General features: G+C 40.7%; 32 protein-coding genes and 1 riboswitch. Of the genes, 27 read left to right on the top strand and 5 right to left on the bottom strand.

Annotated features, from left to right (window positions below; genetic code table 11):
- Nucleotides 1-227: 227 nt before the first annotated feature.
- The 10 genes from HMPREF3237_RS05495 to HMPREF3237_RS05450 all read left to right on the top strand — a co-directional run bounded on the left by HMPREF3237_RS05495 (nt 228) and on the right by HMPREF3237_RS05450 (nt 10,243).
- A complete protein-coding gene (locus HMPREF3237_RS05495; protein WP_070889105.1) occupies nt 228-1,499 on the top strand; it encodes a glycosyltransferase in 1,272 nt (423 codons plus the stop codon).
- Complete coding sequence (locus HMPREF3237_RS05490) at nt 1,499-2,479, top strand: NAD-dependent epimerase/dehydratase family protein (protein WP_070889104.1); 981 nt, start codon at nt 1,499-1,501, stop codon at nt 2,477-2,479. The genes HMPREF3237_RS05495 and HMPREF3237_RS05490 overlap by 1 nt, the downstream gene beginning before the upstream one ends.
- Nucleotides 2,454-3,269 carry an MBL fold metallo-hydrolase gene (locus tag HMPREF3237_RS05485; protein WP_070889101.1) on the top strand — a complete coding sequence of 272 codons (816 nt, stop codon included), beginning with the start codon at nt 2,454-2,456 and terminating at the stop codon, nt 3,267-3,269. Before HMPREF3237_RS05490 ends, HMPREF3237_RS05485 begins: the two co-directional genes overlap by 26 nt.
- A complete protein-coding gene (locus tag HMPREF3237_RS05480; protein WP_070889100.1) occupies nt 3,247-4,509 on the top strand; it encodes a F390 synthetase-related protein in 1,263 nt (420 codons plus the stop codon). The genes HMPREF3237_RS05485 and HMPREF3237_RS05480 overlap by 23 nt, the downstream gene beginning before the upstream one ends.
- A 14-nt stretch (nt 4,510-4,523) precedes the next feature.
- On the top strand, nt 4,524-5,468 hold the full coding sequence (locus HMPREF3237_RS05475; RefSeq protein WP_070889099.1) for a 3-oxoacyl-[acyl-carrier-protein] synthase III C-terminal domain-containing protein: 945 nt from the start codon (nt 4,524-4,526) through the stop codon (nt 5,466-5,468).
- Between the two features lie 170 nt (nt 5,469-5,638).
- Nucleotides 5,639-7,171, top strand: a complete 1,533-nt coding sequence (gene cls / locus HMPREF3237_RS05470; protein ID WP_070889098.1) for a cardiolipin synthase — start codon at nt 5,639-5,641, stop codon at nt 7,169-7,171.
- 115 nt (nt 7,172-7,286) lie between these two features.
- Nucleotides 7,287-7,389, top strand: a riboswitch (TPP riboswitch).
- A gap of 69 nt (nt 7,390-7,458) precedes the next feature.
- A complete protein-coding gene (locus tag HMPREF3237_RS05465; RefSeq protein ID WP_070889097.1) occupies nt 7,459-7,749 on the top strand; it encodes a thiamine-binding protein in 291 nt (96 codons plus the stop codon).
- Entirely contained in the window at nt 7,712-8,470 is a 759-nt protein-coding gene (locus tag HMPREF3237_RS05460) for an ABC transporter permease (protein ID WP_070889096.1), read from the top strand. Before HMPREF3237_RS05465 ends, HMPREF3237_RS05460 begins: the two co-directional genes overlap by 38 nt.
- A gap of 37 nt (nt 8,471-8,507) precedes the next feature.
- A complete protein-coding gene (locus tag HMPREF3237_RS05455) occupies nt 8,508-9,515 on the top strand; it encodes an ABC transporter substrate-binding protein (RefSeq protein WP_070889095.1) in 1,008 nt (335 codons plus the stop codon).
- Nucleotides 9,515-10,243 (top strand): ABC transporter ATP-binding protein, encoded by a 729-nt coding sequence (locus tag HMPREF3237_RS05450; protein WP_006144762.1) that lies wholly within the window; start codon nt 9,515-9,517, stop codon nt 10,241-10,243. Before HMPREF3237_RS05455 ends, HMPREF3237_RS05450 begins: the two co-directional genes overlap by 1 nt.
- Before the next feature lie 82 nt (nt 10,244-10,325).
- Here the strand turns inward: HMPREF3237_RS05450 and HMPREF3237_RS05445 are convergent, their stop codons facing one another.
- Nucleotides 10,326-10,877, bottom strand: coding sequence for a DUF308 domain-containing protein (locus HMPREF3237_RS05445; RefSeq protein ID WP_070889094.1), 552 nt, complete (start codon nt 10,875-10,877; stop codon nt 10,326-10,328).
- Nucleotides 10,878-11,204: 327 nt separating this feature from the next.
- Between HMPREF3237_RS05445 and HMPREF3237_RS05440 the strand changes: the two genes are divergently transcribed.
- From HMPREF3237_RS05440 to HMPREF3237_RS05430, 3 genes are all read left to right on the top strand, one after another.
- Entirely contained in the window at nt 11,205-11,663 is a 459-nt protein-coding gene (locus HMPREF3237_RS05440) for a CtsR family transcriptional regulator (protein WP_006144766.1), read from the top strand.
- 7 nt (nt 11,664-11,670) lie between these two features.
- Nucleotides 11,671-14,103 (top strand): ATP-dependent Clp protease ATP-binding subunit, encoded by a 2,433-nt coding sequence (locus HMPREF3237_RS05435; protein WP_070889093.1) that lies wholly within the window; start codon nt 11,671-11,673, stop codon nt 14,101-14,103.
- 75 nt (nt 14,104-14,178) lie between these two features.
- Entirely contained in the window at nt 14,179-14,952 is a 774-nt protein-coding gene (locus tag HMPREF3237_RS05430) for an NUDIX domain-containing protein (RefSeq protein ID WP_070889092.1), read from the top strand.
- A 50-nt stretch (nt 14,953-15,002) separates the two neighbouring features.
- Here HMPREF3237_RS05430 and HMPREF3237_RS05425 read toward each other — a convergent pair whose 3' ends face one another.
- Entirely contained in the window at nt 15,003-15,233 is a 231-nt protein-coding gene (locus HMPREF3237_RS05425) for a hypothetical protein (protein ID WP_070889091.1), read from the bottom strand.
- A 276-nt stretch (nt 15,234-15,509) separates the two neighbouring features.
- On the opposite strand from HMPREF3237_RS05425, the gene HMPREF3237_RS05420 reads away from it, so the two are divergent.
- Complete coding sequence (locus HMPREF3237_RS05420; RefSeq protein ID WP_070889090.1) at nt 15,510-16,172, top strand: hypothetical protein; 663 nt, start codon at nt 15,510-15,512, stop codon at nt 16,170-16,172.
- A 106-nt stretch (nt 16,173-16,278) separates the two neighbouring features.
- The gene (locus HMPREF3237_RS05415; RefSeq protein ID WP_070889103.1) at nt 16,279-16,965 is read left to right on the top strand and encodes a DUF1275 family protein; all 687 of its coding nucleotides are present in this window, start codon (nt 16,279-16,281) and stop codon (nt 16,963-16,965) included.
- A gap of 53 nt (nt 16,966-17,018) precedes the next feature.
- On the opposite strand, the gene dusB is transcribed toward HMPREF3237_RS05415, so the two are convergent.
- Together dusB and hslO are read right to left on the bottom strand one after the other, a co-directional pair.
- The gene (dusB, locus tag HMPREF3237_RS05410) at nt 17,019-17,999 is read right to left on the bottom strand and encodes a tRNA dihydrouridine synthase DusB (RefSeq protein WP_070889089.1); all 981 of its coding nucleotides are present in this window, start codon (nt 17,997-17,999) and stop codon (nt 17,019-17,021) included.
- Nucleotides 17,986-18,858, bottom strand: a complete 873-nt coding sequence (gene hslO / locus HMPREF3237_RS05405) for an Hsp33 family molecular chaperone HslO (RefSeq protein WP_006144774.1) — start codon at nt 18,856-18,858, stop codon at nt 17,986-17,988. The genes dusB and hslO overlap by 14 nt, the downstream gene beginning before the upstream one ends.
- Before the next feature lie 285 nt (nt 18,859-19,143).
- Between hslO and HMPREF3237_RS05400 the strand changes: the two genes are divergently transcribed.
- From HMPREF3237_RS05400 to HMPREF3237_RS05360, 9 genes are all read left to right on the top strand, one after another.
- The gene (locus tag HMPREF3237_RS05400; protein WP_070889088.1) at nt 19,144-19,275 is read left to right on the top strand and encodes a teichoic acid D-Ala incorporation-associated protein DltX; all 132 of its coding nucleotides are present in this window, start codon (nt 19,144-19,146) and stop codon (nt 19,273-19,275) included.
- A gap of 20 nt (nt 19,276-19,295) precedes the next feature.
- On the top strand, nt 19,296-20,846 hold the full coding sequence (gene dltA / locus HMPREF3237_RS05395; RefSeq protein WP_070889087.1) for a D-alanine--poly(phosphoribitol) ligase subunit DltA: 1,551 nt from the start codon (nt 19,296-19,298) through the stop codon (nt 20,844-20,846).
- On the top strand, nt 20,843-22,087 hold the full coding sequence (gene dltB / locus HMPREF3237_RS05390; protein WP_070889086.1) for a D-alanyl-lipoteichoic acid biosynthesis protein DltB: 1,245 nt from the start codon (nt 20,843-20,845) through the stop codon (nt 22,085-22,087). Before dltA ends, dltB begins: the two co-directional genes overlap by 4 nt.
- Nucleotides 22,088-22,101: 14 nt before the next feature.
- Nucleotides 22,102-22,341, top strand: coding sequence for a D-alanine--poly(phosphoribitol) ligase subunit DltC (gene dltC / locus HMPREF3237_RS05385; RefSeq protein WP_006144777.1), 240 nt, complete (start codon nt 22,102-22,104; stop codon nt 22,339-22,341).
- Nucleotides 22,334-23,602 carry a D-alanyl-lipoteichoic acid biosynthesis protein DltD gene (gene dltD / locus HMPREF3237_RS05380; RefSeq protein WP_070889085.1) on the top strand — a complete coding sequence of 423 codons (1,269 nt, stop codon included), beginning with the start codon at nt 22,334-22,336 and terminating at the stop codon, nt 23,600-23,602. The genes dltC and dltD overlap by 8 nt, the downstream gene beginning before the upstream one ends.
- Nucleotides 23,603-23,740: 138 nt before the next feature.
- Nucleotides 23,741-24,181: a zinc-dependent transcriptional regulator AdcR gene (adcR, locus tag HMPREF3237_RS05375; protein WP_070889084.1), complete on the top strand. Its 441-nt coding sequence runs from the start codon at nt 23,741-23,743 to the stop codon at nt 24,179-24,181.
- Nucleotides 24,181-24,885, top strand: a complete 705-nt coding sequence (locus HMPREF3237_RS05370) for a metal ABC transporter ATP-binding protein (protein ID WP_006144781.1) — start codon at nt 24,181-24,183, stop codon at nt 24,883-24,885. Before adcR ends, HMPREF3237_RS05370 begins: the two co-directional genes overlap by 1 nt.
- Nucleotides 24,878-25,684, top strand: coding sequence for a metal ABC transporter permease (locus HMPREF3237_RS05365; protein ID WP_006144783.1), 807 nt, complete (start codon nt 24,878-24,880; stop codon nt 25,682-25,684). The genes HMPREF3237_RS05370 and HMPREF3237_RS05365 overlap by 8 nt, the downstream gene beginning before the upstream one ends.
- 9 nt (nt 25,685-25,693) lie before the next feature.
- Nucleotides 25,694-27,196 carry a zinc ABC transporter substrate-binding protein AdcA gene (locus tag HMPREF3237_RS05360; protein ID WP_070889083.1) on the top strand — a complete coding sequence of 501 codons (1,503 nt, stop codon included), beginning with the start codon at nt 25,694-25,696 and terminating at the stop codon, nt 27,194-27,196.
- A 143-nt stretch (nt 27,197-27,339) separates the two neighbouring features.
- Here the strand turns inward: HMPREF3237_RS05360 and HMPREF3237_RS05355 are convergent, their stop codons facing one another.
- Nucleotides 27,340-28,197, bottom strand: coding sequence for a 5'-nucleotidase, lipoprotein e(P4) family (locus tag HMPREF3237_RS05355; protein ID WP_070889082.1), 858 nt, complete (start codon nt 28,195-28,197; stop codon nt 27,340-27,342).
- A gap of 432 nt (nt 28,198-28,629) precedes the next feature.
- On the opposite strand from HMPREF3237_RS05355, the gene HMPREF3237_RS05350 reads away from it, so the two are divergent.
- From HMPREF3237_RS05350 to HMPREF3237_RS05340, 3 genes are all read left to right on the top strand, one after another.
- A complete protein-coding gene (locus HMPREF3237_RS05350) occupies nt 28,630-32,232 on the top strand; it encodes a DNA-directed RNA polymerase subunit beta (RefSeq protein ID WP_070889081.1) in 3,603 nt (1,200 codons plus the stop codon).
- Between the two features lie 32 nt (nt 32,233-32,264).
- Nucleotides 32,265-35,915, top strand: coding sequence for a DNA-directed RNA polymerase subunit beta' (gene rpoC / locus HMPREF3237_RS05345; RefSeq protein ID WP_070889080.1), 3,651 nt, complete (start codon nt 32,265-32,267; stop codon nt 35,913-35,915).
- Between the two features lie 243 nt (nt 35,916-36,158).
- Nucleotides 36,159-41,484 (top strand): CshA/CshB family fibrillar adhesin-related protein (locus tag HMPREF3237_RS05340; protein WP_070889079.1); only part of this gene is annotated, 5,326 nt, incomplete at its 3' end.

The raw sequence follows: 41,484 nt of genomic DNA, 5'->3' as shown, positions 1-41,484 counted from the left end.
GGTGTCGCAGGTTCGAATCCTGTCTTCCCGATTGGTCAATACTTAAATTGAGGCGGTTGCCTTTTTTTATTTTTTCATTTGATAGGATTTATAATTTACTATTTACTTGTAAATTCTCATTACATTTTCCTAAAGCTTCCATGTTATTTTCATTTCAAAAACGAATTTTTTGGCTAAGAATTATCTTTATGATAGTTCTTTTTTTTTATTTTTGGTATCCTAGTCATATGAAAAGAATCAAAATTGATGTTGTAGTTGTTCCTTTAAGTGGACATTTGTATCCAACAATGAATTTATTAATACCTTTACTTAATAACCCTCGATATGAGATTCGTTTATTCACTGGTCCTCAAAAAAAAGCCGTTGCTGAGGCTGCAGGTTTTAATGTAGTTACTATACTAGAAGGGCACGTTGATGAGTTCGAAAAAGCAGCAAATAACTCTGAACAATTAGGAATTTTATCAGCATATCATCAACTTTCTGCTAGTATTGATTTAATTAATCTAGTTTCTGATCAATTAATGAAAGAGTGGCAAAAGAATCGCCCAGATATTGTTATTGCTGATTTTATAACTTTGTCAGGTGGGCTCGTAGCAGATCAGCTTGGTATTCCTTGGATTACTACTATGGCTACACAATTTGTTTTAGAGACTACTGATGGCCCGCCCTGTCTAATTGGTAGGATGGGGAGTCCTAAGAATAGCTGGGAAGCTTCGATACAATTTGTTGGCAGAAAAGCAACTCGTTTAGTGAAACGAATTGTATCTTTTTCGTTTCGTGATCGCTTAAAAAGATATAATTTTAAATTGTATAATCAACTCGGTCATGAGACAATTTATTCTCCATATTCAATCCTTGGTATAGGGATGAAAGAAGTAGAGTTAAAAAAGGGCTTTCCAGAACACTATAAGTGGGTAGGACCCTTTGGAGCTTCAGTAGAGGCTGGGAAAGATTATCCATTAGATTTGTCAGCTTTTCCTAATCGAAAGAAAGTTTTGGTGACTTGTGGGACTCAACTGGCATGGGCCAAAGATAATCTAATCTTTCAAGCGAAGCAACTAGCCAAAGCGCATCCTGATTTTCACTTTTTTGTGACTCGTGGAGTTGGTGGAGAACCTTTTCAGAGTGAGAATCTGATGGAGAATCTGTCCGTTGTTTCTTATCTTCCTTACAAAGAATACATTCCTCAGATGGATTATGTGATTCATCATGGTGGAGCTGGAATTTTTTATCAATGTATCATTTATGGTAAACCAGCTTTGATTTTGCCTCATGATTACGACCAATTTGATTATGCCGTTCGTGGTGTGGAAGCGGGTGTTGCACTGACTGCTAATAAAGAGGATACGAGAGCGATTGGCTTAGCCTTTGAGAAATTAATTACTAAAGAAGATTGGTCAGAATTAAAAATTTTACGCCAGGCTGCACAATCCTATCATCCAACAGAAATTTTGGAGAGCGAAATTCACCGACTGTTATCAACTAAGGAGAAAGAATGATGAAAAAAGTATTAGTTACGGGAGCCACTGGTTTTCTTGGAAAGTATGTTGTAGAAGAACTAGTTGAGCATGGTTACCAAGTGCGAGCTTTTGGTAGAAACAGTAAGGTAGGTCGCTCTTTGGAGAATTCTTCGGTCAGTTTTTTTCAGGGTGATTTGACAAAGGCAGAAGATTTATTAGAGGCTTGTCAAGAGATGGACATGGTTGTTCATGCTGGAGCTCTGTCAACAGTTTGGGGGCCTTGGGAAGATTTTTATCAGGCTAATGTTTTAGGAACTAAATATATTCTCGAAGCTTGTCGACAAGCTAGTATCCAACGATTAGTCTATGTATCATCACCTAGTATCTATGCAGCGCCTAGAGATCAACTAGGGATTAAAGAAAGTGATGCACCAGAGGAAAATAAGCTTAATAACTATATCCGTAGTAAATTAGCTTCGGAGAAACTCTTTAAAGATTATCCAGATGTTCCGAGTATCATCTTGAGGCCTCGGGGCCTGTTTGGGATTGGGGACACTAGCATCTTGCCACGGGTTATCAATCTGAGTCAAAAAATAGGAATTCCTTTGATTGGAGATGGGCGTCAGCTCATGGATATGACTTGTGTGGAAAATGTTGCTCTGGCAATCCGTTTAGCCTTAGAAGTCCCAGAAGCAAAAGGTGAGGTTTATAACATTACTAATGGCGAACCGAGGGCTTTTAGAGATTTGCTAGAGGAAAGTTTGACAGGTCTGGGTTATCCAATCAAATATAGAAAAATTCCAGCATCTCTCTTATCAGGAATTGCAAGTAGTTTAGAATTTCTATACAAGACCTTGAACCTTAAAGGGGAGCCGCCTCTAACTCGATATACCTATTTTCTACTTCGTTATAGTCAAACTCTAGATATTAGCAAGGCTGAGAGGGAATTGGGGTATCATCCGAAAATTAGTATTTCAGAAGGGATTGAACAATATGTCCAAGATTATCGAAAGCATTGAGTATTTCCCAGCGGGATATTGTACGAGTTATGCCGGTTTGCTTTTTAAGGGTGTCAAGAATAGAAAGATGACTTTCCCCGCAGGAGTGTTCCTTATCAAGCACAGGGATAAGGGCTATCTGCTCTATGATACTGGCTATCACTACGATATTAAGACAAAACTAAGATATGCTTTATATCGCTTGGGGACGCCCGTTCAAATGACAGAGAAAGATCAGATTGTGCACTTGCTGAAAGCTAAAGGGATCAAGCCAGAAGAAATTAACTATGTCTTGTTGTCTCATCTACATCCAGATCATTTGGGAGGGGCTAGCTTCTTTCCGAATGCAAACTTTATCCTGACCCAGGAAGTCTATGATGTATACAAGAAACCAAAACTAAAAGATTTAATTTTTAAAGAATTTTTGCCGAGTGACTTCGAGGAAAGATTGACAGTCATCAAGGCAAATCAGCAAAGCGCTAACTTTTCTTATCGTCCTACCTATGATTTGTTTGGAGATGGAAGTATCCTGGTAGCTTCTATTGATGGGCATGCTAAGGGTCAAGCTTGCCTCTTTATGCCAGACTATGATCTCTTTATCGCGGCAGACCTCTGTTGGGGCATTGACCTTTTGCCTTACACCAAACAGATGCATCTGATTCCTTCCTTGGTTCAAGATAGTAAGGCTGACTATATCAAAGGAACGGAGCTCTTGGAAGAGGTTTTAAAGGATGGAATAGAAGTGCTAGTTAGCCATGATCCTGTAGAAAGGATTGAGCGGATTTTGTATGAAAAAAATAACCTTTCTTAAAACTTTTATCCAAACTCGCTGGCTTCATAACTTTAAATCTCGAGAAGCATTAGAAAACTATCAGAAAAAGCAACTGGCTGCCTATATGGACTTTCTCAAACGCGAGTCACCTTATTTTAAAAATGGTGTGCCTCACGACTTTGACCACATGGATAAAGCTTTTATGATGACGCATTTCAATGAGCTTAATACTCAGGGTGTGGATCGAGATGAGGCCTTGGCTTTGGCTATCGAAAGTGAAAAGACCAGGAATTTTACAGAGCTCAAGGGAGAAATAGCTGTTGGGTTGTCTTCTGGAACATCTGGACACCGGGGACTCTTTATCACAACTGAAAAAGAGAGAAGTATGTGGGCAGCAGCTATCTTGGCAAAGATGTTGCCCAAGGGCCAACTTTTTGGGCATCGCATAGCCTTTTTCTTGAGAGCGGATAATGAATTGTATCAGACCATCAATACGGCGCTCATTCGTTTAGAATACTTTGATATTTTCAAGAATACAGATGAGCATATCGAGCGCCTCAACAATTATCAACCGACCATTGTGGTGGCGCCTGCTTCTATGTTGATTGAATTGAGCAAGCGCCTAAAAGATGGGGAGTTAGTCATTCACCCACAAAAAATCGTTTCGGTGGCTGAAATCTTGGAAGATAGTGATAAAGAGCGAATTTTGAGCGCTTTTGAGTTACCGATTATTGACCAAGTCTACCAGGCAACCGAAGGTTTCCTAGCTTGCACTTGCTCGGCTGGGAATCTTCATCTCAATGAAGATATCATTTTTGTGGAAAAATACTACTTGGATGACCGACGTTTTTATCCAGTCATTACTGATTTTAAGCGGAGCAGTCAGCCTGTTTATCGCTACCAGCTCAACGATATCTTGGTTGAGAATCCCGAAGCTTGTCCATGTGGATCTCATTACACAAGGATTGACAAGGTCGAAGGGCGTTCTGACGATATCTTCTATTTTGATGGACAAGATGGAGGTCAGGTAACGATTTATCCTGACTTTATCAGACGTTGTATTCTCTTTGTGGAGAATGTTGGAGATTATCAGGTCAAGCAACACTCTGAGAAGTTAGTGGAAGTTTGTTTGAGCCGAAGAGATGAGCAAGTAGAAACAGCAATCACAGAGCAGTTCCGACTCTTAGCGCAACAAAAAGAGTTTAAAGAACCTGAAATACAATTTTCAGATTATCACTGGGATACAAGTCGTAAGCTCAAACGTATCCAACGTTTATGAAAGGACAAAAAATTATGACAGAAGTAAAAAGACATGTAGAAATTGCAGGCTATGGAGTCTGCCTTCCAAAAAATACGGTGCAATTTAAAGACCAGACCCGTCATCGTGTGGTTGAAAATGAAGAAACGCAACTAGATTTGGCAGAAGCAGCTATCCAAGCTGCACTTGAAAATGCAAATTTGAATATGAAAGACATTGATTGCCTGGTATCAGCTAGTGCGGTTGGTGTTCAACCGATTCCTTGTACGGCAGCTTTGATTCATGAACGCGTGGCAAAAGGGCTCTCTATCCCAGCTATGGATATTAATACGACCTGTACAAGTTTTATCTCTGCTTTATCAACCATGTCACATTTGATTGAAGCTGGGGAATACCGTCGTGTTTTGATTGTATCCAGTGAAGTTGGTAGCTTGGGTCTCAATCCAAAGCAAAAAGAAAGTTATGAACTCTTTAGTGATGGAGCGGCTGCCTTTATTTTCCAATCAAGTGATAAGGATAAGGGAGTGATAGCAAGCCTTCAACGTACTTGGTCAGAGGGGGCTCACGATACAGAGATTCGTGGAGGCTTAACTTCTTATCAGCCAAAAGAGTACTCTGAAGAGACCAAGACAAATTTTATGTTTGATATGAAAGGCAAGAAAATTCTCTTGCTTTCTGCTCGTGTCATCCCAGAAATGTTCCAAGAATTCCAAGAGAAATCTGGGATTTCTAAAGATGCTGTAGACTATATTATTCCCCACCAAGCCAGTCGCGCTCTTCCTTTGGTCATGGGAAAACTGGGTGTAGATGGAGACAAGTACCTTAATCTCGTTACAGATTATGGAAATATGGTCTCCGTTGCTGTACCTTTTGGTTTGGCCTATGCACTCGATCATGGCTATGTAAAAGAAGGAGATACCATCTTCTTAATGGGAACTGCAGCTGGTATGACGGTTAATATGTTGGCTTTGAAATTGTAAAATAATAGCAGGCACATATAAGTGGCCTGCTTTTTAAATTAATTTTAAACGTAGAACTATCGGCCTATACAGAAAAAGCTTGATAAGTTTTATGAAACTAAGTATACTAGAAGGTAATAGCATTTTTAGATAGTATATTAAAGAGTATATTTAGAAATTGAGGGGGAGATATGGGGACAAGAAAATTTCGATTATTGATGTCCAAGTATGGTTTTAGTATTGCGATTATCCTTATAGAATTAGTTCTTATTTTCGGAATTATTCTTTACATGAGCCAGATTGCTCCGATTATTTGGGTGACTCTTGTATTTTTGATTAGCGTAGCAACTGTTATAGCGATTGTCAATCGTTCGATGTCACCTGAAAGCAAAGTAACTTGGTTGATTGTGACTTTTGTACCGGTGTTTGGTCCACTGCTTTATCTCATGTTCGGTGAGAGAAGACTATCAAAAAAAGAACTGAAACAACTGAGAGAATTGCGACTAATTAGTTTACAAGAGAAGCATGAAGATAGTCTTCATCAGGGTCTACAAGAAACAGATAAATCTGCCTACGGGATTATCAATGCCTTGTTACATATGGATAGTAATGCCGAAGTTTATGATCAGACGGATTCACAATTCTTTGCTAACGGAGAAGAAATGTGGCAACAGATGCTGGAGGATTTAAAGAGGGCAGAGAAATTTATTTTTCTAGAATATTACATTGTAGAAGAAGGTTTGATGTGGGATAGCATGCTAGAAGTTCTTGAAGAAAAAGCTGCTCAGGGTGTTGAAGTCAAGATGCTCTATGACGATATTGGTTGTATGGTGACCTTGCCTGGTGATTACACTGTTCATCTACGCTCGAAAGGGATTGATGCTCATAAGTTTAATAAGGTGATTCCTCGTATGACAGTGGCTTATAACAACCGTGACCACCGAAAAATCTTGGTGATTGATGGACAGATTTCCTACACTGGTGGGATCAACCTAGCAGACGAATACATCAATCAGATTGAACGTTTTGGACATTGGAAAGATAGTGGTGTTCGCATAGATGGCCCAGCGACTCAAGCATTTACAAGACTATTTCTCATGAACTGGTACATCAACCGTGGAGAAATTAGTGACTTTGATCAGTATCACTTGGAAAATCAGACACGATCAGGTGGTGGGCTTTGTATCCCATATGGTAGTGGGCCGAAACCAATTTACCAAATGAAGGTAGGAAAAATTGTCTATCAAAACCTGATCAATCAAGCGGAGGATTTTGTCTATATCACAACGCCTTATCTTATTATTGATTACGATTTGACAGAGGATATAAAAAACGCGGCTATGCGAGGAGTAGATGTACGGATTGTAACTCCATATATACCGGATAAAAAGCTCATTCAGTTGGTAACTCGTGGATCTTATCCTGACCTTTTGTCCGCTGGTGTACGTATCTATGAGTATACTCCTGGTTTTGTCCATAGTAAGCAAATGATTGTGGATGATCGCTTTGCAGTTGTTGGAACCATCAATCTTGATTATCGTAGCTTGGTTCATCACTATGAAAATGCAGTTTTATTGTATGAAACACCGTCCATTGCAACTATTCGCAAAGACTTTGAAGAGATTTTTAAACAGTCACAAGAAATCTTTCCTGGAACAATTAAGGCTACCTGGTACCAAAAGTTAATCAAGGAAGTGACCCAGTTATTTGCCCCTATGCTCTAAATGAAAGAGCTAGTTAATTTGGATCATTAGTGAAAGAGATGGTTTACTGTCTCTTTTTTCTGTAAGCAGTTTCCTTGACAACTTAAGTTATTTTCGCTAAGATATAGTTAATATAGATACAATATACGGGAGTCTGTGTACAGTCTGAGAGGAAGTGTTAAACTTCGACCGCACCTGATCTGGGTAATGCCAGCGTAGGGAACGATTGCTTAGTCCAAAACTGTGCCTTTTCCATATATGGTAAAGGTTTTTCTTTTTTAAAAGGAGAACCTAGAAAGGAGGTTTTTGTGAAAGCGAGTATTGCTTTACAAGTTCTACCCTTATCTCAGGGGATTGATCGAATAGCAGTGATTGATCAGGTAATAACTTATCTGCAGGCCCAATCAGTAACTATGGCGGTGACACCTTTTGAGACGGTCATAGAGGGAGAATTTGATGAGCTCATGCGCATTCTCAAAGAGGCGCTTGAAGTAGCAGGACAGGAAGCGGACAATGTTTTTGCCAATGTGAAAATAAATATAGGAGAGATTTTAAGTATTGATGAGAAACTTGAAAAATATAATGAGAAGGCATATTAGTCTGCTAGGATTTTTAGGAGTGCTGTCCATCTGGCAGTTGGCAGGGTTATTTCAGCTTTTGCCTAAGTTTATCTTACCAACCCCACTTGAAATCCTTCAGTCTTTTGTTCGAGATAGAGAGTTTCTTTGGTACCATAGTTGGGCAACCTTGAGAGTAGCTTTGCTAGGTTTGATTTTAGGAGTGGTGATTGCCTGCATTATGGCGATTTTAATGGACAGCTTATCCTGGTTGAATGATTTGATTTATCCCATGATGGTGGTAGTTCAAACCATTCCGACTATTGCGTTGGCTCCAATTTTAGTTTTGTGGCTAGGTTATGGGATTTTGCCAAAAATTGTCTTGATTATCTTGACAACGACCTTTCCTATCATCGTCAGTATTTTAGATGGTTTTAGGCATTGCGACAAGGACATGCTGACCTTGTTTAGTTTGATGCGAGCAAATCCTTGGCAAATTCTTTGGCATTTTAAAATTCCAGCAAGTCTACCTTACTTTTATGCTGGCTTGAGGGTTAGTGTTTCCTATGCCTTCATCACAACAGTAGTATCTGAATGGCTAGGAGGCTTTGAAGGGCTTGGTGTTTATATGATTCAGTCCAAGAAACTGTTTCAGTATGATACCATGTTTGCCATTATTATTCTGGTGTCGCTTATTAGCCTTCTGGGAATGAAGCTGGTCGATATCAGTGAAAAATATGTGATTAAATGGAAACGTACATAAAATAGAGCGTTTCAGAAAAAGAAAAGAGGAAATAAAAATGAAGAAAATGTGGAAAGTTTTTTTAACGATTGTAACAGCATTTGTAGCTGTCTTGCTTGTAGCTTGTGGCCAGGGAACTACTTCTAAGGACAAGAAAGAAGCAGAACTCAAAAAAATTGACTTTATCCTAGACTGGACACCAAATACCAACCACACAGGGCTTTATGTAGCCAAAGAAAAAGGATACTTCAAGGAAGCTGGAGTGGATGTTGATTTGAAATTGCCACCAGAAGAAAGCTCATCAGACTTGGTCATCAATGGTAAGGCACCTTTTGCGGTTTACTTCCAAGACTACATGGCTAAGAAATTGGAAAAAGGAGCAGGTATTACTGCTGTTGCAGCGATTGTTGAGCACAATACATCAGGAATTATTTCTCGTAAGTCTGACAATATCAATAGTCCTAAAGACTTGGTTGGTAAGAAATACGGTACTTGGAACGACCCAACAGAACTAGCGATGTTGAAAACCTTGGTAGAATCTCAAGGTGGGGATTTTGACAAAGTTGAAAAAGTGCCAAATAATGATTCAAACTCAGTAACACCAATTGCCAATGGAGTTTTTGACACTGCTTGGATTTACTACGGTTGGGACGGTATTCTTGCCAAATCTCAAGGCGTGGACGCTAACTTCATGTACTTGAAAGACTATGTCAAAGAGTTTGACTACTACTCACCAGTCATCATCGCAAATAATGATTATCTGAAAAATAATAAAGAAGAAGCTAAGAAAGTTGTTCAAGCCATCAAAAAAGGTTATCAATACGCTATGGAACACCCAGAAGAAGCCGCAGATATCCTCATCAAAAATGCACCTGAACTCAAGGAAAAACGTGATTTTGTCATTGAATCTCAAAAGTACTTATCAAAAGAATATGCAAGTGATAAAGAAAAATGGGGTCAATTTGACCCTGCCCGCTGGAATGCTTTTTACAAGTGGGATAAGGATAATGGGATCCTTAAAGAAGATTTGACAGACAAAGGATTTACCAACGAATTTGTAAAATAATGACAGAAATTAGACTAGAACATGTAAGCTATGCTTACGATAATGAAAAGATTTTAGAGGATATTAACCTACAGGTAACTTCAGGTGAAGTGGTTTCTATCCTAGGTCCCAGTGGTGTTGGAAAGACAACCCTCTTTAACCTGATTGCAGGAATTTTAGAAGTTCAGTCAGGGAGAATTGTGCTTGACGGAGAGGAAAATCCTAAGGGGCGCGTGAGTTATATGTTGCAAAAGGATTTGCTCCTGGAACATAAGACAGTGCTTGGCAATATTATCCTGCCACTTTTGATACAAAAGGTGAATAAAGCAGAAGCTATTGCTCGCGCAGATGAAATCCTGGCTACCTTTCAGTTGACGTCGGTACGGGATAAGTATCCTCATGAGCTCAGCGGCGGGATGCGCCAGCGCGTTGCCTTGCTTCGTACCTATCTTTTTGGGCATAAGCTCTTTCTTCTGGACGAGGCCTTTAGTGCTTTGGATGAGATGACTAAGATGGAACTCCATGCTTGGTATCTGGAGATTCACAAGCAACTAGGTTTGACGACACTCATCATTACGCATAGTATCGAGGAAGCTCTCAATCTTAGTGACCGAATCTATATCTTGAAAAATAGGCCTGGGCAGATTGTTTCTGAAATCAAACTCGACTGGTCTGAAGATCAAGACAAGGAAGTTCAGAAAATTGCTTATAAACGCCAGATTTTGGCGGAATTGGGCATTGAACCATAACTCAAAAAACTTCGGAATGATTTATTCATACCGAAGTTTTTTTTATATAGTTTATGATGTGATAGTGTGGACGAATCCTTTATTATAATCCCATTGCAACTTTAGAGATGAGTAGGAAAGAACCATCTTCTTGTTTATCAAAGGTAAGAGTGACAGACTGGATATTATTACCTGTTGATACATAAGAAATCACTTTGTTTTCGCGATCCTTTTTCTTGGTTGTACTTTCTTTTGATGGTTTTCCGTGTTCTTTTATGACATCCTCATAGTTGGTACCACCAGCACCTTGCTTGAGAATATCACCTTGCTTCAGAGCATCGAATTGCGCTTTTGTCCATGTAAATTCGCCACCTTCGGCTTGTTTTGTAGCTTGAGCAGCATTCTTTCGGATTTGATTATAGATAACTTGACTACCCACAGCAAAAACAATAGATGTTACAGCAAGAACGGTACCGATAATAGCTAGTAACTTTTTATTTTTAAGGTTTATAAATAAGCCAACGATACCGAGGATAAGTGCAAGGATAGCGATTAAGAATGAAATTTGGTTGATACCGGGAATCCAAGAACCAAGAAGTGCAATAGCACCTAAAACAATGGCTAGGATACCAAAAATTTTGTTTTCCTGTTTCATGATGAAACCTTTCTCAGCTTTTATTGTGAATCAGAATTTGCACATACTTTCTAGGCTTCATAGATTCTATAAGGGTTTGAAAACCTTATAAGAAATATGAACTGTTTTTATTATACCATAATGAAGAAATATGTTCATTTGGGAGGGGGAGAGTGGCTTGCTGGAGTGAAGAGGTTCAAAGAAAAATAGATGGTCAAGCTAGACTTAAGTGATAATCATTTTAAAGTCAGTTGTATCAAGGCTTTAGGCCTTCTAAGTTGACTTATCACTTGTGAAATGTTACTATAGTCAAAGATAGTCAAGGTTAATAGAAGGAGGTGGCATACGATGAGATTTAAAAATACATCTGATCATATTGAAGCATATATCAAGGCTATTTTAGAGCAGTCTGGCATCGTGGAATTGCAACGTAGCCAGTTAGCGGACACCTTTCAGGTCGTGCCTAGCCAAATTAATTATGTCATCAAAACACGTTTTACAGAGAGTAGAGGATATCTAGTTGAGAGCAAGCGAGGTGGCGGAGGTTATATTCGTATTGGGCGGATAGAATTTTCTAACCATCATGAAATGCTTCGGGATTTATTGTACTCAGTCGATGAAGAAGTGAGCCAAGATATTTATGAAGATGTTTTGAAGCTTTTATTTGAGCAAGAATTACTGACACGTCAAGAGATGAATTTGCTATTATCTGTGGCAACTGATCGAGTTTTGGGTGAGGGAGCTTCCTTTACCCGTGCAAATATGCTACGTCAGCTATTACAAGAGGTTGATAGAAAAGGAAAATAACGAAATTATGAATGAATCGAAAGCATTGAGAGAGTGTATTGAAAGTGCCCGCTTAGTTGCTAGCCATTTTGGTGGGAGGTATTTAGAATCTTGGCACCTACTGATTGCCATGGCCAATCATAGCTACAGTGTAGCGGGAGCCACTTTGAACGAATTTCCTTATGAGATTGATCGTTTAGAGGAGGTCGCTGTCGAGCTGACAGAAACGAACTACAGTGATTCAGAAGATTATCAAGAACTTCCTTTTTCACATCGTTTGAAGGTTTTGTTTGTAGAGGCAGAGTATATTGCTTCCACTGTACATGCTAAGACTTTAGGGACCGAGCATGTCCTTTATGCAATCTTGCATGATGGCAATGCCCTAGCTACCCGGATTTTAGAAAAAGCAGGATTTTCATATGAAGACCAGAAGGACCAAGTTAGGATTGCATCCCTTCGCCGTAACCTTGAAGCGCGTGCTGGTTGGACAAAAGAAGATTTAAAGGCTCTGCGTCAGCGCCACCGTTCAGTAGCAGATAAGCAAAATTCGATGGCTAATATGATGGGCATGCCTCAAACTACAAGCGGTGGTTTGGAAGATTACACTCATGACCTTACAGAGCAAGCTCGTTCAGGCAAATTGGAACCAGTTATTGGGCGTGACCAAGAAATTTCTCGTATGATTCAAATCTTGAGTCGTAAGACCAAAAATAATCCAGTTCTTGTTGGAGATGCAGGTGTCGGTAAAACAGCTTTGGCACTTGGCCTTGCGCAGCGTATTGCTAGTGGGAATGTGCCGGATGAAATGGCTAAGATGCGAGTTTTAGAGCTCGATTTGATGAATGTGGTTGCTGGGACCCGTTTCCGTGGAGACTTTGAAGAACGTATGAACAATATCATCAAAGATATTGAGGAAGACGGTAAGGTTATCCTCTTTATCGATGAGCTTCATACCATTATGGGATCAGGAAGCGGGATTGACTCGACCTTGGATGCGGCGAATATCCTGAAACCTGCTCTAGCGCGTGGAACTCTGAGAACTGTTGGGGCAACCACTCAGGAAGAATACCAAAAACACATCGAAAAAGACGCAGCCCTTTCTCGTCGTTTTGCCAAAGTTATGATTGAGGAACCGAGCGTGGCTGATAGTATGGCTATCTTACAAGGATTAAAAGCAACTTATGAGAAGCACCACCATGTCCAAATTACAGACGATGCAGTCGAAACAGCTGTTAAAATGGCACATCGCTATTTGACTAGTCGTCACTTGCCAGACTCAGCGATTGATCTTTTGGATGAAGCGGCAGCAACTGTTCAAAATAAATCAAAGCACGCTAAAAAAGATGAGTCAGGCTTAACACCTGCAGATAAGGCTTTGATGGATGGCAAATGGAAACAAGTAGCTCAGCTCATTTCAAAAGAACAGGAAGTTCCAGTCTATAAAGATCTAGTAAAAGAGTCTGATATTTTGACAACCTTGAGTCGCTTGTCAGGTATTCCAGTTCAAAAATTGACACAAACGGATGCCAAGAAGTATCTCAACCTTGAAGCTGAACTCCACAAACGTGTTATTGGACAAGAACAAGCTGTATCTAGTATCAGTCGTGCCATCCGCCGAAATCAATCTGGTATTCGCAATAACAAACGTCCAATTGGATCCTTTATGTTCCTTGGGCCGACAGGTGTTGGTAAAACTGAACTGGCTAAAGCCTTGGCAGAAGTTCTCTTTGATGATGAGTCTGCTCTTATCCGCTTTGATATGAGTGAATACATGGAGAAATTTGCAGCCAGTCGTCTCAATGGAGCTCCTCCAGGTTATGTAGGTTACGAAGAAGGTGGAGAGTTGACCGAGAAGGTTCGTAACAAACCGTACTCAGTCTTGCTTTTTGATGAGGTAGAAAAGGCACACCCAGATATCTTTAATGTGCTCCTGCAGGTCTTGGATGATGGTGTCTTAACAGACAGTAAGGGTCGCAAGGTTGATTTCTCAAATACCATTATTATCATGACGTCAAACCTTGGTGCGACAGCTCTTCGTGATGACAAGACAGTCGGTTTTGGAGCTAAGGATATTCGTTTTGATCAGGAAAATATGGAAAAACGGATGTTCGAAGAGTTGAAAAAAACTTACCGCCCAGAGTTTATCAACCGTATTGATGAAAAAGTTGTCTTCCATAGCCTATCTAGTCAAGATATGCAAGAAGTGGTTAAGATTATGGTCAAACCATTGATTGCAAGTCTGGCAGAAAAAGGCATTGACTTGAAACTCCAAGTATCTGCCCTTAAGCTTCTAGCTCAGAAGGGATATGATCCAGAGATGGGAGCTCGCCCACTGCGCAGAACTCTGCAAACAGAAGTAGAAGACAGACTAGCAGAGCTCCTTCTTACAGGTGAATTGAAAGAAGGTAAGACGCTTAAAATTGGTGTCAAAGCAGGTCAATTGAAATTCGAGATTGCATAAAACAAAAACTAGGATACTCTAGTACTGGTAGATAGAAACCCTTCATTGCCATCAATAGCAGAAAGGAAGTAGAAGATGATGAATCAAACTATTCCAACCGGGATGACAGAAAAAGAGTACTTTGAAGTTCACGCTAGTCAAGCTGAATTCTTAGACTGGTACCACAAGCAAGCACTCCCTCAGTACGAAAAACCAAGCGTGACTGTGGATATGGTAGCCTATTGCTTTGTAGAAGGAAAAATGAAACTCTTTCTGATTCGTCGGAAGGCACACCCTTTTCAAAATTGCTTAGCGCTAGTTGGCGGATTTATGGATAAAGGGGAGGATGCTGCCCATGCTTGTCAACGTGAGGTAAAAGAAGAAATCAATCTTGATCTTCCACTGGAAAAGATTGAGCAGCTAGTGACAGTATCTACTCCTGGTCGTGATCCCAGGGGTTGGACAGTTACCATTGCCCACTTGGTTTACCTACCGAACCGAGCGATTGACTTGGTCCAGGCAGGAGATGATGCAAAAGAAGTCATTCTTGTAGATGTTGATTTTCATACAGGTAAGTGCTATTTGGATGGCAAAGAACTGGAAGAGAAGGACTTTGCATTTGACCACTTATCCATTATTCAAGAATCTATCAAGAAGATTCAAGAAACTATCGACTATGACCCTCGTTTCTTTTATCTACTAGAGGATGAGTTCACAGTGGATGATGGGTTAGCCCTCATTGAGACTCTATGCCTAAACAAATCATGTACGAGTGATAGTTTCTTATCAAAATATGGAGACAGCTTAGAGGAAGTTGGTTTTAAACGGATTCCCCAGAAAGAAGTTATTACTATTTATCGATTAAAATAAAAAACGAGGCCGGGATTTTGTCCCGGCCTCTTTGTGAGGTTTTCTTATGATTAAGAATGTTTATCTTTTTTAGGATTACTCATAAAACGAATGAATAAATCTTTGTATTTATATTTTAAATAATGTTCGTGTAAATACAATAAAGCCACGTAGACAATCATGAAAATGGCAGTTAGGTAGAACAAATCAAATGTTGTTTGAGCGTAATGAGTAGCACCCCCATAAGAAACGAAAGCAGCTAAAATCAACCAAGGAAGATATTTGTAATATTTCTTTGACATAAACCTATACCTCCAATATCCTATTTCAATTTTATTATAGCCCTTTAAGAAAAAAATGCAAGCGATTACACTATAAAAATATAGCATTTTTGCAGGAAGAATCTATTTTTAAAAATTCTTTACGAATAAAAGATATGGAAGGAGTAGGAAAAAATGTACTAAAAAATAATTCTAAAAAATTTTAGATAAATAGTTGACAGATTAAAAAACAAATATTACAATATTATTACAAAAACATTTCTAAATATTTCAAAAACATTACATAAGGAGTGTAAAATGAAAAATAAAACTTCTATCAAATTAATGGCCGCAACTGTACTCGCTTCAACCTTGTTATTAGGAGCATGTGGAAATAAGAAAGAGAACACTGCGAGTGATAGTTCTAGTAAGACAACACAGGTATCTTCTAGTTCTAAGGCAAACTCTTCCAACAAAGAAAGTAAAACTCAAGCTTCAACAAGTACTACGACTTCGGAAAAAGCAAAAGCTTCCTCTGAACAAGCATCAAGTCCAACAACTCAAGGACAAGAGGACAATCGAGCAGCGCAAACTCCACAAGCTCCACATCAACAGACTTCACAAAGTCAATCCAATCCAGCAAGTCAGTCAGCTTATGATCCGGCAACTGATCGTAAACTTCAAGACAAGCAGGCAGAACACAACAAACGTTATAAGGGAGTTCTAACCATGGTGGACAAAGACTTTTCGGCTGCAGCTGGGAATTGGAAGGGTGCTAATGGTGAAACTATCACTGTCTCATCAGGTGGTCAATTTACAGTAGAATCCGCTGATGGTAAGAAAGAAAACTATTCTATCCAAAGCTATTCTTATACTCTTGATGACGGGAAATACAATGCTGAAGTAGGTGGTGGAAAAGTTATCCAAATTACAACAGGGGCAGATGGTGCGGTATCTAGTGTTGTCTTGATTCAACCATAGAAAGGTACTTCGAGTTTAGACTAGAGTTAGTCCGACTGTTTTTCACTTAATTTCTCCAAGAGAAGTGGTATAATAAATGCATCAAAAGGGAATGAGTGATAAAGCAATGGCGGATAAATTAATTTTACCTCAAAATACACGATTGATGGGAGTGTTTCTTGGCTTTATAGGTGGTTCTTTGGATGTATTCTGTCACATCCAGTACCATAGTTTGGTGGCTACACAGACAGGGAACATTCTTCTACTGATATCAGATTGGCATGACTCGAATGTCATCAATACCATGCTACGATTCTGCTCGATTATTTTCTTTTCCCTAGGATTTCTTTTTGCCTTACACATGAAGGAATATCGTAAAACAGCTTATTGGCGAGTTAAGATGCTACTTCCCTTATTTATCGGGACCCTTCTTCTGCCCTTCTTTTCGAGATTTCCTTTACTAGAAGTTCCTTTTATTGCTTTTGGAACAGGAATGATGATGCTAACATTTACGGGTAGTTTGATTGAAGATCATCCCTATGTCATTTTTATGACCTCTGGAAATTATCGAAAAATGTTGACTGCTTTGTATCGTATAGCTAGGAGAGAAGGAAATCTTCAAGAATACCGTCGCCAAGCACTAAACTATGGGATTGTTGTAGGAAGTTTCGTCGTGGGTGCCATTAGTTTAGCTGTATCGATGCATTTTTTCCGTGAATGGTCTATTTGGATTGTTAGCTTCAATTTATTTTTGATTATATCCTACTATATAGCTAGAGTGAAGCAACTAGATTTGCAAGATGAAAATATATAAAAATGGCAAGGCTCCTTTGTGAGCTTTGCCATTTTTGTGATGTAGACAAAAGATTACGCCTTCTCTAACTGTAAGAGAGTTTCAATCTCAGCCAGCGTATTTGCTTGTGAGATAGCTCCGCGAAGTTTAGCAGCTCCAGATGTCCCACGCAGGTAGTGAGGAGCTAGTCCACGGAATTCACGAACAGCAACTTTTTCTCCTTTGAGGTCAATCAAGCGTTTCAAGTGCTCGTAGGCGATTTTCATCTTGTCTTCAAAGGTCAAATCAGGCAGGATTTCTCCTGTTTCGAAGTAGTGATTGATTTGGTTGAAGAGATAAGGATTCCCCATAGCAGCGCGACCAATCATAACAGCATCAGCCCCGACTTCTTCGATGCGTTGTTTGGCGTCTTGAACCGTACGGATATCTCCATTTGCGATAAATGGAATTTTTGTAAGAGCTTGGGCAACCTTGTGAAGGGTTTCGAGGTCTGCATGGCCAGTATACATTTGTTCACGGGTACGACCGTGCATGGCAAGGGCAGAAACACCTGCAGATTCAGCAGCGAGGGCGTTTTCTACTGCTAGGGATGGGTCAGACCAGCCTGTACGCATTTTGACAGTGAGAGGGATATCAAGGACAGATTGGACTTTATTGATGATTGAGTAGATCTTGTCTGGATCCTTGAGCCACATCGCACCAGCCTCGTTTTTGACGATTTTATTGACTGGGCAGCCCATGTTGATATCGACGATATCGGTCTTGGTATTTTCTTGGATGAATTCTGCTGCGCGTGCTAGGCTATCTTCGTCGCTTCCGAAAAGTTGGATCGAAACTGGGTTTTCTCCCTCATCGATGTGAAGCATATGAAGAGTCTTTTCGTTGTTATATTGGATTCCTTTGTCAGAGACCATTTCCATGACAACAAGTCCAGCTCCGAGTTCTTTAGCAATGGTACGGAAGGCTGAGTTGGTTACGCCAGCCATGGGTGCTAAAACTGTTCGATTGGGAATCTCAACGTTACCAATCATAAAAGGTGTATTAAGATTTGTCACGAATGAGTTCCTCCAAGTCCTTTTCGTCAAAGTGATAGTGTGATTGGCAGAATTGACAGGTGATTTCTGCCCCGTGGTCTTCATCCTTCATTTCCTGCAAATCTGAACTTGGGAGGCTTGCTAGAGCGTTCAAGAAGCGTTCACGGCTGCAGTCACACTGGAAGCGCAGTTCTTCTTCTGACAGACGTTTGTAGGGATCATCACCATAGATTGCCTTGAGAAGGGATTCAATATGATCTTCACTTTCAAGGAGTGTTGAGATAGCAGGCATCTCTTGGATACGTTTTTCAAAACGAGCAATCTCTTCTTCTTTAGCATCTGGTAAAACTTGAACGAGGAAACCACCTGCGACCTTGACCTCGTCGTTTTCGTCTAAAAGTACATTGAGCCCAACTGCTGAAGGCGTTTGTTGGCTTTCAGTCAGATAAAAGGCCAAGTCTTCACCTATTTCACCGGTAACAAGAGGGGTCATGGAGTTATATGGGTTTCCAGTACCGTAGTCAGTAATGACCAAGAACTCTCCGTTTCCGACAAATGGCCCCACTAAGACTTCACCGGTTGCGGTCTTTTTAATATCGACACCGGGATTTTGCACGTAACCTTTGACGTTTCCTTTTGTATCAGCTACAGTAATGATGGCGCCTAATGAACTAGAACCAAGAACCTTAACAGTTAGCTTTGTATCTCCTTTTTCATTGGCTGCAAGAATTTGGCTAGCGATAAGAGTTCGACCAAGAGCTACTGTTGAACTAGCTTGCGTTTGATGTTTTTCTTGAGCAGTGCGGACGGTCTCTGTGCTGTCAAGGACAAAAGCACGAAAAGCACCACTTTCTGATATTGTTTTAATAATTTTATCCATAGTTACTATTTTAGCACAAAAACTATTAAAGGGGGAGTAGTGTGTTTGATTGTTTGTTAGAAAGGAGAAATGTATTCGCCATTACGAATCATCGTACAAATAGTCATTAAACTTGTGTGAAGTCAGGAAATTTGAGAGACTATCTTAAAATTATCTGAAAAGTCACTAAAATATACAAAAAACAGTTGAAAAATAAAATGATAAAGTGGTAAAATGGTAAAATAGATAATGTTGTAAATGTATAGATGTGAATTGTTTCTATTCACTGTGAAAAGATAGGAAAAGATGAAAAAATATAAAAATGTGTACGTGTTTTTAGGTCGGACCTTGCTATATTTTTGTATTGTATTAGGTTTACTTTATTTCTTTAGTTATTTGGGACAAAGCCAGGGCGAATTTATTTATAATGGATTTTAGATTGGAGGAGAAGAGTTATCATGTCACATAGAACAATTACAGATATGATTGAAACGATTGAGAATTTTGCTCAAAGTCAGCCGTCTTTTCCTGTTTATAATGTATTAGGTGAGGAGCATTCTTATGGTGATTTGAAAGCCAATTCTGACAGTTTGGCTGCTGCTATTGATCAATTAGGGTTACCTGAAAAATCACCTGTAGTCGTCTTTGGTGGTCAGGAATATGAAATGTTAGCTACGTTTGTAGCTCTAACCAAGTCGGGCCATGCCTATATTCCAATTGATAGTCATTCGTCTTTAGAACGCATATCTGCGATTATAGAAGTGGCTGAACCAAGCTTGATTGTTGCCATCTCTGAATTCCCGTTAAATCAAGTATCAACACCAATGATGAGTTTAGGGCACGTTCAGGAAGCATTTGCGCAAGCTGCTAGCTACGAAATCACTCATCCAGTCAAGGGAAATGATAACTACTACATCATCTTTACCTCAGGAACAACTGGGAAACCAAAAGGAGTACAAATTTCGCACGATAACTTGCTCAGCTTTACCAACTGGATGATTACGGATGAAGAGTTTGCAACGCCAAATCGTCCACAAATGTTGGCCCAACCACCCTATTCCTTTGATTTGTCTGTCATGTACTGGGCACCGACCTTAGCTCTTGGAGGAACGCTGTTTGCCCTTCCGTCAGCCATTACTCAAGACTTTAAACAACTCTTTACGACCATCTTTTCTCTTCCAATTGCTATCTGGACTTCAACGCCATCTTTTGCAGATATGGCTATGTTGTCTGAAGATTTCAATGCAGAAAAGTTGCCAGGTATTACCCATTTCTACTTTGATGGGGAAGAGTTGACCGTTAAAACGGCTCAGAAATTACGTGAACGTTTCCCAAATGCACGCATTATCAATGCCTATGGTCCAACGGAAGCAACAGTAGCTCTATCAGCAGTCGCTGTAACCGATGAGATGATAGCAACTTTCAAACGTTTACCAATCGGCTATACCAAAGAAGATTCTCCAACCTTCGTTATAGATGAAGACGGAAATAAATTGCCAAATGGCGAGCAAGGGGAAATTATTGTTTCTGGTCCAGCTGTTTCAAAAGGTTATATGAATAATCCTGAAAAAACAGCTGCCGCCTTCTTTGAATTTGAAGGGTTACCAGCCTACCATACTGGAGATGTCGGAACCATGACAGATGAAGGACTTCTTCTATATGGTGGTCGTATGGACTTCCAAATCAAATTTAATGGTTACAGGATTGAGTTGGAAGATGTTTCTCAAAATCTCAATAAATCTGGATTTATTGAATCTGCAGTAGCAGTTCCTCGCTATAATAGAGACCATAAGGTACAAAATCTATTGGCTTATATCATCCTCAAAGATGGGGTACGTGAGCAATTTGAACGAGATATCGATATTACCAAAGCTATTAAAGCAGATTTGGCTGATATCATGATGCCCTACATGATGCCGTCAAAATTTATCTATCGAGATAGTCTCCCTCTAACTCCAAATGGAAAGATTGATATTAAAGGCCTGATTAATGAGGTGAATAGCCGATGAAAGACTTTTTTAATCAGCTCCCTCATCTGGAGCCTTATGGGGATCCCCAGTATTTTGTATATGTGATTTTAGCCACTCTGCCTATTTTCATTGGTTTATTCTTCAAAAAGCGTTTTGCTTGGTACGAGATATTAGTGAGTCTTTTCTTTATTGTGACCATGTTGATTGGGGGAAAGACTAATCAGCTCTATCCTTTGATAGCTTATGTTCTATGGCAGATAGTATTAGTCTTTCTTTATAAAGGCTATAGGAAAAAACATGATAGCAAATGGATTTTTTACATAGTTAGTTTTCTGTCACTTTTTCCGATTATGTTTGTCAAGGTAGATTATACTATCCATGGTGGTCAGCCCTTGCTTGGCTTTTTAGGGATTTCTTACCTAACTTTCCGTTCGGTGGGCATGATTATCGAATTGAGAGATGGCGTTATTAAGGAATTTACTCTGTGGGAATTTCTTCGATTTCTACTTTTTATGCCAACATTTTCAAGTGGCCCTATTGACCGTTTTAAACGCTTTAACGAAAACTATCTAACCATCCCTTCTAAGGATGAGCTGGTGGAAATGTTAGATGAATCGGTTAAGTTTATCATGTGGGGCTTCCTATACAAATTTATTCTGGCACATATTTTAGGTGAGATTATGTTACCGCCTTTAAAAAATTTAGCCTTACAGGCAGGTGGAATTTTTAATGTCTATGTTATCGGAGTCATGTATACCTTTGGTCTTGACCTCTTCTTTGATTTTGCGGGCTATTCGATGTTTGCACTTGCTATTTCAAATTTGATGGGAATTCGTAGCCCAATCAACTTCAATAAACCATTTTTATCAAGAGATTTAAAGGAATTTTGGAATCGTTGGCACATGAGTTTATCTTTTTGGTTTCGAGACTTTGTCTTTATGCGCATGGTTTTGGTTATGACACGAAAGAAGCTATTTAAAAATCGAAATGTCACCTCTAGTGTAGCTTATATCGTCAATATGCTGATTATGGGATTTTGGCATGGTGTAACGTGGTATTACATCGCCTATGGTCTTTTCCATGGTGTTGGCTTAGTGATTAATGATGCATGGGTTCGAAAGAAAAATAAGATTAATAAGAAACGTAAAAAGGCTGGTTTACCGACCTTGCCTGAGAATCGTTGGGTAAAATTATTCGGAATGGTTATTACCTTCCATGTTGTTATGCTCTCATTCTTAATCTTTTCGGGATTTTTGAATGATTTGTGGTTTAAGAAATAAAAGGAACTAGAAAAATGGATATCAAATCAGAAGTTATCGAAATTATTGATGAATTGTTTATGGAAGATGTATCTGACATGATGGATGAAGATCTTTTTGATGCAGGTGTGTTGGATAGCATGGGAACTGTTGAATTGATAGTAGAAATCGAAAATCGTTTTGATATTAAGGTGCCTGTAACTGAGTTCGGTAGAGATGATTGGAATACTGCTAATAAAATCGTAGCAGGAATTGTGGAGTTGCAGAATGCTTAAGCGTTTGTGGATGATTTTTGGCCCAATTATAGTGGCTGTGACATTGGCTTTTTTGCTAATTTTCCTGTATCCAACTGAGCTAAATCATAATATTGTGGACGAAAAAAATTCAGCAGCAGAGATTAGTGTTGAAAGTTTTAAGGAACGAAGTAAGAAAACACAAGCATTTTCCGACCCCGATATGCGTTTTGTTCCTTACTTAGGATCAAGTGAATGGATTCGCTATGATAATATGCATCCGGCAGTATTGCCAGAAAAATATAACCGTTCTTATAGACCGTATTTCTTAGGTCAAGCTGGTACTGCTTCTCTGAACCAATATTTCGGATTACAGCAAATCTCATCTGAGTTAGAAAATAAGCAGGTAGTTTTTGTTATATCACCACAATGGTTTACAGAAACAGAGTATTCTCCAGCAAATTTCCGTAGATTTTTTAATAGCGACCAGTTAACGTCGTTTTTGGAAAATCAATCTGACGATATTGCGACGCAATATGCAGCTACGAGGTTATTAAAGAAAAATCCTAATATGGCCTTAAAAGGTATAGTTCAAAAGTTGTCAAAAGGTGAGAAATTATCAGAATCAGATTATTTTCTGATTCGTGTATTTTCACGTTTTAATAGAGGACAAGCAGCCTTATTTGGTCAACTTCCGATGAGAAGTCAATTAAAATATCGTGAACATGTTGGGCGCTTTTTGAAGACTCTTCCAAGCCAATTTTCTTATGAAGAATTAGAAGACATTGCTAGGAAAGAGGCAGAAGCCAATACAACAAATAATGATATGGGTATGGAAAATCATTTTTATACAACAGAGATCAAAAAAGATTTGAAAAAATGGGATGGTTATCAAAAAAATTATAGCTATCTTAAATCATCTGAGTATAATGATTTGCAGTTATTACTGAGTCAATTTGCAAAGTCCAATATTAATGTACTATTTGTTATTCAGCCAGTGAATCAAAAATGGGCAAAATATACGGGTCTTAACGATGACATGTATCAACATGCTGTATCAAAAATTCGTTACCAGTTAGAAAGTCAAGGCTTTACTAATATTGCTGATTTCTCAAAAGATGGGGACAAGCCTTATTTTGTAAAAGATACTATTCACCTTGGATGGCTAGGATGGATAGCCTTTGATAAAGCGGTCGATCCGTTTTTAAGTAACCCAACTCCAGCTCCCACATACCAGTTGAATAATCGTTTCTTCAGCAAGGATTGGGCAACCTATGATGGAGATGTGAAGGAGTTTCACTAATCATTTAAGTAAGGTCAAGAAAAGTATGTTTTCATATTTTTCTTGACTTTTTTTAATACTGTGGTATACTTAACCAGTAAACTATTTTTGAAAAATATTCTCTGATGTGAATGAGGTTTATAAAATAAGGAGAGATACATGAGGCAGTTAGCAACTGAAATAGATCAATTTTTAAATGAGATAATCCTGAAATCTGAAAACCAGCACGAAATTTTGATTGGTCATTGCACGAGTGAAGTAGCTTTGACAAATACCCAAGAGCATATTCTGATGCTCTTATCAGAGGAATCGTTAACGAATTCGGAGTTGGCGCGTCGACTAAATGTCAGCCAAGCAGCTGTCACCAAGGCCGTTAAATCCTTGATTAAAGAAGGGATGCTAGAAACCTCAAAGGACCCCAAGGATGCTCGGGTGATTTTTTATCAATTGACAGATTTAGCGCGACCAATTGCTGAGGAACATCACCATCATCATGAACATACCCTTTCCATTTATGAGCAACTTGCAAGTCAAATCACGCCAGATGAACAAGAAATTATCCAGCGGTTTTTAACTGCTTTAGTAGGAGAAATCAAGTAATGAGATATATTACAGTTGAGGATTTATCTTTCTATTATGACAAGGAACCTGTTCTTGAACATATCAATTATAGTGTTGATAGTGGGGAATTTGTCACACTTACTGGAGAGAATGGAGCGGCAAAGACAACGCTAATCAAGGCTAGTTTAGGTATTTTACAGCCAAGATTTGGTAAAGTAACGATTTCAAAGACTAACACTCGTGGGACAAAATTAAGAATTGCCTATCTCCCCCAACATATAGCTAGTTTTAATGCGGGTTTTCCAAGTACCGTTTATGAATTTGTCAAATCAGGTCGCTTCCCAAGAAAGGGTTGGTTTCGTCGATTAAATGCTCACGATGAGGAACATATCAAGGCTAGTTTGAACTCGGTTGGTATGTGGGAGCACCGGGATAAGCGCATTGGTTCGCTTTCTGGTGGGCAAAAGCAAAGGGCTGTCATTGCACGTATGTTTGCATCAGATCCAGATATCTTTATTTTGGATGAGCCAACGACAGGGATGGACGCTGGTACCAAGAATGAATTTTATGAGCTCATGCACCATAGTGCCCACCATCATGGTAAGGCTGTTCTGATGATTACTCACGACCCTGAAGAAGTTAAGGATTATGCAGATCGCAATATCCACCTTGTCCGTGACCAAGATTCGCCATGGCGTTGTTTCAATGTCCATGAAAGTGACCAGGAGGTGGAGCATGCTTAATCTATTTTCTTATGATTTTATGCAACGGGCCTTTTTGGCGGTTATTGCGATGAGTCTATTTTCACCAGTTCTTGGTACCTTTCTAATTTTGCGTCGTCAAAGTCTCATGAGTGATACTCTCAGTCACGTCTCGCTTTCAGGGGTAGCCTTTGGTTTAGTTTTAGGAATTTCTCCGACCATCTCAACCATTGCCATTGTTTTGATTGCGGCGATCTTCCTTGAATATCTTCGTACGGTTTACAAGAGTTTTATGGAAATTGGTACGGCTATCCTCATGTCTACAGGGCTTGCAGTTTCACTGATTGTGATGAGTAAGGGGAAGAGTTCTAGTTCTATGAGTCTGGATCAGTATCTCTTTGGCTCCATTGTGACCATTAGTCAAGAGCAGGTGGTGGGGCTCTTTATCATTGCGGCGGTTGTTTTAATCTTGGCCTTCCTCTTTTTGAGGCCTATGTATATCCTGACCTTTGATGAAGATACGGCTTTTGTCGATGGCCTTCCAGTTCGAACCATGTCCATTCTCTTTAACATGGTAACAGGTGTGGCTATCGCTCTCATGATACCAGCGGCAGGTGCGCTTTTAGTATCGACTATCATGGTCTTGCCAGCAAGTATCGCTCTGCGCCTTGGTAAAAACTTTAGTTCTGTGATGATTCTTGCCTGCGTTATTGGGTTTCTAGGTATGGTGGCAGGACTTTATATTTCCTACTATGCAGAAACACCTGCAAGTGCAAGTATTACTATCATTTTTGTTGCTGTCTTTTTATTGGTCAGCCTCTTCAAACATTTTATCAAATAGGAGATTTGTATGAAAAAAATTGGAATTTTTTTAGCAAGCATATGTACGCTCTTTTTAGTTGCTTGTTCCCATCAAAAACAAGCTGATGGAAAACTCAATATCGTGACGACATTTTACCCTGTTTACGAGTTTACCAAGCAAGTCGCAGGCGATACTGCTAATGTGGAGCTCTTAATCGGGGCTGGAACAGAACCTCATGAGTACGAACCATCTGCCAAGGCGGTTGCTAAGATTCAAGAAGCGGACACCTTCGTTTATGAAAATGAAAATATGGAAACTTGGGTTCCTAAATTGTTGGATACCTTAGACCAGAAAAAAGTGAATACGATTAAAGCAACAGGCGATATGTTATTATTACCAGGTGGTGAGGAAGAAGAGGGAGACCATGATCATGGAGAAGAACATCATCATCAATATGATCCTCATGTATGGTTGTCTCCTTCGCGTGCAATCAAGCTTGTAGAGCACATCCGTGATAGTTTGTCAGCAGATTATCCTGATAAAAAAGAGACTTTTGAAAAGAACGCTGCAGCCTATATCGAGAAACTACAAGCTTTAGACAAGGCATACACCGAAGGACTTTCTGGTGCCAAACAAAAGAGCTTTGTGACTCAACACGCAGCCTTTAACTATCTCGCCTTAGACTATGGGCTTAAACAAGTCGCAATATCAGGACTTTCTCCAGATGCAGAACCATCAGCCGCTCGTTTGGCAGAATTGACAGAATACGTCAAGAAAAATAAAATTGCCTATATCTATTTTGAAGAAAATGCTTCGCAGTCTCTTGCCAATACGTTATCAAAAGAAGCAGGTGTCAAGACAGATGTCCTCAATCCTTTAGAAAGTCTGACAGAAGAGGAGACTAAGGCTGGAGAGAATTACATCTCTATCATGGAGAAAAATTTGCAAGTCCTCAAGCAAACCACTGACCAAGAAGGCCCAGAAATCGAACCAGAAAAGGCAGAGGATACGAAAACAGTTCAAAATGGTTACTTTGAGGATGCTGATGTTAAGGATCGCACCCTAAGTGACTATGCTGGCAACTGGCAGTCTGTCTATCCTTTCCTTGAAAATGGAACTCTTGATCAAGTCTTTGACTACAAGGCTAAGTTGACTGGTAAGATGACCAAGGATGAGTATAAGGCCTACTATCAAAAAGGCTACAGAACAGATGTGACCAAGATTAACATTACGGATAATACTATGGAATTCATCCAAGGTGACCAAAGTAAGAAATATAACTACAAGTATGTTGGCAAGAAAATCTTGACTTATAAGAAGGGGAATCGAGGTGTTCGCTACCTCTTTGAAGCGACAGATGCGGATGCTGGACAGTTCAAGTATGTTCAGTTTAGCGATCATAATATTGCTCCGGTCAAGGCAGAACATTTTCATATTTTCTTTGGAGGAAAGAGCCAAGAAGCCCTCTTTGAAGAGATGGACAACTGGCCTACCTACTATCCAGACAACTTATCTGGCCAAGAAATCGCCCAAGAGATGTTGGCACATTAAGATACGATTCACATGATAAAAGCGGACAGGAAAGTTTTCTGATTATCAGAATCCTCTCTTGTCCGCTTTTTTGAGTTTTGTAAGTTAAAGAGCCATTGCCCCCCATTTATGTACTTATAAATTTATTCAGTTTCAAGCTTACTTTATTTGTCAAAGCCTTGTAAAGCTTTTTCGCGTTCTTCTACTTGTCCTTTGGCATCTAGTTTATTACCACCGTAAACTGCTGTTTCCCATGATCCGTACATTGGATTTGGGAAGATGATGAATTTTTCACCAAATTCTTTTTGCAATTCTTCAAGTTGTTTGTCACGGTCGGCTTCAGAAGTTTTAGAAAAATCTGCAAAGTCTACAAGGTTATCACCAAATAGTAACACAAGATTTGTTTTTTCTTGAACAGCTTGGCGACGACCTTCTTTAGATTTTACACCACTCTCTAGGAACATGAGATGGTCACGTCCCTGTACAGGAATCCCTTCGTTTTCTAGATTTTTAATGGTAGCATCTACTTGACTCACTGAGCGGTCAGAAATATAGTAGATTTGGACACCGTTTTGATCAGCAAATTGAAGAAAATCTTTTGCGCCTGGAACAGCTTTTGCTGCAGCTTTTTGGACCCAAACATCCCAATTTTCAGGTGTGAACGCTGTTCCATCTTTGACATTTTGAACTTGGTAAGGACTGTTGTCTAAGACTGTTTCATCCAAGTCCAAAACAATCGAATAAGGTTTATCTGATTCTTTTTTAAGTAATTCCTTCAAACGATCTGTAGCAACATTATAACCTTGTAGATACAAGGCTTTTGTTTCAGCGGCTTTTTGATACCAGAGAGTTGACATGGTATTTTCTCTAGACCGTAACTGATCGTAAGTCATTGTAATCTGATTGTCGGATGAGCTATTAGCAGATGTTTGTGTTTCTGTAGATTTTGTCGCACAACTGGTCAATAAGATGACAGATGCAAGTGCAGAAACGATTGTAACAGTGGTTTTTGCTGTTTTCATAAAATATCTCCTATTTATTAATTTCAATAACAGTATAGCATGAGGGGATAGTTAAGGCAAGCGTTTTCCTAAATATGGACTTGCTTTTTCAAAAAATGCTACAGATAATTATCGGATTGGAGGAAGAGAAAAATCTCTAAAAGACCTTGAAAAATCTAGCTAAATAAGGTATAATATAAATAATCATTTGTCGTAGGTTTTGTCTGAAATATTGTCCGGACAAGGCTCACAGCAGTTAAATCAAACTGGAGAAGTCGGATTTAGCTGCTCTTTTTGTGCTCATTTTCAGGTTTTTGAGGATTTGTAATAGAGATTTAAAGATTCTGAAAATTGGTCGAAAGGGATAAGTTGATAGGGGTTTTAAAACCATCTAATGATAATTATTGGCTTAGATTACTAAGCTTGGAACTTTATTTAAAAAGGAGAATCATCTTGGCAGGACATGACGTTCAATACGGGAAACATCGTACCCGTCGTAGTTTTTCAAGAATCAAAGAAGTTCTTGACTTACCAAATTTGATTGAAATTCAAACTGATTCATTCAAAGATTTCCTAGACCATGGTCTGAAGGAAGTGTTTGAAGATGTATTGCCAATTTCAAACTTCACAGACACAATGGAGTTGGAATTTGTTGGCTACGAAATCAAAGAACCTAAATATACGCTTGAAGAGGCTCGTATCCATGATGCCAGCTATTCAGCACCTATCTTTGTAACCTTCCGCTTGATTAACAAAGAAACTGGCGAAATTAAAACCCAGGAAGTATTCTTTGGTGATTTCCCAATCATGACTGAGATGGGGACTTTCATCATCAACGGTGGTGAACGGATCATCGTATCACAGTTGGTGCGCTCTCCAGGTGTTTACTTTAATGATAAGGTAGATAAGAACGGTAAAGTGGGCTACGGTTCAACTGTTATCCCTAACCGTGGGGCTTGGTTGGAACTTGAAAGCGACTCAAAAGATATCGTCTACACTCGTATCGACCGTACTCGTAAAATTCCATTTACGACCTTGGTTCGTGCGCTAGGTTTCTCAGGCGATGACGAAATCTTTGATATCTTTGGTGACAGCGAGTTGGTTCGCAACACTGTTGAAAAAGATATCCATAAAAACCCAATGGACTCTCGTACAGACGAAGCATTGAAAGAAATTTATGAGCGTCTTCGTCCAGGTGAACCAAAAACTGCCGAGAGTTCACGTACCTTGCTTGTGGCTCGTTTCTTCGACCCACGTCGTTATGACTTGGCAGCTGTTGGACGCTACAAGATTAACAAGAAATTAAATATTAAAACTCGTTTGCTCAACCAAACAATCGCTGAACCATTGGTGGACCCTGAAACTGGTGAAATCTTGGTTGAAAAAGGTGCTGTCATGACTCGCGATGTTATTGAAAGCATCGAAGATCACTTGGATGGTGATTTGAACAAGATTGTCTACACTCCAAATGACTCAGCTGTTTTGACAGAACCAGTTGTTCTTCAAAAATTCAAGGTTGTAGCACCTACTGACCCAGATCGTGTTGTAACAATCATCGGTAATGCAAATCCAGAGGATAAAGTTCGCACTATCACTCCGGCAGATATCCTTTCTGAGATGAGCTACTTCCTCAACTTGGCTGAAGGTATCGGTCGCGTTGATGATATCGACCACCTCGGAAATCGTCGTATCCGTGCCGTTGGTGAATTGCTTGCCAACCAAGTACGTCTTGGACTTTCACGTATGGAACGTAATGTTCGTGAACGTATGTCTGTTCAAGATAACGAAGTGTTAACACCTCAACAAATCATTAACATCCGTCCAGTAACTGCAGCAATCAAAGAATTCTTTGGTTCTTCTCAATTGTCGCAGTTCATGGACCAACACAACCCACTTTCTGAGTTGTCACACAAACGTCGTTTGTCTGCCTTAGGACCTGGTGGTTTGACACGTGACCGCGCTGGATATGAAGTGCGTGACGTGCACTACACTCACTATGGTCGTATGTGTCCGATTGAAACACCTGAAGGACCAAACATCGGTTTGATCAACAACTTGTCTTCATATGGACACTTAAACAAATATGGATTCATTCAAACACCATACCGTAAGGTAGATCGTGCAACTAGTAAAGTAACCAACGAAATCGTTTGGTTGACTGCCGATGAAGAAGATGAATACACAGTTGCGCAAGCTAACTCAAAATTGAATGCAGATGGAACTTTCGCAGAAAAAGTTGTCATGGGACGTCACCAAGGGGTTAACCAAGAATATCCATCATCAAGTGTTGATTATATGGACGTTTCTCCTAAACAGGTAGTTGCCGTTGCGACAGCATGTATTCCTTTCTTGGAAAACGATGACTCCAACCGTGCCCTCATGGGTGCTAACATGCAACGTCAAGCTGTGCCATTGATTGATCCAAAAGCACCTTTCGTTGGTACTGGTATGGAATACCAGGCTGCCCACGACTCAGGAGCTGCTATTATTGCTCAATACGATGGTAAAGTTACCTATGCGGATGCTGACGAGGTAGAAGTTCGCCGCGAAGATGGTTCTCTTGATGTATACCACGTTCAAAAATTCCGCCGTTCAAACTCAGGTACTGCTTACAACCAACGTACTCTTGTTAAAGTTGGTGATGTCGTCGAAAAAGGTGACTTTATTGCAGATGGACCTTCTATGGAAAAAGGTGAAATGGCGCTTGGACAAAACCCAATCGTTGCCTACATGACATGGGAAGGTTACAACTTCGAGGATGCCGTTATCATGAGCGAACGCTTGGTGAAAGATGATGTTTATACTTCTGTTCACCTTGAAGAATACGAATCAGAAACACGCGATACAAAGCTTGGGCCTGAAGAAATCACTCGTGAAATTCCAAACGTTGGTGAAGATGCCCTTAAAGATCTTGACGAAATGGGTATTATCCGTATCGGTGCTGAGGTTAAAGAAGGGGACATCCTTGTAGGTAAAGTAACACCTAAGGGTGAAAAGGACCTTTCTGCTGAAGAACGTCTCTTGCACGCTATCTTCGGAGACAAATCTCGTGAAGTTCGTGACACTTCTCTTCGTGTACCACACGGTGCCGATGGTGTCGTACGTGATGTTAAAATCTTTACACGTGCAAATGGTGATGAATTGCAATCTGGCGTTAACATGCTAGTCCGCGTCTACATCGCACAAAAACGTAAGATTAAGGTCGGAGATAAGATGGCCGGACGTCACGGAAACAAAGGGGTTGTTTCTCGTATCGTTCCTGTAGAAGACATGCCTTATCTTCCAGATGGAACTCCAGTTGATATCATGTTGAACCCTCTTGGGGTGCCATCACGTATGAATATCGGACAAGTTATGGAACTTCACCTAGGTATGGCAGCTCGTACTCTTGGTATTCACATCGCAACGCCAGTCTTTGACGGAGCAAGTTCTGAAGACCTTTGGGACACTGTCAAAGAAGCAGGTATGGATAGTGATGCTAAGACAATCCTTTACGATGGACGTACTGGGGAACCATTTGATAACCGTGTGTCAGTCGGTGTCATGTACATGATTAAACTCCACCACATGGTTGACGATAAATTGCACGCTCGTTCAGTTGGACCTTACTCAACCGTTACACAACAACCACTCGGAGGTAAAGCTCAGTTTGGTGGACAACGTTTCGGTGAGATGGAAGTTTGGGCGCTTGAAGCCTATGGTGCTTCAAATGTCCTCCAAGAAATCTTGACTTACAAGTCTGACGATATCAACGGACGTTTGAAAGCTTATGAAGCTATTACAAAAGGAAAACCAATTCCAAAACCAGGTGTTCCAGAATCATTCCGAGTTCTTGTGAAAGAATTGCAATCTCTTGGTCTTGACATGCGTGTTCTTGACGAAGATGATCAAGAAGTGGAACTTCGTGACCTAGATGAAGGAATGGACGAAGATGTCATCCACGTAGATGACCTTGAAAAAGCCCGCGAAAGAGCAGCTCAAGAGGCTAAAGCAGCCTTTGATGCAGAAGAAAATGCAAAAGCGGAAACAACAGAAGAAGCTGCTGAACAAGAATAAGCAGTTCACTTAAAATAGAAAGGGAAGAAATAGTGGTTGATGTAAATCGTTTTAAAAGAATGCAAATCACACTAGCTTCTCCAAGCAAAGTCCGTTCATGGTCTTATGGAGAAGTCAAAAAACCTGAAACAATCAATTACCGTACGTTGAAACCAGAACGTGAAGGGCTCTTTGACGAAGTGATCTTTGGTCCTACAAAAGACTGGGAATGTGCTTGTGGTAAATACAAACGCATTCGTTACAGAGGGATTGTTTGTGACCGTTGTGGTGTTGAAGTAACGCGTACAAAAGTTCGTCGTGAACGTATGGGACACATCGAGTTGAAAGCTCCTGTATCTCATATCTGGTATTTCAAGGGAATTCCAAGCCGTATGGGCTTGACCCTTGATATGAGCCCTCGTGCCCTCGAGGAAGTAATCTACTTTGCTGCTTACGTGGTGATCGATCCAAAAGATACACCACTTGAGCACAAATCTATCATGACAGAGCGTGAATACCGTGAACGCTTACGTGAATTTGGTCATGGTTCATTCGTTGCCAAAATGGGTGCCGAAGCTATCCAAGACCTCTTGAAACAAGTTGATCTTGAAAAAGAAATTGCTGAACTCAAAGAAGAGTTGAAAACAGCTACTGGACAAAAACGTGTCAAAGCCATCCGCCGTTTGGATGTTTTGGATGCCTTTTACAAATCTGGAAACAAACCTGAATGGATGGTTCTTAACATCTTGCCAGTTATTCCACCAGATCTTCGTCCAATGTTGCAGTTGGATGGTGGGCGTTTTGCCTCATCTGACTTGAACGACCTTTACCGTCGTGTGATCAACCGGAACAACCGTTTGGCTCGTTTGCTTGAGTTGAATGCACCAGGTATCATCGTTCAAAATGAGAAACGGATGCTTCAAGAAGCAGTTGACGCTTTGATTGACAATGGTCGTCGTGGTCGTCCGATTACTGGACCTGGTAGTCGGCCACTCAAATCATTGAGCCACATGCTCAAAGGGAAACAAGGACGTTTCCGTCAAAACTTGCTCGGTAAACGTGTTGACTTCTCAGGACGTTCCGTTATCGCCGTTGGTCCAACTCTTAAGATGTACCAATGTGGTGTGCCACGTGAAATGGCCATCGAGCTCTTTAAACCATTTGTCATGCGTGAAATCGTAGCTCGCGATATCGTGCAAAACGTTAAGGCGGCAAAACGCTTGGTAGAACGTGGAGACGAACGTATCTGGGATATCTTGGAAGAAGTCATTAAAGAACACCCAGTGCTTTTGAACCGCGCACCGACCCTTCACCGTTTGGGGATTCAAGCCTTTGAGCCTGTCTTGATTGACGGTAAAGCTCTTCGTTTGCATCCACTAGCCTGTGAAGCCTATAATGCCGACTTTGACGGGGACCAAATGGCCATCCACGTGCCTCTTTCAGAAGAAGCACAAGCAGAAGCTCGTATCTTGATGTTGGCTGCTGAACACATCTTGAATCCAAAAGATGGAAAACCAGTCGTTACACCATCTCAGGATATGGTTTTGGGGAACTATTACTTGACCATGGAAGAAGCTGGTCGTGAAGGTGAAGGAATGGTCTTTAAGGACCGTGACGAAGCTGTCATGGCATATCGCAATGGTTATGTTCACCTACACTCACGTGTTGGGATTACGACTGATAGTTTGAATAAACCATGGACAGAGGATCAAAAACACAAAATCTTGCTGACAACTGTTGGTAAAATCCTCTTCAACGATATCATGCCAGAAGGCCTACCATACTTGCAAGAGCCAACAAACGCTAACTTGACAGAAGGCGTTTCGGATAAATACTTCTTGCCACTAGGTGGAAATATCCATGAAGCTATTAGCGCGTTGGAAATCAATCCACCATTCAAGAAGAAAAACCTTGGAAATATCATCGCTGAGATTTTCAAACGTTTCCGTACAACAGAAACTTCAGCCTTCCTTGACCGTTTGAAGAACTTAGGTTACCATCAATCAACACTTGCTGGATTGACAGTGGGTATTGCGGATATCCCGGTTGTTGAAGACAAGGCTGAAATCATCGAAGAATCACACAAACGTGTGGAACAAATCACTAAACAGTTCCGTCGTGGTATGATTACAGATGATGAACGCTATAATGCTGTTACAGCTGAATGGCGTGCAGCTCGTGAAAAACTTGAAAAACGTTTGGTTGCCAACCAAGATCCTAAGAACCCAATCGTTATGATGATGGACTCTGGTGCCCGTGGTAATATCTCAAACTTCTCACAACTTGCCGGTATGCGTGGTTTGATGGCAGCTCCGAACGGACGTATCATGGAATTGCCAATCCTTTCAAACTTCCGTGAAGGTTTGTCAGTACTCGAAATGTTCTTCTCAACTCACGGTGCCCGTAAAGGGATGACCGATACGGCCTTGAAGACAGCCGACTCAGGTTACTTGACTCGTCGTTTGGTTGACGTTGCCCAAGACGTTATCATTCGTGAGGATGACTGTGGAACTGACCGTGGTCTCTTGATCCGCTCTATCACAGAAGGTAAAGAGATGATTGAATCTCTTGAAGAACGTCTCAATGGTCGTTACACTAAGAAAACGGTTCGCCACCCAGAAACTGGTGAAGTCATCATCGGCCCAGACGAATTGATTACAGAAGACAAGGCGCGTGAAATTGTCAATGCTGGTGTGGAAGAAGTCACTATCCGCTCTGTATTTACATGTAACACTCGTCACGGTGTCTGCCGTCACTGTTATGGTATCAACTTGGCAACTGGTGATGCGGTTGAAGTGGGTGAAGCAGTTGGAACCATCGCTGCCCAATCTATCGGGGAACCTGGTACACAGCTTACAATGCGTACCTTCCACACGGGTGGTGTTGCCTCAAATACCGATATCACGCAAGGTCTTCCTCGTGTCCAAGAAATCTTTGAAGCCCGCAATCCTAAAGGGGAAGCGGTTATCACAGAAGTCAAAGGACAAGTTACTGCAATCGAAGAAGATGCTTCAACTCGCACTAAGAAAGTCTTTGTTAAGGGCGAAACTGGTGAAGGCGAATACGTGGTACCATTTACAGCTCGTATGCGTGTCCAAGTTGGAGATCAAGTCTCTCGTGGTGCAGCCTTGACAGAAGGTTCTATCCAACCAAAACATCTCCTTGCTGTACGTGATGTCTTGTCAGTTGAAACTTATCTTCTTGGTGAAGTACAAAAAGTTTACCGTAGCCAAGGGGTAGAAATCGGCGACAAACACATCGAGGTTATGGTTCGTCAAATGATCCGTAAAGTTCGTGTCATGGATCCAGGTGATACAGACCTTCTCATGGGTACACTTTTGGATATCAACGACTTTACAGATGCCAACAAAGATGTCCTTATCGCAGGTGGTGTTCCAGCGACTGGTCGCCCAGTCCTTATGGGAATTACCAAAGCCTCACTTGAAACAAATAGCTTCTTGTCAGCGGCTTCCTTCCAGGAAACAACGCGTGTCCTTACAGATGCGGCTATCCGTGGTAAGAAAGATCATCTCCTTGGACTTAAGGAAAATGTTATCATCGGTAAGATCATCCCAGCAGGTACTGGTATGGCTCGTTACCGCAACCTTGAACCACAAGCTGTTAATGAAGAGTCACTTCTCGTAGATTCACAAGAAGAAGGACAAGTGGACGTCTTAGTGGAGACAGACGAAACAAATGAATAATTGACTAACTCTAAAAGAGGGAACTTTCCCTCTTTTGGCGTGTTAGAGATACGAAAAGTATAAGGCCTATTTTCTTGAAAAATTGACCAATTTGTCTTAAGGCTAGGTCATTTAATAAAAAAATGGTAAAAATTCTTGACATTTATACTTTGAAGTGTAAAAATAAGATGTTGTATTTTTAGAGATAATCAACAATAAATAAACTATAAAAAATAAATTCCCAAAGGGGGATGGAGGAAAATCATGAAAAATGATCTGTTTAACGATCGTATCAGTAGATTCTCAATCCGTAAACTTCATGTAGGGGTTTGTTCGGTCCTACTAGGAACACTAGTGATGGCTGGAACTGCTACAAGTGTCGGAGCTGATGAAGTGACTGAAAATAAACAAGCTGAAGGTGTCGCAGCTAAAACGGAAGTTGAAAAAGCTAAAACACCTGCTACGACTGAAGCAGCACCTGCAAAAGAAGTGAAAGCAGCACCTGCAAAAGAAGTGACTTACCAAGCAGAAGCAGCACCTGTAGTTTCAACTGAGGTAAAACCTGAGCTTAAAACTGAAACATTAGCAGCTTATGTTGCTGAAGTTGAAGCAAACTTGGCAAATGGCAAATACAGCAACAAGACAGATGAGAGTGTAGAAGTTCTCAAAGCAAGTCTTGCCAACGCTCAAAATGTTCTTGCAACTGCTACAAGCCAAGCTGAACTAGATGCAGCTTACCAATCACTTGTAACAATTGTCAATGCGAAACTGAAAAATAAGGAAGTAGCGAAAGTAGAAAAACCAGTAGTTGAAACTCCTGCTACAACAGAAGCAACTACAGGAAAACCAGCTGAAAACACTGCACCAGCTGAAGGGACAAACGCAATCGCAAATACAGGGAAGAACGACCCTCGTAATGGGAAAGAGATTGACAAAGGCACAGCCTTCCGTGCAGAAACAGCAGCTACTACTGGAGTAGGGGCAGATGTTGTAGACGCAACATCAACTCCAAAAGTTGAAAAACCAGGATATACAACAAATCTTGATGCCAAATCTATGACTAGACAGATTACTTGGTTGGACTTTGGGGATACAGCCAACTGGACGGGTACTACAACAACGTCGAATGGGGATCTTGCCCTTCAAGTTGGTGCCACCTATACTAAGGAAATTATGCCGGGTTACGTGGTAACCGTCAAAGTTAAATCTTTGAAACCCTTCCAAGCAACAGAAATCTACAAAAAGCGCTTAGAAGACCGAGGAGCGACGGCAGCTGAAAAGGCTACCTATGATCCAAATGCCAGAAATGGTTATGTGAGTGGGACTACTGATCAAAAAGCGCTTGCAGAATTGAACGCTGGTCACGAAGCAAAGGTTATTGCCGAGGCTCAAAACCGTTGGACTGAAATTAAATTCGAAGGTATTGATACTGGGACAAAGAAAACTACCATTAGTTCAGAATTAAATGGTGGGAACATTGGAGTCCAGTTTGAAATTTCTGCGACCTTCCGTGGAAAAGTGGTCAAACCTGCCATTGTTATGGCGGATGGGGAATCTGCTAGCATCGGTGAATTGGTTATGTTCACCACAAACGGACAAGGATGGCAACATATAGGGGAATGGAAAAAATCGGTCAGAGGAAATAATGTAACTTATATTCCTCAAGACACAGACAATTTATTTGGTTCGAACCCTTCCACTAAAATAAATGGCATGAATTTCAATAGGATCAACCTTGACCAACTTCGAAGAGCAAATCAAGTTGGGCCAGATAAAAAAGCAGTTGCTTGGAAGTACTTTGGAAGTGCCGATTTAACAACTGGAGGTCTCGGAACAGGGATCTTCGGACCAAATATTTCTGCTGCTGATGTGGATGTTCCTCTTGTTATGACTAGGGGGGCTTCTGAGATTGGTCTTTACATTGCTTCAGGCGGGAAACAATCAGCCATGCTTGGTTTCTTCCCGCTTGATGAAGGGGATGCTCCTGAGTCATATGGTAAGGCAGTTCATACCATTGCAACTGTAGACGGTGTTACTGGAGCGAAAGTAAATCAACCGTATCTTGGTAACGTGAGCCCAGATATGGATGAAAATACGACTCTTGACTGGTTCGGTGATGATAAGGCAACTACGGCCGATGAAGGAATTGACCAATTGCTTCCAGATGACCTCAAAGGGACAACCAATGAGATGATCAAGATGGACCGTACACGCCCAGGGAACTACAAGATGTCAGTTCAAGCCCATTTGGATGGAGCTTCAGAAGCACATATCTATGGTTGGGTAGACTTTAACCAAAATGGTAAATTCGATGAGGATGAACGCTCAAATCTCGCTACAATCACACAAGATGGCACTGTTGAGTTGACCTTTGCAAACAGCAAGACTTACATCGATCCTAGCGTCAACGAGCTTGGTGCTCGTGTCCGTATTGCTAAGAAAGCTACTGAGATTGAAAGTCCAACGGGTATGGCCTTTTCAGGGGAAGTAGAAGACTTCAAGACTCAAATCACCCACCCACCTAAAGGGGAATTTAAGGAAACTTCTGGTCCTCAAGCTACTAAACAAACAGCAACAGTAACCTTTACAGCACGTGGAGAGCACAAGTATCAACGTAACTCTCAGGCAGTCATCGATGAAACAGTAGCACCATACATCGTTGACAAAGATGGCAATCGTGCAACCCTTGATGCAGACGGTTACTACGTCGTTAAAGGACAAGGTAAGTACAAGATTACTGCTAAAGGTAAAGATGTAGATGTTGAGTTTATTCCTGAGGATAACTTCCTTGGAACTGCTGATGGTATCTCAATCCGTCGTGTAGATAACAACGGTTACGATACTGGTTGGTCATCAAAATTCCCAGACCAAGAACCAAATATTGATGGTCAGTTGAATACCATGGATGGTCAATACGTTCCAACAGTCACTCCTATTGAAATTGAAGGGGTTGACAAGACATCTAAAGATATTCAAGGTGCAACTCAAAAAGAAACACCAACCTTTAACACAACTGAAACTAACGCAAATGGAGACAAGATTTCGGTCACTCCAAGTGCAGAATATCCTGCTAAGTTGGTAGACCCAGCAACAGGTCTTACTACTGATGCGACATCTGTAACAGTAGCAGGAGAAGGGACTTACACTATTAATCCTACAACTGGTGAAGTAACCTTCACTCCAGAACCAAGCTTTACTGGTACAGCCAAAGGTGTGGAAGTTACATTGTCAGCGCCAGTTGGTCGAAATAAAGACGGTAAGATTCAAGAAGAGTACATTAAGACTGCTACAGCTAAGTACACACCAACAGTAACACCAATTACCGTTACTCCAACCAATAAAGTTTCTGAAGACATTCAAAACGTTCCTCAAACACAAACACCAACTTTTGATTTGAGTAACGACAAGACTGCCCAAATCACAAGCAAGAAATTGGTGGATCCAGCTACAGGTCAACCGACAGACGCAACAACTGTAACAGTAGCAGGAGAAGGAAGCTACACAATTGATCCTACTACAGGAGCTGTAACCTTCACTCCTGAAAAAGACTTTGTCGGAACTGCTCAGGGAGTTAAAGTGCAAGCAACTGCAACTGTGACAAATGCTACAGGTGCAACTTCAACTATTACTTCTGAAGCAAGCTACACTCCAACTGTAAAAGCAGCTGCTCCGACAGCTAAGCCAGCTACATCTAAAGATATCCAAGGTGCAACTCAAACTGGTACGCCAACTTTTGCAGGAACAACTGTCCAAGTAAATGGTCAAGACAAACCTGTAACCATTAAAGCAAATAGCTATAAACTTTTGGATAAAGATGGTAATGAAGTAAGTGGAACTACACCAGCCTATGCGGCAGATGGTACAACTGTTATCGGTAACTTCTCAATCGACCCAGCAACTGGTACTGTAACTTTCACACCAACTGACAAATCTTACACAGGTACTGTTACACCAGTTAAGGTTCAAGCTGAAAGCTCAAACGGTATCAAGGTTGATACAACTTACACTCCAGAGATTGTCCCTGTAACACCAACAGCAACACCAGCAACATCTACCGATGTACAAGGTGCAACTCAAACAGGAAAACCTGAATTCAAGGGTGGAACTGTGACAGTTGACGGTGTTGAGAAGACTGTTGCTATCAACGAAACTGTACCAGCTACATTTGAAGATGGTACAACTACGAAGACAGTTCCAAACGTTGGTACTTATACAGTAGCCCCAGACGGAACAGTTACATTCGTTCCTGAAAAATCATTTATCGGAACAGCACCAGCTGTAACAGTTGTTCGTGTAGATATGAACGGTACAAAAGCTTCTGCGACATACACACCAACAGTAACTCCAGTGAAACCAACAGCTGAAGATGCTACTTCAACTGACAAACAAGGTCAAACTCAATCTGGTAAACCAACATTCACACCAGGTAACTCAAACGTACCAATGGATGATACTGTTCCAGCAACCTTCGAAGATGGTTCAACAACTAAGGTTATTCCAGGCGAAGGAACCTACACAGTAGCCCCAGACGGAACTGTAACCTTCGTTCCTGAAAAATCATTCACAGGAGTCGGAACAGGCGTAACTGTTAAGCGTGTCGATAAAAACGGTACTCCAGCAACAGCTAAGTACACACCAACTGTTACACCAGTAGCTCCAACAGCAACACCAGCTGAATCAGAAGCACCTCAAGGTGTGGTTCAAACTGGTACAGTGACCTTCACAGAAGGTGATCCAGTTGCTCCAATCGACAAGGATACCATTACCCTTCTTGATGAAAATGGTCAACCAGCTGCTTCAGTAGATGCTAAGTCACCAGACGGTAAGGTTATCGGTACCTTTACAGTTGATAAGGCTACAGGTGTTGTCACTTTCACACCAACTGATAAATCATACTCAGGTGAAGTCGTTCCAGTTAAGGTTCAAGCTAAAGACGCGAATGCAACAGCTGTAGAAACAACTTACACACCTAAGATTACACCAGTAGTTCCAACAGCAGATCCAGCGACATCAACAGATATCCAAGGTAAGACACAAACAGGCACCCCAACCTTCACAGAAGGGAATCCAAATGTGCCAATAGACAATACTGTTCCAGCAACCTTCGAAGATGGTTCAACAACTAAGGTTATTCCAGGAGAAGGAACTTACACTGTAGCACCAGACGGTACAGTAACCTTCGTCCCAGAAAAATCATTCACAGGAGTAGGAACAGGTGTAACTGTTAAGCGTGTAGATAAGAACGGTACACCAGTAACCGCTAAATACACACCAACAGTAACTCCAGTAACACCAACTGCGAAACCAGTAACAACAACAGATATCCAAGGTAAGACACAAACAGGTACCCCAACCTTTACCCCAGGTAATCCTGATGTGCCAATGGATAATGATGTTCCAGCAACCTTCGAAGATGGTTCAACAACTAAGGTTATTCCAGGCGAAGGAACTTACACTGTAGCCCCAGATGGAACAGTGACCTTCGTCCCAGAAAAATCATTCACAGGAGTAGGAACAGGCGTAACTGTTAAACGTGTCGACAAGAACGGTACACCGGTAACCGCTAAATACACACCAACAGTAACTCCAG

The organism is Streptococcus sp. HMSC34B10 (assembly GCF_001839505.1).
Lineage (GTDB): Bacteria > Bacillota > Bacilli > Lactobacillales > Streptococcaceae > Streptococcus > Streptococcus peroris.
This window is presented reverse-complemented; position numbering and strand designations above follow the sequence as displayed.

What these genes read in the sequence shown, in the direction of transcription:
- HMPREF3237_RS05495 (WP_070889105.1), top strand. Translation starts at nt 228, where the DNA reads ATGAAAAGAATCAAAATTGATGTTGTAGTTGTTCCTTTAAGTGGACAT.
- HMPREF3237_RS05490 (WP_070889104.1), top strand. Translation starts at nt 1,499, where the DNA reads ATGAAAAAAGTATTAGTTACGGGAGCCACTGGTTTTCTTGGAAAGTAT.
- HMPREF3237_RS05485 (WP_070889101.1), top strand. Translation starts at nt 2,454, where the DNA reads ATGTCCAAGATTATCGAAAGCATTGAGTATTTCCCAGCGGGATATTGT.
- HMPREF3237_RS05480 (WP_070889100.1), top strand. Translation starts at nt 3,247, where the DNA reads ATGAAAAAAATAACCTTTCTTAAAACTTTTATCCAAACTCGCTGGCTT.
- HMPREF3237_RS05475 (WP_070889099.1), top strand. Translation starts at nt 4,524, where the DNA reads ATGACAGAAGTAAAAAGACATGTAGAAATTGCAGGCTATGGAGTCTGC.
- cls (WP_070889098.1), top strand. Translation starts at nt 5,639, where the DNA reads ATGGGGACAAGAAAATTTCGATTATTGATGTCCAAGTATGGTTTTAGT.
- HMPREF3237_RS05460 (WP_070889096.1), top strand. Translation starts at nt 7,712, where the DNA reads ATGAGAAACTTGAAAAATATAATGAGAAGGCATATTAGTCTGCTAGGA.
- HMPREF3237_RS05455 (WP_070889095.1), top strand. Translation starts at nt 8,508, where the DNA reads ATGAAGAAAATGTGGAAAGTTTTTTTAACGATTGTAACAGCATTTGTA.
- HMPREF3237_RS05450 (WP_006144762.1), top strand. Translation starts at nt 9,515, where the DNA reads ATGACAGAAATTAGACTAGAACATGTAAGCTATGCTTACGATAATGAA.
- HMPREF3237_RS05445 (WP_070889094.1), bottom strand. Translation starts at nt 10,877, where the DNA reads ATGAAACAGGAAAACAAAATTTTTGGTATCCTAGCCATTGTTTTAGGT.
- HMPREF3237_RS05440 (WP_006144766.1), top strand. Translation starts at nt 11,205, where the DNA reads ATGAGATTTAAAAATACATCTGATCATATTGAAGCATATATCAAGGCT.
- HMPREF3237_RS05435 (WP_070889093.1), top strand. Translation starts at nt 11,671, where the DNA reads ATGAATGAATCGAAAGCATTGAGAGAGTGTATTGAAAGTGCCCGCTTA.
- HMPREF3237_RS05430 (WP_070889092.1), top strand. Translation starts at nt 14,179, where the DNA reads ATGATGAATCAAACTATTCCAACCGGGATGACAGAAAAAGAGTACTTT.
- HMPREF3237_RS05425 (WP_070889091.1), bottom strand. Translation starts at nt 15,233, where the DNA reads ATGTCAAAGAAATATTACAAATATCTTCCTTGGTTGATTTTAGCTGCT.
- HMPREF3237_RS05420 (WP_070889090.1), top strand. Translation starts at nt 15,510, where the DNA reads ATGAAAAATAAAACTTCTATCAAATTAATGGCCGCAACTGTACTCGCT.
- HMPREF3237_RS05415 (WP_070889103.1), top strand. Translation starts at nt 16,279, where the DNA reads ATGGCGGATAAATTAATTTTACCTCAAAATACACGATTGATGGGAGTG.
- hslO (WP_006144774.1), bottom strand. Translation starts at nt 18,858, where the DNA reads ATGGATAAAATTATTAAAACAATATCAGAAAGTGGTGCTTTTCGTGCT.
- HMPREF3237_RS05400 (WP_070889088.1), top strand. Translation starts at nt 19,144, where the DNA reads ATGAAAAAATATAAAAATGTGTACGTGTTTTTAGGTCGGACCTTGCTA.
- dltA (WP_070889087.1), top strand. Translation starts at nt 19,296, where the DNA reads ATGTCACATAGAACAATTACAGATATGATTGAAACGATTGAGAATTTT.
- dltB (WP_070889086.1), top strand. Translation starts at nt 20,843, where the DNA reads ATGAAAGACTTTTTTAATCAGCTCCCTCATCTGGAGCCTTATGGGGAT.
- dltC (WP_006144777.1), top strand. Translation starts at nt 22,102, where the DNA reads ATGGATATCAAATCAGAAGTTATCGAAATTATTGATGAATTGTTTATG.
- dltD (WP_070889085.1), top strand. Translation starts at nt 22,334, where the DNA reads ATGCTTAAGCGTTTGTGGATGATTTTTGGCCCAATTATAGTGGCTGTG.
- adcR (WP_070889084.1), top strand. Translation starts at nt 23,741, where the DNA reads ATGAGGCAGTTAGCAACTGAAATAGATCAATTTTTAAATGAGATAATC.
- HMPREF3237_RS05370 (WP_006144781.1), top strand. Translation starts at nt 24,181, where the DNA reads ATGAGATATATTACAGTTGAGGATTTATCTTTCTATTATGACAAGGAA.
- HMPREF3237_RS05365 (WP_006144783.1), top strand. Translation starts at nt 24,878, where the DNA reads ATGCTTAATCTATTTTCTTATGATTTTATGCAACGGGCCTTTTTGGCG.
- HMPREF3237_RS05360 (WP_070889083.1), top strand. Translation starts at nt 25,694, where the DNA reads ATGAAAAAAATTGGAATTTTTTTAGCAAGCATATGTACGCTCTTTTTA.
- HMPREF3237_RS05355 (WP_070889082.1), bottom strand. Translation starts at nt 28,197, where the DNA reads ATGAAAACAGCAAAAACCACTGTTACAATCGTTTCTGCACTTGCATCT.